Origin of the sequence: Paenibacillus sp. JSM ZJ436 (assembly GCF_044383795.1) — a bacterium.
In the GTDB taxonomy this organism is placed as follows: domain Bacteria; phylum Bacillota; class Bacilli; order Paenibacillales; family Paenibacillaceae; genus Paenibacillus_AQ; species Paenibacillus_AQ algicola.
Map to the genome: position 1 here is coordinate 1 of NZ_JBISEO010000001.1, position 56,893 is coordinate 56,893.

The following is a 56,893-nucleotide window of genomic DNA, read 5'->3' on the forward strand; positions in this document are numbered from 1 at the left end:
GTAAATGGGGTAATCTTCTTCATGAGAGGTCTCCTTTTCGAATCGTGGTGTCGTGACTACCGATTCTACTAAAGGCAAGACCTCTTTTCAATTTTTATTTCCTGTTACTGGATAATCAACACGCCTGGTTAAAGGGATACTCCTAGCACGGCTGCTAGAAAGCAGCTTAAAGCCGGCAAATGTCCATGGGACATTGCTCACAGTGACAGATCTGCTGCAAGCGGGAAAGCTCTTTGATGACAAGATGTCCATGATTCACATCAAGGATATCTTGTCGTTTCCAATCGCGGAGCATGCGGTTCACGCTTTCCCGGGTAGCACCGATCAGACTGGCCAGATCCGAGTGAGTCATGGTTTGAGAAATCGTAATCCAGCCGTTGTCCTGCACCTCTCCGCAGGTGTTGGCCAGCCGGATCAGTGTGGAGCTTAGGGCGCCCGTCTTTCCGTACAGCATGAGGTCTCTCAGTTTAGTTTGAGTAATGCGGTGCTCTGCGCCCATCCATGTCATGAATTGAAGCGCGAAATCACCGTGCTGCGTAATTAAGGTCTCCACGCTTGATATGTCGATGACACCAATGATGCTGTTCTCCAGCGTTTCAGCAGAGAAGCTGTGTCTGGAGTGCGCTGTCAGGTCTGCGTGACCCAGAAGATCTCCGGCCTGATACATGTATAGCACCAGCTCTTTGCCTTCATCGGTTGATTTCGTGAGCTTGATCCGGCCCTGCATAACATAGAACAGCTGCTCAGCTCTATCCCCCTCCCAAAACAGCGCCGCGCCTGCCGGAAAGCTGCGGAGATTCATGGCTGCCTCCAGGCGGCTTTTATTTACCTCTGTCAAAAAGTGCGTATTTCCATGATCAGCATGCTTCAAACGCATCTGGGTCATGAGAATCCCTCCCGTTTATAGCTATGTACTCATTGTAAGTGAAAATATTCACGTAAACGAGCATTAACAATAGCAAGTATTGACAATCTGGTGAACGAGCGGGCGAAAATGTCGATTTTTAGGCTCATTCGGTGGTTTATGTAAGAATATTTAAAATGGAGGCAGAAACTTTTAACCCGGATTGGCGTTTAATAGACTGTGCGTTACCCCTTCAGAATGAAATAAATAGAGATCATATAGGAGTGAAGAAGCAAGCATGAGCCTTAAAAAAATATCTATGATTACCGTATTGGCTGCTGCCCAGGTATCTACTGTGGTGCCTGTCAGTGCGCAGTCTTCTGCTGCCCTGCAGCAGCCATCCACCGTCCTTGAGCAGCCGGCTGCCTTACAGGAAGCAGATGGCAACAATCCGAAGATCGGCGAGACGGCGCCGGAAGCTGCAAATTCTGCTCAGCCAGAGCCGAACGTGGAACAGGCAGAAACGTTAGAGTCTTCTCCTGAAGCAGACGCAGTGCAGCCATCACAGACATCGGAGATCAAGGCCATTCCAGAGGAAAATTCAGCCGATGATATGCCGCCAACGTCTTCTTCAGGTCCAGCGGCTTCCTTAAACAAGGAAAGCAATGAGCTGGTGCTTCTTATGAATCGTGCGGAAATGTACCATAACAGCAAGCTCTATACAGCGGCGCAGCCCATGGCGGTCAAGAGCGGGGTCTCTTACATATCGATCCGGGCGATTGTAGAGCGAGCGGGCCTGATGCTCCGTTATGATAATGCGACCAAAGAAACGATTATTTACAAGGATGGAAATGAGCTGCGCTTTACGATGAACAGCACGGTATACAAAGTCAATGGCGAAGCCCGTTCGATGAAGGGTCCGGCGTATACCTATAAGGGCACCTTTATGGTTCCGCTCACGTCTATAACCCAGGCTCTTGGAATCCGCTATGTCGTCAATCAGCCGGAAAAAAAGGTGATCCTGGATCTTTCCAGCCTTTCCGGCTCAGCGCCGGTCAATCCGGGCGAGGGAGCTTCGGGAGGGGAGCCGGCCAATCCGTCCACACCGCCGGTAGAAACGGTGCCGGGTCTGGTTCTTTTGATGAACAGTGCCCAGATGTACCATAATGGTACATCCTATACGGCTGCCAAGCCGATGGCCGTCAAACAGGGGGTCTCTTATGTTGCTGTCCGCTCCTTGGTGGACCGCGTGGGGTTCAGCCTGAGGTATGACAGCAGTACCAAGGAAACCGTCATTATGCGAGGCAGTGATGAAATTCGCTTTAAAACCAACAGCAGTGTATATACCGTCAATGGGGTCCGTACGACCATGAAGGGACCCGCTTATCAGGACAGTAGAACCTTTATGGTTCCTTTGACCTCGATTACCCAAGCTTTAGATATACCTTATCAGGTGGATCAACAGAACAAGCGAGTCATTCTGAGTCTCAGCACGAAGCCCATCGCTTCGTTTACGGTCACGAACCCGAAGGTATATGTTGGTCAAACGGTGGTGAATTACAAGACCAGCGCCTATTCGCCTTCCGGACTGCCCATCGTCAGCGAGTATTGGGATGGCAGAGAGGATGTCTTTTACGAGCCGGGTATTCATACCGTATCTTACTCCGTACAGGACTCTAGTGGCGAATGGAGCGATCCCTACACGATAAATATTGAGGTGCTCGTGCCGAACGAACCGCCTGCTGCGCTCTTTACGACGAACAAAGAAGAATATCGCATGGGCGAGCTCATCACGTATACAGACCAAAGCACCGATGAAGAGAACGCGATTGTGAGCCGGGAATGGGATAACAACGCCAAGGCCTTTTTTACCCCGGGTCCGGTCAAGGTTCGCCTGAAGGTAACCGATCGGCACGGAGCAGTTGATACGTACGAGAAAACCATTGTCATTACAGGAGAAACCTTGTATACCCGCGAGGAGTTCTATCAACTATATGCGGCCGTGGGGGAGAAGTTCTTTATCGACGGCGCAAGGGTTCCTTCCTTGCCGGTGCTTCCGCTGGAGAGCAGCTTTGAATCCCGGACCTTGATCCGCAGCAACAGCCCGGAGACGGTGACCCGGGAAGGCGTGGTGTACCGTGAAGTCGGCGTTGGAGCGACCCGATTTATGATTCACCACAAAAATGCGAGCGGAAAAGTAATGAAAATGTACGTCGTGGCAACAAACCTGAACAGCACCCCGGCTTCGCTCAATACGCAGCATGTCGGGTTCGGCGGACCGAGCGAATATCCGAATGCGACAGGAAAGCTGTCGGTAGAGCGGTATTTTCAATCCATGCAGTCAGGAAGCAGCAATCAAACGTCGATCCTGCAGCCGGGAGAAAGCCGCCTGATCTTGACCGAGATCAACGCGCTGCCGATCAAGGATCAGCAGGTCGTCTCCTTGTTTGCAGATCTTTTTACCGATTCTCCGATTCGTTATGATGTCATTATGATTGAGGAGAAGGAAAATGCGCTGAGCAAGTTCCCGTTCCTTCCGCTGCTGGCAGCAGACGGTATTCACAACCGCGGCACCTATGCGAATTCCACACGCATTCTGGAGAGCCATGAGCTGATCGGCCAGAGCGAAGCGCGCATTGCCATTGGCGACAAGAATCTGGATCCATTCCTGACCGGATACGACGGTATTACCGGCTATCCCATCTCCAATTCCGGCAATTTCGGAATGGTCTACCACATTAAGCTGAACCGTGTTGCGCCAAATACGCTCATTTCATTTAATCCACGCGGCGGCAAATATATGGGCTCGGTCATGGTTAATGGCAGCATGGTCAATGTGCCGTCTACGTCCTGGCTATCAGCGCCGCACGACAGCAGTGTGCTGTTCCGTACCGGAGAGTACGAGCAGCCCGTCGAAATCTGGTTTACGGCGGCGCCGGGAAGCAGCCTTCCTGTTAATATTTTGGTGACGCCGATGCCACAGAAGAGAAATTAATATCCTCAGCGTGCGCAGTGCTCCTTCGTTGACGCGGGTTGGTTTTTCAGGCATTATTAAAGGATGAATTTGAATCAAACAACAGGAGGCTGTTGCGTATGCTGACGACAGAAGAGATCATCGGCACGATGTCCGGACATGGACTACGCATCACCGATCAGCGCAGAACGCTCGCCAAATTGTTTGGAGAGCATAACGGTTATTTGACCGCGAAGGATGTCTATGACTATATGGGCCAGAAGTACAGTGGCCTGAGCTTTGATACGGTGTATCGGAATCTGCGCGTGCTGTCGGAGCTGGGTGCGCTGGAGCAGGTTGTCTTTGAGGAAGGCGTGAAGTTTCGGTCTCGCTGCAGTGAGGAGCACCATCACCATCATGTGATTTGTCTTCAGTGCCAGAAGACATATCCGATCACCTTTTGTCCTATGCCGCTTACTGATGCACCGGATGACTTCCAGGTCGTCAGGCATAAATTTGAAGTCTTTGGTTATTGTAAGGACTGCGGAGAGGGAGAAGCGTGAGCAAACGATGGCCGATCCGGGTCGTTCAAGCGCCGATCCATCTGTACCGGAAGGTCATTTCCCCGCTGAAGCCTGCAACCTGCCGCTTCTATCCAACCTGCTCACAGTATGCACTTGAAGCTATTGAGGTGCACGGTGCGCTGAAGGGCTCTGTCCTTGCGGCGAAGCGGATCGGAAGATGCCATCCCTTTCATCCCGGTGGCGTAGATCTGGTGCCGCCCCGAAAGGAAAGCCAGAGCTCTCCTTGAGTATATTCTTGACATTACGTCTGATCGTTGATTATATTGGGTGTATTAAGTAAGCAGAGTTAAATATTTTTCCTATGAAGAGATGAGTACGACAGTGCATGCTGCACAGAGAGCCGGGATAGGTGGGAACCGGTCAGCGGGGTCCTGGCGGAAGATGGTCTTGGAGGAACTGTTGTCGAGCTTCTTCCGGCCGTTATTCCATCCGGCAGGGTGAGACAATAGCGTGATCCAGCGTTAATGGCGGCCTGCTGCAGGCGGATAAGCCTGACTCTGTAAGGAGTCCGGGGAATTTGGGTGGTAACACGTGAGCTGACTCTCGTCCCATGGGGACGGGAGTTTTTTGTGTCCTTAAGGGCGGTCCTTATTGCCTAAACCTTGCCAAGGCACGCCGCTGCGGCCTGCACCATAAATAACATATTTCAATTAAAGGATGGAGATCTCAATGGCAGAACAGAAAACCTTCTATTTGACAACGCCAATTTACTATCCCAGTGACAAGCTTCACATCGGGCATGCCTATACGACGGTAGCAGGTGACGCGATTGCGCGCTACAAGCGCTTGAGAGGCTATGATGTGCGTTATTTGACAGGCACGGATGAGCATGGTCAAAAAATCGAGCGCAAGGCTCAGGAAGCCGGCAAAACGCCGCAGCAATTTGTCGATGATATCGTGGCAGGCATTCAGGATCTGTGGAAAAAGCTTGATATTTCCAATGAAGATTTTATTCGGACGACAGAGGCTCGTCACACCAAGGTCGTTCAGGACGTTTTCGAGCGCCTGCTGGCTCAAGGTGATATTTATAAAGGTGATTATGAAGGCTGGTACTGTACGCCCTGTGAATCGTTCTTCCTGGAGCGTCAGCTGGTGGATGGTAAATGTCCGGACTGCGGCCGTCCCGTGGAGCTGGTGAAGGAGGAGAGCTATTTCTTCCGGATGAGCAAGTACGTAGACCGGCTGCTGCAATACTATGAGGAGCATCCGGATTTCATTCAGCCTGTTTCCCGCAAAAATGAGATGATTAACAATTTCATCAAGCCCGGCCTAGAAGATCTCGCCGTCTCTCGTACAACCTACGAGTGGGGGGTAAAGGTCAAGAGTGATCCCAAGCATGTCGTTTACGTCTGGATCGATGCACTCCTGAACTATGTGACGGCTCTGGGCTACGGCTCCGAGGATACCTCCTTATATGACAGATACTGGCCTGCCGATGTTCATCTCATGAGCAAAGAAATTGTCCGGTTTCACACGATTTACTGGCCGATCATTCTGATGGCCCTGGACCTGCCGCTGCCGAAAAAGGTATTTGCACATGGCTGGCTCCTGATGAAGGACGGAAAAATGTCCAAATCCAAGGGCAATGTGGTGGACCCGGTTACGATGATCGACCGCTACGGCCTGGATGCACTGCGGTACTATTTGCTGCGCGAGGTTCCATTCGGAGCGGACGGCACGTTTACGCCAGAGAGCTTTGTAGAGCGCGTGAACTCTGATTTGGCGAATGATCTGGGGAATTTGCTCAATCGTACGGTGGCGATGGTCGATAAATATTTTGACGGAGAGGTTCCTTTCTTCGAGCGCGGTGTGACCGCTTTTGATGAGGCGATGGAGGAAGCGGCAGAAGGCGTCTACAGCAAGGTAGAAGAAGCGATGGAGAAGCTGGAGTTTTCAGTAGCACTCAGCGCCATCGGGCAGTTCGTCAGCCGCAGCAACAAATACATTGATGAGACTCAGCCGTGGACCCTCGCGAAGGATGAGAGCAAACGACAGGAGCTTGCCTCCGTGATGAGCCACTTGGTAGAGTCACTGCGTATTGCTTCCATTCTGCTTCAGCCGTTCATGACCCGTACGCCGCAGAAGATTTGGGAACAGCTGGGCATCAAGGCTGGACCGTTAACGCATTGGGACAGCGGACGTGAGATCGGCAGCATCCCTGGCGGCACGAAGCTCCAGAAAGGGGAACCGATCTTCCCGCGTCTGGACGTCGAGCAGGAGGTAGCCTTTATTGCTGAAGCGATGACTGGCGGCGCCAAGCCTGCAGCGATCACGGAGCAGCCAGCAGAGGGCAAAGCTGCAGAGGCTGAGGAAGAAGTGGAGCTGAAGGAAGAGATCGGGATTGAGGATTTTGCGAAGGTAGAGCTGAGAGTGGCCCAGGTGATCTCCTGTGAGCCGGTGAAAAAGGCGGATAAGCTGCTGAAGCTGCAGCTGGATCTGGGCTTCGAGCAGCGTCAGGTCGTATCGGGCATTGCGAAGCACTATAGCCCGGAGGAGCTGGTCGGCAAAAAAGTCATCTGTGTCACAAACCTGAAGCCAGTCAAGCTTCGTGGAGAAATGTCTCAGGGCATGATCTTGGCAGCCTCCCACGGGAATCAGCTGACGCTGGCTGCGGTGCCGGATTCCATGCCAAACGGTGCGATCGTAAAATAAGTGCTACAGAGGTTACTATAGTGAGGACGGCGTGCCGGAGTCGGCTGCCGTCCTCACACTTTTTTTGTTCAGGTTTATTAGTAACGATAACGATGTGGTTGACAAGAGGAACAACTACTCTTATAATCTCTAACTAGTAATTATTACGATTTGAACAACGGGATTGGAGTGGAGACGGAAGCATGAAATGGAAGACAGCATATGGGGCTTTGTTATTGTCACTGGTAATGGTGGTAACGGGCTGCGGCAATGACACGGGTAGTCAGAAGGCAGCTATTTCGGACGAGAAGATTAATGTCATTACGACATTTTATCCTATTTATGAATTTGCACGGACCATCGGGGGAGAGGATGCGAATGTCATCAATCTGCTTCCTACCGGTGTAGAGGCTCATGATTGGACGCCGCGGAGCCAGGATATTATTCAAACCTCTAAAGCACAGCTGTTCCTGTACAACGGAGCAGGCATGGAGGGCTGGGTGCCGGGATTTCTCAAAGGCTTGGATCAAGACAGCCAGGTTAAGCCGGTTGAGGTTAGCCAAGGCATCGATCTAATCTATACGAACGAGGATGACGGGCATCAGCACGGCCACGACCACGGCGGGGAGGCTGCAGTGGAAGAGGAGCATGATTACGACCATAGCGGCGAGGCCGCAGCGGAAGAAGAGCATGACCACGACCATAGCGGTGAGGCTGCAGCGGAAGAGGAGCATGACCACGACCACAGCGGTGAGGCTGCAGCGGAAGAGAAGCAGCCGGCTGTGGATGCCAAATATGTGGACCCCCATACTTGGGTAAGTCCGAAGTCTGCACAGATCATGGCCGAGAATATTTACAAGAGCCTGGCAGAAGCAGATCCAGATCATGCTGACGGTTATAAGGAACGATATGAAGTCTTGAAGGAGCAGCTTGCTGCACTGGATCAGAAGTTTGAGCAGGAGCTTGCCGCCTTTGAGAACCGTCAGATTGTGGTATCTCATCAAGCGTTCGGGTATTTGACGCGGGACTACTCCCTGGAGCAGCATGCAATTATGGGACTGTCTCCGGATGCCGAGCCGCGGGCGCAGGATATTGTCAAGCTGGCCAATACGGTGCGGAAGAACAATATTCGCTACATTTTCTTTGAAGAGCTGGTATCGGATCAGCTGGCCAGAACGCTGGCTGCGGAGACCGGGGTTGAGACGCTGGTGCTGAATCCGGTGGAGGGCTTAACCAAGGAGCAGGAAGCCAGTGGCGAGAATTACTTTTCATTGATGGAAAACAATTTGCAAAATTTGAAGAAGGCATTACAATAAGAAGAGATGGCCGGGGATATGTTCATATCACCCGGCTTCATATTTTACAGAAAGGCGGCCAAGGTATGCTTTCGGACGCGCTGGATTGTCATCAGCCAATTATACAGCTTAAAGATATTTCATTCTCTTACCGTCAGCAGCAGGTGCTGAATGGGCTTAATTTTACCGTCAAGGAACGGGATTTCGTCGGCATTGTCGGCTCGAATGGAGCCGGGAAGACGACGCTGCTTCGCCTGATTGTAGGTTTACTGCCGTCAGCGCATGGAAGTATTGAATTATTTGGAGAGCCGATCCGCCGCTTCCGTGATTGGGAACGGATCGGCTATGTACCGCAGAAGAACAGCTTTAACCCGTTGTTTCCAGCAACGGTTCGGGAAGTGGTCCTCTCGGGCCTCTACAACCGCAAGAATATGTTCCGCCGGATTACCCGGAAGCAGCATCAGCAGTGCAGTGATGCCATGGAAGTGATGCGCATCGAAGACATTGCCGGCAAACGCATTGGCGAGCTGTCCGGGGGACAGCAGCAGCGTGTGTTTCTGGCGCGGGCCTTGATCAATCGGCCGGATCTGCTCGTTCTGGATGAGCCAACGATCGGGATTGACGCCGAGACTCAGGCCAGTTTTTTTGAGCTGATTACCCATATGCATGAGCATCACGATATGACTTTTCTCATGGTGACGCATGATCTGGATATGGTTCGCGGTGAGCTGGGAGAAAAGCCGGTGTCCCAGAACGGCAAAATTCAGTTTTATGTTCGTCACTCCCATGATGCCCAGGACTGCGTGGAGCAGGATCTGACGCATTCGCTCGTTTAGGAAGGAGAATTACGTCTTGCTGGATATTTTATCAAGTGATTTCTTTCAGCGCGCCATGCTTGGCGGGCTGCTCATCGGCGTTACCGCGCCGTTAATCGGTATTTTCCTCGTGCTGCGGCGATTGTCCATGATTGGCGATACGCTTTCGCATGTAACGATTGCGGGCGTTGCACTTGGATTTCTGATTGAGGTCTATCCTCTGGCGGCAGGGCTTGTGTTCGCCGTAGCTGCATCCTTCGCAATAGAGAAGCTCCGCAAAGCGTACAAGAGCTATGCAGAGCTGTCTATTGCGATTATTATGTCCGGGGGGGTCGCGCTTGCCTCGCTGTTCTTCACTTTGGGCATGGGCTACAATACGGATGTCATGAGCTATCTGTTCGGCAGTATTTATACACTGGATGTCAACGATCTGTATCTGGTGGGGGGCGTAACGGTCGTCGTGATTACGGTGATATCGCTCTTTTTCAAGGAATTGTTCCTGCTCAGCTTTGAAGAGGATGCAGCCAGCGTCAGCGGCCTGCCGGTAAAATGGATCAATATGATCATTACAGTGTTGACGGCGCTCGTGGTGAGCACGGCCATCAAGATTGTGGGGGCGCTGCTCGTATCTGCACTGCTGACAATCCCGGTTGCGGCCAGCCTGCTGCTGGCCAGAAGCTTCCGCTCTGCCATTGTACTGTCAGTCATTCTGTCGGAGATTGCGGTGGTCGGAGGTCTTATGCTGGCCGGCGTGTTCAATCTGGCGCCCGGAGCCACGATTGTGCTGCTGCTGATTTCGTTCCTGACGCTGGCGCTGGTTGGCAAAAAAGGCTTTTCATCTTAAGGGGGAGTACTTATGGCTGATATGAATATAGGAATCGCATTTGCAGCCGGCTTCGCATCGTTTATTTCGCCCTGCTGTCTCCCGCTGTATCCTTCTTATCTTTCGATCATTACCGGAATGTCGGTCAATGAATTAAAAACGGAGCAGAACCGCAAGGACGTTCGCATGCGCACCATGAGTCACACGCTAGCGTTTATCCTCGGGTTCTCCTCCGTATATTATACGCTCGGCTGGGGAGCGGGACTGTTTGGGGAATTCTTTATCGAGTATCAGGACTTGATCCGGCAGCTCTCGGCGCTGCTTATTATCTTGATGGGTCTGCTGCTGGTCGGCTTGTTTCAGCCCCGGTTTCTCATGAAGGACCGCAAGTTCGATTTCAAATCTAAGCCGGCGGGATACATAGGCACCTTCTTGTTCGGAATTGGGTTTGCTGCAGGGTGGTCCCCTTGCGTAGGCCCGATCCTGATGGCTATTATTGCCCTCGCGGCCACCGATCCCGGCACATGGTTCCCGCTGATCACGTCATACTCTCTTGGATTTGCAGTTCCCTTTTTTATCCTGGCATTCTTTATCGGATCCACGCGCTGGATTCTCAAATATTCCAGTGTGCTGATGAAGGTCGGCGGTGCGCTAATGATTCTTATGGGGATCTTGCTGTTTAGCAATCAAATGTTTAGAATTACGATCTGGCTTCAAAGCATGACGCCGGAATGGCTTCGTTTCTAAATTACGTAAAGTAATCAATCCTTGCCTCTGGAAAATGGTCAAAGATCCGCTCTGTGATAAATTGTCGCAGGGCGGTTTGCTGTTCATCAGGGTATACATATTTGTATTGGCCCCAGCGTCCCCATTTCTGTTTTCTTTTTTCAATATCCATCTCCAGCTTGGTTTTGGGGTAACGCTGCTCGATCACGTTTTTGGCCGTCTTGGTAAAACGGTGCTGAATCATCTCAAAGCTCAAGTCCTTGGTTGCTTCGGGCGGCAGTGAATCCGAGAGGCGCTTTAGCAGCTCTGCATAGCCTTCCTCCCAGCCGTCATACCAAATGATGGGAGCGATGATGAAGCCTAACGGATAGCCGGCATGGGCGATTTTGGATGCAGCCTCAATCCGTTCCTCAAAGCGCGAGGTGGCTGGCTCAAACTGGCGAATCACATAATCCGCATTGACACTGAACCGGATTCGGGTATGACCGTTGTGATTCAGATTCAGCAAAGGACCGACATGGTGAAACTTTGTTACAAACCGAAGTCGCCCATGCTCTTGTCCAGCCATAAATGTGATCAGGTCCTGTAGCGTACCGGTAATATGCTCAATCCCGACGGGATCAGAGGTACAGGCGGCTTCAAAGGTTGTGATTTCCGGTGCTTTTTCGTCAATATAGCCCTTTGCAGCGCCCAGAATATCCTCTGTGTTAACATAAACTCGGATGTAGGGCTTGGAGCCGAGGGTCGTCTGTAAATAACAATAATGGCAATGGCCCATACAGCCGGTGGAAATGGGAATCGCATAGTCAGCCGACGGCTTGGACTGGTCAAACTTCAGCGTTTTTCGCAGGCCGACGACGAGGGTTCTTTTGGCCATCCGGTACTTTTCCTGCTCCGTCTCCCCGGGAAGATTGGTAATCCGGTTGTGAGAGGTTGTCATGCGGTATTCAATGTTGCGTGCTTTAACGAACTCCATAATTTTCTGACCCTTGGGATATTCCAGCGCATCCGGTTCAAAATAAACAAGGTCGGGGATGAACGGCTTGGTCGGCTTAGGAATGCGTTTGACGGGTGGAGCTGTCAATGTCGTCTCGGCCACGGCTGCACCTTCTTTCTGTAAGCTAAGCATAGTATGGACCTTGACTCTCGTCTTGACACCTGACAATTACAAACAGGCGATCCCGGCAGGACTTGCCAAGTGCTATTGAGAACATGTATCATTAACGGTGCAGGTACACCGCTGCCGGACGTTTTGGAAGATATGAGAAAAGAGGGAAATGAAGATGCCTACACCCAGCATGGAGGATTATTTGGAGCGCATCTACAAGCTGATTGAAGAGAAGGGTTATGCGCGCGTTTCGGATATTGCCGAAGGCTTGGAGGTTCACCCCTCATCCGTCACGAAGATGATTCAGAAGCTTGATAAGGATGAATATTTGATCTATGAGAAGTATCGCGGCCTCGTCTTGACCAGCAAGGGCAAGAAGATGGGGAAGCGCTTGATGGCCCGCCATCAGCTGCTGGAGCAGTTCCTGGGCATCATTGGCGTACAGGAAGAGAATATTTACGCGGATGTAGAAGGAATTGAGCATCATCTGAGCTGGGACTCCATAACTTGTATAGAGACCCTGGTAGAATATTTTAATCGGGATGAACAACGTCTTAAGGAGCTGCGGAATATTCATCAGGAATTGGTTAGCGAATCGTAGAAAGGGCATCTGTCCGCAGTTGACAGATGCTTTTTTCATGAAAGGTTGCCTGCAAAACCTAAGAAGCTGGAGGTTCTGAAGAATGAAGTTACGAAGATGGCTGCTGGTGCTGCTGTTGACCCTGTTGTGTCTCCCGTCGGTGGTTCCCGCTGCGAAGGCGCAAAGCCCCGACATCCAGATTCTGCTTGACGGTCAGAGGCTGTACAGCGATGTACCGCCGTACATCCTTCCCAAAGTAAATGTCACGATGGTGCCGACTCGCGTCATCAGCGAGGGGCTTGGCGTATCCATTGCATGGAACCAGAGCACGAAAACGGCTGTGATTGCGCAGCAGAACATCAGCATTAGCCTGAAATCGGGATCTCCTACGGCTATTGTTAATGGAGTGCCGGAGGCACTGAGTGCATCGGTTCAAATCCGGAACGGCCGGGTGATGGTGCCGCTAAGGTTCATCAGCGAGAAGCTGGGGCTGACCGTGAGGTGGAATCAGCAGCAGAAGATCATTGATATGACCAGCGGCTGGATCATTCCCGAGGAGCCGGGAATCCCGCCGGTAGTACCGCAGCCGCAGCCGGTAGAGAAGGAGCTTCGGGGAGCTTGGGTGTCCAGTATTTATAATCTGGACTGGCCTGCCACGAAGACGACCGCAGCGCAGCAGCAGCAGGACTTCATCCAAATGCTGGACAAGCTGCAGGCGGCTGGATTCAATGCGGTGTTTGTGCAGCTTCGGCCTGCAGGTGACGCACTGTACTCCTCGGCACTGGTTCCTTGGTCGAAGGCACTGACCGGAACTCAGGGCAAGGATCCCGGCTACGATCCTGCTGCATTTATGATTCAGGAGACGCAGAAGCGGGGCATGGAGTTTCACGCCTGGTTTAATCCGTTTCGAGCGCATACCGAGCTATCCACGAGCGGCCTTGCTGCCAATCATGTTGCTGTCGCTCATCCCGATTGGATCTTGAAGGTGAACAACCAGATGATGATCGATCCCGGTAATCCTGCAGCGAGACAGCACATCATGGATACCATCATCGAGGTGGTGGACGGTTATGATGTGGATGGAATTCATCTGGATGATTATTTTTATCCGTCTCATACGTCGATCCCTGACTCCAGCTCCTATGCGCTGTATAATACAGGTTCATATCGAACCGTTGCAGATTGGCGGCGCGGTAATGTGAATACCTTTATTGAAGAGCTGGGAGAAAGCATCAAGCGGGTCAAGCCACAGGTGTACTACGGGGTCAGTCCTTTCGGCGTGTGGCGCAATGATACCGCAGACCGAACGGGATCTCCGACCAAAGCAGGGGTTACAGCCTATGACAGCATGTATGCCGACACACGGACCTGGATTCAGAATGGCTGGATCGATTATATCGCCCCGCAAATCTACTGGAGCATGAATTATACCGCTGCGGATTACGATAAGCTGGTGGACTGGTGGGTGAAGGAGGTTTCCGGAACCGGAGTCGATCTCCTGATCGGACATGCGGCATACAAGGTCGGCGATCCGGCCCAGGATAAGAATTGGCAGACAGCCACTGAAATTATTAACCAGCTTCGCTACAATGACAAATACAAGGATATCCAAGGGAGCCTGTTCTTTAGAGCCAAGCACTTGCTCGGCAATCCGCTCGGGCTGCTGGATCAATTGAAATTATATTATCAATCCTAAATCAGCACGTTGTAAGACATGAATACTCCCCCGTTCTCATACATAGTCAATAGACCATGTGAGGCGGGGGTTTTATTATGGATATTAATGCCGTATTTGAGGGCGGCGGCGTCAAAGGCATATCACTGGCTGGAGCCGTAAAGGCGGCGGAGCTGCAAGGGATCACCTTTAAACGGGTAGCTGGGACCTCATCAGGCTCCATTGTAGCGTCCGTGCTGGCAGCAGGCTATACCGCTGATGAGATGAAACACATCATCAAGAACATGCCTTTTGAACGGCTCCTGGTGCGGGCGCCGATTTTTGATACGGCCTTTGTTGGACCTGCTCTTCGGGTCTTGCTGAAAAAAGGGTTATACTCCGGAGAAGCACTGGAGCAATGGGTACGCAGTCTGCTGCTTGCCAAGGGCATCGTCACCTTTTCAGATATTCCTGCAGGCAAGCTCTACATTGTGGCTTCGGATATTACGAACGGAAAGCTGCTCGTCCTTCCGGATGACTTGCGAAACTACGGGATCAATCCGGCCACGTTTCCTGTAGCGAAGGCCGTACGGATGAGCTGCAGCATTCCTTACTTCTTTGATCCGGTCATTCTAAGGCTCATTGGGGAGCCGGCCAGAGGAAAGGCCTTTAATGAGCAATTTGTGTACATTGTCGATGGCGGGCTGCTTAGCAATTTTCCGTTATGGCTCTTTGACCGCAAGCGAAAAGGAACAGGGCTTTCAAAGCCTCCCCCTGTCGTGGGCTTTCAAATGGTCGGCAAGCATGCAGAAGAGCCGCATAAAATCACAGGACCGTTTAGTATGCTGAGTGCCATGTTTGAAACGATGCTGTCTGCGCATGATGAACGGTATATCGAGAAGGAGAACCGAAACCGGACGATCAAAATCCCGACCCTCGGTATTGGCACAACCCATTTTGATTTGTCGGAAGCTGAAAGCGAGGCGTTATATCAATCAGGATTGATGGCAGGGACGCAGTTTTTTAAGGAATGGATTCCGCAATAAGGGCTCTGAATTTAAAAGGGCTGCTTCGCAAAGGTGATTTCCTTTGCGAAGCAGCCCTTTTGGCGTGTATGCGAGATTAATGATACTTTGGCATGTCCTCGTCATCACTTTTTCCCTTGCTGCCTTCAATAACTTGAAACGGATACCGCTTCTTTCGGGATGATTGAGAGGGCTCTGCCTTCATGCCGGCTGTCCTTGCTGCCTTGATCTTGGCCTGAGTCTTGCGTGAAGGCTTGACCTTGGGGCGGCGCCGGGTACCAGGCGGAAACTTGTAAAGCAGAAATACGACAGCGACAATGATCAGCGGAATATAGTACTGCTGCAGATTTAGAAGCAGACCTACCGCCGCCAGTGTAATAAAGATGCCCAGAATGATCTTCTGCGTTCTCAGCCTGTACATGGATTCATCATCCTTTCGCAGGGTCAAGTACAGTTCCCGCTGCCGGCTTCGCCGTTGCGGCCCGTTCGAATTGGGCATCCAGCTCCCGCATCCGGTTAAATGAAGCGATGGAAACCTCGACCTGATCGTCGGTCGGTTCTTTCGTCGTCAGCAATTGAAGCCACAAGCCGGGATATCCCAAGTACCGAAGCACCGGAACCTCTCGGAGCGAGTTGGTAAGCTTCAAAAATTCGAAGGAAATGCCCAGGACGACGGGCAGCAGCACAATGCGCTGAATGACTCTTTCGGTCAGGTTATCCCATGGCACAATGGAATATACGACGACGCCAAGCACAATCGTCAGCATCATGAAGCTGCTGCCACAGCGATAATGGAGACGGGTGTACTTCTGGACATTCTTCACCGTCAGCTCTTCACCGGCTTCAAAGGCACTGATGACCTTGTGCTCTGCTCCATGATATTGAAACAGCCGCTTAATGACCGGGGTTTGCGAGATCGCCCAGAGATAAATGAGAAGAAGTAGGAGCTTGATGCCGCCTTCGATCAGATTGCGGATAATGTAGTTGTCTATAATATCACCGAACAGAAAATCCTCTACAAACACAGGGACGAGCGTGAACAAGAGCTTGCCGAATACAAAGGATAGTACGCTGACCGCCGCTACACCAATAATCATGCTGAGGCTCCAGCCAGAATCCTCCTTCTCCTTCTGCTTCTCCCGTTCTTCGGGATCCAGAGAGTCATCGGCGTAGGCATCTGCAGAGAAATTAAGATGCTTGGAGCCTTTGATGCTTGAATCTATGAGGCTAATAATTCCGCGTAGCAGTGGAATTTTGCGCAGCCTGAGGATCAGGGATTTATCTTCCCTTGGCACTTCGAGAAACTTAATTTCGTTGTTTTTTCTCCGTACAGCGGTTACATTGACGTGCCTGCCGCCGAACATAACACCTTCGATCACGGCTTGGCCACCATAGCTGACCGGAGCGGGCTTTTGGGACAAACAATTCACCTTCCTGTCTCAAAATACTTGAAATGCTTAAATACATATCCTTATTGTATCGAATGTTGGAGTTAAATTCTAGTTTGATTAAGGCAGCACGTTCAGGAGCATACTAGGATTCAAACTTTTGCCGCTTTTGTAAGGGCGTATAACGATCAAGGAGAGTGTTTTATTCCATGCATCCATTACAGAGCAGATCTGCTTCTATTCACACGAACCGCTTTACCTTTGCGCTTGAGCTAGGCTTTTACGCGGGACTCATTTGGGGAGGCATCCGCTGGTTCTTCTATGCCTTTAACTTTACGTCCGTCCTTCCGGGCTTTCTGCTGGAGCCCTTCTTTAAGCACAGCTTTCTCGCATCCACGGCGGGTCAGCTGGCAGGGTGGCTCTCTTTTATCGTATTGTCAGTTGCAGCTTCCCTGCTGTATGTGCTCTTATTTCTGAAGGCAAAGGGACCCTGGCCCGGCATTGCTTATGGGATTGTCTGGTGGGTCCTTCTATTCATAGTGCTGAATCCGTTGCTGCAATGGAGTGCGCCGGTCAAGCTGTTGACCTGGGATACGAATATTTCAGAGATGTGCCTGTTTCTGCTGTGGGGGCTGTTTATCGGCTATACGACAGCGGTCGAGTACACGGATGAAAAGCTGCGAGACGGCAAAGGGGTACTGAGCCGGAGCTAAAAAAACTTCTCAAGTTGACTTCCCCTATGGTAAAATAGCTTTTGGTTATTTGACGAAAAGGTGGGAAGCCTTATGAAGTCCATCTGGGTCATGAACGGACCCAATTTGAACCTGCTCGGCATACGGGAGCCCGGCGTCTACGGCAGCACGTCACTGCAGAGCATTGAAGAAGCTTTAGTGGAGGAAGGAGAACGTAACTCGGTTTCCGTAACGTTCTTTCAATCCAATCATGAGGGCGCGCTGATTGACCGTATTCATGAAGCAATGGGACAGGCTGACGGCATCCTGCTGAATCCGGGAGCCTTTACCCATTACAGCTATGCCATCCGGGATGCGATCAGCTCGGTCAGCATTCCAACGGTTGAGGTTCATCTATCGAACGTCCACGCCCGGGAAGCCTTCCGTCATACGTCGGTCATCGCTCCGGTATGTGCCGGACAGATCTGCGGCTTTGGTGCAGGCAGCTACAAGCTTGGCTTTCACGCCCTGCTGGATATTCTGAATGGGGGCAGCAGCACGCGCTAACACGATGAACAGGATTCGGAAGGGATTGAAGCAATATGGCTAACCACAGAGCAGCTCGGCTCCGGGAGATCATGGACAGCAAGGGCTTGCAGGCCTTGTTAGTGTCCAGTGCGGTGAACCGCCGGTACTTGACCGGCTTTACCGGATCTGCCGGATACGTGCTCATCACGAAAGAGCACTCCTATCTGCTGACCGATTTTCGTTACATGACCCAGGCGCCTCAGCAGGCACCAGGGTATGAAGTCATTGAACACGGTGCCAAGGTGATGGAAACGGTCAAGGAGCTTCTGGCTCAAGAAAGCGTGACCTCGCTCGGCTTTGAGCAGGATCACGTTACATACTCCGTGTACATGACCTATGCGGAGCAGCTGAAGCCGGTTACGCTCACTCCGGTGAGCGGAATGGTTGAACAGCTTCGGATCATCAAGGACAGTAACGAGCTGAAGGTGATGCAGCAGGCTGCTGATTTAGCGGATGAGACGTTCCAGTACGTGCTGGGCATCGTCCAGAGCGGGAAGTCGGAGTCGGAAATTGATCTCTCGATGGAGATGTTTATGCGGGAGAGAGGGGCGACGTCGTCTTCCTTTGACACGATTGTGGCTTCAGGAGTCCGGTCTGCGCTGCCTCACGGCGTTGCGAGTGACAAGATCATTGGCTCCAATGAATTGATCACCTTTGATTTCGGGGCGCTGCTGAACGGCTACTGTTCGGACTTAACACGTACAATTGCCGTAGGCAAACCGGATCCGAAGCTGAAGGAAATTTATGATATTGTGCTTCAAGCCCAGCTGCATACGCTCGAACACATCAAAGCGGGAATGACGGGGCGTGAAGCCGATGCGCTTGCCCGCGATATCATTACGCGTTACGGATACGGGGAGTACTTTGGACACAGTACGGGACATGGTCTTGGAATGGAGGTTCACGAGATGCCCCGCCTTTCCAAGCTGAGTGATGATGTGCTGATGCCAGGCATGGTCGTGACTGTAGAGCCAGGGATTTATATTCCGGGCCTCGGCGGTGTTCGGATCGAGGATGATATTGTGATCCAGGAATCGGGTATTCATATTTTAACATCTTCGCCCAAAGATTTTACCGTGCTTTAAGCACAGTCCATCCGGGCAGCAGAATCAAGAAGAACCAGGTCGCTAACGACCTATTTAACCAGGAGGGATTTTTGTGATTTCAGTTAACGATTTCAAAACAGGCCTGACCGTTGAGGTTGACGGCGATATTTTCACCGTTATTGAGTTTCAGCACGTGAAACCGGGTAAGGGGGCAGCGTTCGTTCGCTCCAAGCTGAAGAACCTGCGCAATGGCAATACGGTCGAGAAAACATTCCGTGCAGGAGAGACGATCGGCCGTGCCATGATCGAGAACCGCGGCGTGCAGTACCTGTACGCGAGCGGCCAAGAGCATGTGTTCATGGACAACGAAACGTACGATCAGTTCAGCCTGACCAGCGAGCAGCTGGAATGGGAATTAAACTTCCTGAAAGAGAACATGAACGTGAACATCGTCAGCTACCAGGGCGAAATTCTCGGGATTAACCTGCCGAACAGTGTGGACCTGAAGGTTGTTGAGACGGAGCCGGGCATCAAGGGGAACACGGCTACTGGAGCAACCAAGAATGCGAAGCTGGAAACCGGCCTGAACGTACAGGTTCCTCTCTTCATTAACGAAGATGATGTCCTGCTCGTAGACACTCGTGAAGGCAAATATATTTCCCGCGCTTAATCGTTGTGAGCACCGCCGCCCTGATCTGCAGGTTATGCAGGAGGGCGGCTTTTTTGTAGCTGCAAGAAGATGGGCTGATTTCCCAGCCTGCCGAACTTTTGGTGACAGCTATGAAATTGCTTGACGGAACCAAGCACTTTCGTATTATACTGTTTTAAAGTGAGAAACCATGGATACATACTGATAAAGTAGGGAGTGAAGGCAGGTTGTCACTGTATGTTATGAAATTCGGGGGCAGCTCCGTCGGGGACACGGAGCGTATGCAGCGCGTCGCCCGAAGAATTGTTGAGAAGCAGGATGAAGGGCATCAAGTGGTTGTCGTCGTTTCTGCAATGGGCGATACGACAGACGATTTGATTGACCAATCCAAGTTATTAAATGAACATCCGCCTGCACGGGAAATGGATATGCTGATGACGACAGGAGAGCAGATCTCGATGTCTCTTCTTGCCATGAGCATTCATAGACTCGGGCGTGAAGCGGTCTCATATACGGGCTGGCAGGCTGGCTTCCGCACGGAAGCTGTACACGGCAAGGCCCGCATTACAGACATTACCCCTATTCGCGTTCAGAAGGCACTGGAGCAGGGCAAGATCGTTATTGTCGCCGGCTTCCAGGGCATGACCGAGGAAGGCGAAATTACGACACTCGGCCGGGGAGGCTCCGATACGACCGCCGTTGCACTGGCTGCTGCTGTCCATGCTGACGTATGTGAAATTTATACTGATGTTGACGGCATCTACTCCACCGATCCGCGTGTCGTGAAATGCGCGCGCAAGCTGCAGGAAATCTCATACGATGAAATGCTGGAGCTTGCAAATCTGGGAGCGGCAGTGCTTCATCCTCGGGCTGTTGAATATGCGAAGCATAATGATGTCAAGCTTGTTGTCAGATCCAGCTTTAATTATAACGAAGGTACGGTTGTGAAGGAGGAAGCCAGCATGGAGCAAGGCGCAGTAGTCAGCGGAATCGCTTTTGATAAGAATGTGGCCAGAATCAGTATTTTGGGAGTGTCTGATTATCCCGGCGTACTCGCCAAGGTGTTCGGTGCCCTGGCACAGGAAGGCATTGACGTCGATATTATCGTACAGAGCGGTGTGCAGAACGGAGAAGCTGACTTCTCCTTTACCATTTCCCGCGATGAGTCGGAGCGCGCACTTGCGGTCATTGAAGGCATTCGCAGCGAGCTTCCGTTCCGCGAAGTGACCTCTGAGGTGAATCTCGTGAAGGTGTCGATCGTCGGCGCCGGCATGGTCAGCCATCCGGGTGTTGCTGCTCAAATGTTCGATGTGATCTCCAAGCAGGATGTCAGCATTAAAATGGTCAGCACCTCGGAGATTAAAGTATCCTGCGTCATTGAGAGCAGTAATCTGGAAGGTGTCGTTCGGGCATTGCATACTGCTTACGGTTTGGATACCGCAGAGCAGGCTTCTGTAGGCGGGCCACAGGTTCGCCGGTAATTGATTCAAAGAAAGTGCAGCTAATTCGAACCATATGAAGCACGGATGTGCGCGGAATATATTCCCCGCACATCCGTGCTTTTTTTGTGCTGTCTTCATCTTGTTGTATTCTACCAGCTTCGTATAGCCTCCTCCAAAAAAAGTAGAGATAAATGAAAGCTATGATGCATATGGTAAGTTATCAAATCATGGAGGAGGTTGAACATGCTGGACAAGTTTGTGGTGAGTATGGCTTCCCTCCGGCTGTTTTCCGGCAGTGTCGAAATTCTGGCAGCGATCTGGATGCTTCGCCTGAATCAGGTAGATAAGGCGCTGGCTGTGAATTCTGCGCTGGCCTTTGTCGGTCCCCTGGTGCTGATCCTGACGACGACGATCGGACTGTTTGGCATGGCGGACAAGCTGTCCTGGGGCAAAATCGGCTGGATCATGTGCGGAGCAGCATTTCTGTTATATGGGATTTTAAAAAAATGATAGATTCGGTGCATAATCGGGGCGTACAGGCATACACATGAAATAGGACATGACTTAGCAACGAATTACACTGGAGGAAATGCTTATGAATACAAGCTGGCTGGATCTGTTTCCGGATCATATTCAGGCTCTGCTGCGTTGCATGCCTCAAGACGTCATGAAGCCGCTGGAAGAAATCCGGCTGCGGGAAGGCCGCCCGCTGGAGCTGAACTATGAAGGAGTGTTTCAGTTTCTAACACCCGCTGGAACCTTTACACGCAAGCCGGAGGAGGCGTACAAGCCAACCCGGGAGGATATGCTGAGGCTGCTGGATATGATGAGCAATCATTCTTTATACACGCTGGAGGAGGAGCTTCGCAAGGGCTTCATCACCATACCTGGCGGACACCGTGTCGGCCTGGCTGGACGAACTGTGCTTAGTGATGGGAAGGTGAGGCATATCCGGGATATTAGCAGCTTTAATCTTCGGCTCGCCAAAGAAATCAGAGGCGCTGCCGAGCCGCTGCTGCCCTATTTGCTGGATCGGGATCGAAACCGGATCAGGCATACGCTAATGGTATCGTCTCCGCAGAAGGGTAAGACAACGATCCTGCGCGATCTGGCTCGGCTGATCAGCAGCGGCTATTCACCTTCAGCTTTCACAGCCTGTCAGGGGAAAAAAGTTGGCGTAGTGGATGAACGCTCTGAAATAGCCGGATGCATTCAGGGGGTACCCTCCTTCGATCTGGGCCCCAGAACTGACGTGCTGGACGGGTGCCCGAAGGCGGAAGGCATGATGATGATGATTCGCTCCATGTCGCCGGAGGTACTGCTGGTGGACGAGATCGGAAGGCCGGAGGATGCAGAGGCGGTCTCGGAAGCACTCCATGCCGGAATCAGCGTGGTTGCTACGGCCCACGGCTCCTCCCTGGAGGATGCAGCGGGCAGACAGGCGCTTGCTTCTCTCATGAAGGCCCGGGTGTTCGAGCGTTATGCCGTGCTGGACAGGTCACAAGGGGGCTTCTTTTTTCGTCTGTATGATGCCAGCGTCAACGAGATCAAGTCATCGTGGCCGCACGGGGTGGTGACCTGAGTGCTTAAATGGTTTGGCGCTGCTCTGGTTATCCTCTCCGGCGGGCTGGCCGGCTTGTATCAAGCCAGGCAATTCGCCGCCCGCCCCCGGCAGATCCGCGAGCTGATTCTGGCACTCCAGAGGCTGGAGACAGAAATCAGCTATGGCTTTACCCCGCTGCCCCGGGCTCTGGAGCGAATCGGAGCCTCGATGAAGATGCCGCTCTCCGGTTTGTTTCTGGAGGCGGCTCGGGGAATGGGACCGCAGGCGGGTCTGTCCGTTCAGGAAAGCATGGAGTCCTCGCTCCGGCTGTACTGGGGGCAGACCAGCATGAAGCCGGCTGAACGGGAAGTGATCCGGCAGCTGAGCATTGTGCTTGGCACCAGCGACCGGCAGGACCAGATGAAGCATATTGCACTTGCCGCCAGCCAGCTGAAGCATGAAGAGGCAGCGGCCCGAGAGGATCAGGCCAGATATGAAAAAATGAGTAAAAGCCTGGGCTTTCTCATCAGTGCATTGATCGTCATTTTGATCTTTTAGCGAGGTGCCAGGAAATGAACATAGAAGTGAACGCCATTTTCCAAATTGCCGGGATTGGCATAATTATTGCCATGATTCATACCGTCCTGAAGCAGATGGGAAAAGAGGATATGGCACACTGGGTAACATTGATTGGATTCGTCGTTGTTTTGTTTATGGTGGTTCGGCTGCTGGATGATCTGCTTCAGGAAATCCGAACGATATTTTTGTTTCAGTAAGGCCTAGACCGCCATGGATATGATACAAATTGTCGGTATCGGACTGATCTCCACCATACTGATCTTGATTATTAAAGAACAGAAGCCGCTATTTGCTTTTCTGCTTACGGTAACCACGAGCGTTGTTATCTTTTTGTTTCTGGCGGGCAAGATCGGGACGGTCATCACCATGCTGGAGGATCTCGCAGAGAGATCCGGCGTGCAGATCATCTACCTGAAGACAGTCCTGAAAATTATCGGCATTGCCTACATTGCTGAAATGGGAGCTCAGGTCGTCCGGGATGCCGGTCAGGAATCCATCGCCTCCAAGATTGAAATGGCCGGAAAGGTGCTGATTCTGGTTCTGGCCGTGCCGATCATCGGCATCATTATTGAAACGGTACTGAAGCTGCTGCCGGCTTGAGAAAGAGGGGATGAACTTGAAGTCATATCCGGCGAGGCCAGGTCTTCCGGCACGGCTCGTGATCCTGCTGATTCCTCTGCTTATCCTGTCTTTTCTGCCGGGTGTTTCTTTCGCTGAAGCGTCTTCGACATCACCAGCCGACCAGTGGGTGCAGGAGCAGGCGGAGGAGCTGCCGGTAGAGCCGGTGGAGCAATATTGGGACCAGCTTATGCAGGAGTACGGCGGTTTTTTTCCGGATGGACAGTCCCCTTCCCTGATGGATCTGCTGCTGCCCGGAGGCGAAGGGCTGGAGCTGTCGACGATGCTGTCTACCCTCATGGGATATATCTGGCACGAGGTGCTGTACAATGGCAGGCTGCTCGCCGCGATTATGATGATCAGCATTCTGAGTATGATTTTGGAAAATCTGCACACGGCCTTTGAAAAAAGCACAGTGAGCCGGGTAGCCTATACCATCTGCTATATGGTCGTTCTCGTCATCGCCGTGAACAGCTTCCAGGTGGCCATCGGATATGCCAAGGATGCGATTGATCAGATGATCGATTTCATGCTGGCCATGCTGCCGCTGCTGTTTGCGCTCCTGGCCTCTATGGGCAATGTCGTGACCGTGTCGATCTCGCATCCCCTGATCATCTTTATGGTTCATACCGTGGGCACCTTGATCAGTACAGTCGTGTTTCCGCTGTTGTTCTTCGCTGCCATGCTGTATCTGGTGAGCTCTCTATCAGAAAAGTACAAGCTGACACAGCTCGGCAATCTCCTTCGCGGGATTGGGATGGGGATTCTGGGCGTCCTGCTCACCGTCTTTCTCGGTGTCATTTCAGTACAAGGGGTGACTGGATCGATTTCGGACGGTGTCGCTATTCGAACCGCCAAATACGTGACAGGCAACTTCGTTCCCGTCGTAGGCAAAATGTTTGCTGATGCGACAGATACCGTTATTTCAGCTTCCCTGCTCGTGAAGAACTCCATTGGTCTCGCCGGTGTCATCATCATTTTGTTTCTATGTGCGTTTCCCGGCATCAAGATCCTGGCGCTCGCACTCATTTATAACCTGGCCTCGGCCATCATGCAGCCACTGGGGGATACGCCGATCGTGAAATGCCTGCAGGCTATTGGCAAAACCATGCTATATGTGTTTGCAGCGCTGGCCGCAGTCAGTCTGATGTTCTTTCTGGCCATTACGATTCTCTTATCAGCAGCCAACATTACGGTCATGATGCGATAGCGGTGTGAAATGGAAGGGAGGGATGTCATGGATTGGCTGAGTGAATGGCTGAGAAACGTCATCCTGATTGTGATCTTTGCAGCGCTGGTAGAGCTGCTGCTGCCTGGAAATTCCATGCAGCGCTATGCGCGTCTTGTGCTGAGCCTTATGGTTCTGCTGGCGCTGCTGCAGCCGATCCTCCAGCTCTTTCATGAGGCACCCGAGGTAAGGCTGGCAGAGCAGCTGGAGTCGATTGAGCAGGGCTCGAAGCAGGCGCAGACAGGTCTCGCACAGATCCTGGCACAGGCAGAGGACATCAAAGAGACGCGAGAGCGGCAAAGCCTCCAATGGGCCGCCGAGCAGGCAGCCCTGGAGATGAAGAAGGAGATTGCAGCGGAGACAGGAGAAGAGCCGGAGGCGGTCGAGGTGTCGCTGCTGCTACAAGAAGGTGGTAGGGGATCTGAGCCTGAGCCTGTGATTTCATCGGTAGTTGTCAGGCTGAGGCCGCCCGGGGAGAACGTGAACGACGTACAGACTCCTTCCGGGAGAGGGCGTAAAGATATAGAGCCGGTTAGCATTGACCCGGTTGTTATTGAAGTGGAGCAGCGCCCAGATGTCTCCGAGCAAGAGGTCTCTGCCCAGCCCTATGGCGCTGAACAGGAAGCGTGGCTGAAGGCGCAGGAAGCCGCGGTGAAGAAGCTGCTTCGCGCTTCATGGAGCATTCAAGAGAAGAACATCACGGTTACGGCAGAAAATAAGCTGAAGGAGGGGGCCCGTATTGGGAAAGTGGAGCAAGAAGCTGGAGCAGTGGCTGGGCGGTGAGAACGGCGGGGCGAAAAAAATGCAAACCCTGCGCTGGCTTATTATTCTCGGGCTGCTGGGAGTGGCCATGATGCTGTTCAATTCCTTTGTGAACGTCAAGAAGCTGGATCACGAAAATATCGGGCGGGAGCCGCCAGATAACCCCGCGTCTACGCTGGCGGCACCTGCACCGGACCCAGGCGGCAGTCCATTTGGAAATATTGAGCAGGAGTTTGAAACAAGGACCCGGGTCATGCTGGAGCAGATCGTCGGTGTCGGCGCCGTGGATGTGATGATTACGGTGGAATCCACAGAAGAGATTATTGTACAGCGCAACGTTAAGGATTCCCAGGAGCTGACTGAGGAGAACGATGCCGGAGGCGGCAAGCGGCATGTAACGAGCTATACCCGGGACGGTGAGATTGTAACTTACGAGTCATCGGGTGAACAGACCCCAATTGTGACCAAGCGGATCAAGCCGCAGGTGCGCGGAGTGCTGATCGTAGCCAAGGGGGCTGAGAATGAGGTTGTCAAAAGCTTGATTGTTGATGCTGTTCAAAGAGGACTCAGTGTACCAAGCTATAAGATTTCAGTCGTGCCGCGCAAGCAGGAGTGAGTGAAACCAGAGTGATTCCAAGTGTTATTTTAAAGGAGGAAGTGTTCAAAATGAATAACAAAAGACAAACGATTTGGCTCGTATCCATGTTAAGCCTGATGGTTGTGCTCTCAGCGTATTATCTGTTCACGGAGGACGCCGGACCCGCGGCGCCGCCGGTGGCAGAGCGGACGCAGGATTTTGGTCTGCAGGCCCAGGGTGATGAAATTGTCGTCCATGAAGTGGTGGAGGAAGGCGTAGACGGCGATGCCGGCAAGTCTGAGGATGCGGCAGCCGGCAGTGACACAGATACCTCCAAGGGCAATGGCGAGGCTGCCGATGAAACCGGAAATCCCGCTCAGCCGGAAGCAGGCTCAGAGGATACCGCTGTGAATGAGACCGGCAAGGAAACGGCCAAATCCGAGGATGAAATTCTCGAAGAGGTGGCCCAGGTACAGGCAGGCTCGTCATCCGCCAAGCTGGAGTCGTATCAGCTGGACCGGGCGAACAAGAATATGCAGCTGCATGAGGAGCTGATGGCTAAGCTGGGGGATCAGAACACGACGCCGGAAGAAACCGCCAAAGTGACTGACGACCTTAACAGCCTGGAGGAAAAAGAATCCATTCTGTGGTCCATCGAGGAGAAGCTGCAGCAGCAATTTGAGAATGCTGTAGTGAAGGAGGAGAACGATCGTTACAACGTTGTCGTTCTGAGCGAAGGGCTGGATGCCAAAAATGCTGCAGGCATTGTCAGCATGGTCATGAAGGAGCTGAATGTTTCCCAGGATAAGATCAGTGTCCAATATGTAACGCCTTAAGACTCCTTTGCTCCTGATATGAAGCTGTGGAAAGAGTCCGGGATAAAGACTTGGACTCTTTCCATTTCTTCGGTTTATGATATAATACGTTAAGTTATTGACACTGTCATAAGCTGAATTTGACAGATCGTGAAGGAGTGAGAGTTGAGAATGTTCAAGTTAAGCGAGATTAAGGAATTGATCGAGCTTGTGGATCAAACTTCTATTCAAGAGCTCGAAATCGAAAATGAAGGCACCCGCCTGTCCATCAAGAAGCCGGGAAATCCTGAAGTCGTCAGCTACCAGGCTGCACCTCAGGCTTATGCAGTACCGCAGCCTTTCCAACCACCTTCGCAGGCTCCAAGCCAGGCTCCTGCGACAGCTCCTGTTGAGCCGTCTGCAGCCGCAGATGCAGCTAGCTCCCTACATAAGATTGTGTCACCTATGGTTGGAACGTTCTACAGCTCCCCGTCTCCGGAAGCGCCGCCGTTTGTCAGCGCTGGCGATAAGGTGGGCGTTAAATCCACCGTATGTATTATTGAAGCGATGAAGCTGATGAATGAGCTGGAAGCTGAGATCAAGGGTGAAGTCGTTGAAGTCCTCGTTCAGAACGGTCAGCTGGTCGAGTTTGGTCAGCCGTTGTTCCTGGTGAAGCCGGATTAATCGCCTCCATCCGAATCACACCATTTCACGACAACGACAAGTTCGAAGGAGGTAAACTGCATGACTTTCCAAAAAGTGCTGATTGCAAACCGCGGCGAAATTGCGGTGCGCATCATTCGTGCGTGCCGGGAAATGGGCATTTCCACGGTTGCTGTATATTCCGAGCCGGATCATGATTCCCTTCATGTCAAGCTGGCGGATGAAGCCTACTGCATAGGTCCCACCCTGTCAAAGGACAGCTACTTGAACATTACGAATATTATGAGTGTCGCCACACTGACAGAGTGTGACGCGATTCATCCCGGCTACGGCTTTCTCGCTGAAAACGCTGACTTCGCTGAAATTTGCGAGTCTTGCAATATTACGTTCATTGGCCCTTCGGCGGATGCCATTTCCAAAATGGGCGACAAGGCGGTGGCCAAGCAGACAATGAAGGATGCCGGCGTGCCTGTTATTCCCGGCTCCGATGGCCTGGTAGAGGATCTGAATGAGGCGGTTATGATCGCGAGGGATATCGGCTACCCTGTTATTATCAAGGCCACGGCCGGCGGCGGTGGCAAAGGCATCCGCATCGCGGATGACGAGGAATCCCTGATCAAGCAGATTACCACTGCGCAGCAGGAAGCCCAGAAGGCATTCGGCAATGCTGGCGTTTATCTGGAGAAGTTTCTAACCGGCATGAAGCACGTTGAAATTCAGATTATTGCGGACCGTCATGGTAATGCCGTGCATTTGGGAGAGCGTGACTGCTCCGTTCAGCGCCGCCGTCAGAAGCTCGTTGAGGAAGCGCCTTGTCCAGTGCTGACTCCAGAGGTTCGGGAGCGTATGGGGAAGGCAGCGGTCCGTGCAGCAAAGGCTGTTCATTACTCTGGGGCCGGTACGCTGGAATTTCTGCTGGGACCGGATGATCAGTTTTATTTCATGGAGATGAATACAAGGATTCAGGTCGAGCATCCTGTAACCGAGATGATTACCGGGGTTGACCTGATCAAAGAGATGATTTCCGTGTCCGAAGGGCATCCACTGTCCTTCAAGCAGGAAGAGGTCGTGATTAACGGCTGGTCTATGGAATGCCGGATCAATGCGGAGAATCCCGACAAAGGCTTTATGCCGGCACCGGGCAAAATCCAGTTCTATCTTCCTCCTGGCGGCCCGGGCGTTCGCGTGGACAGCGCAGCTTATCCGGGATACACGATTACGCCTTTTTACGATTCCATGATTGCCAAGCTGATTGTCTGGGCTCCGACCCGGGAAGAAGCCATCGCCAAGATGAAGCGTGCTTTGGTGGAGTTTGAGATCGAGGGCATTCATACTACGATTCCTTTTCACCAGAAGCTGTTGAACCATCCGGTTTTTCTTCAGGGTGACTTCGACATCAAATTCCTGGAGGATCACGAGGTATAGGTCTTCCAAGGGTATGGTTTGTCAAGGAATGTGGCAGATGATATAGTAGGTTTAATGTGTGCATGCTGTATCTGCTCGGATATTAATTTGAAATTGAAAGGTGTGTCGTGACTATGGCAGATTCATTGCAGACGCCGACCGAATTTGAACGGACGGATATCGGTCAGATCCAGATCTCACCGGAAGTCATCGAGGTTATTGCGGGACTGGCTACGGTAGAGGTTAAAGGCGTGGCTGGAATGAGCGGCGGCTTTGCCGGCGGCATTGTCGAGCTGCTCGGCCGCAAGAACCTCTCCAAGGGAGTTACGGTTGAAGTGGGCCAGCGCGAAGCTGCTGTTGATGTATCCGTGATCGTAGAGTACGGTCACCGGCTGCCCGAGGTAGCCAGTGAAATTCAGCGCAACGTAAAGCGCTCCATTGAGAATATGACTGGACTGAATGTGGTGGAAGTCAATGTGCATATCCATGATGTGCATTTTGCCAAAACCAGCGAGAAGCATGAGGATCCGGACCATATTCAGCGAGTGAAATAAGTTACTTATTGAGCCCTTGACGGTTGTCGAGGGTTTCATCTAATTTTAAGGAGGCTGTGCTGTTCATGGCTAAAATCCTGGACCGCTTTATGCTTTTTATTTACAGCTTGAGCATCGGCGCTATATCCATCGTTGCCATCCTCCTGCTGAGCGGTGTTATTCCCTATGATCTGACCTTCGACCAGGAACAAGTGTTGTTTCTTGGCTGTATCATTACAGCGGCTGTTCTTCTGCTGATGAGTATCCGGTTCTTCTATATCTCCATCCGCCGTGATCGCACAACGACAAATTCCATTGATCAGCGCACCGAATATGGAGATATTCAGATTTCTGTGGAAACGATCGAGAATTTGTGCCTGAAGGCTGCTTCCCGTGTTCGGGGAGTTCGGGATCTAAAGGCAAGAATCAAGGTATCCCAGGCAGGCCTGGACATTACGATTCGCGCTGTGGTAGATGGTGAGGAATCCATCCCGGCCCTGACCACCGAGGTGCAGAAGCAGGTCCACGATTTCGTGGAGGATACAACAGGAATACCGGTTTCCGGCGTCGCCGTGTATATTGCAAACGTGGTTCAGGCGCCCAGCTTCAAGAGCCGCGTAGAATAGAGGTGAGCTTCTTCGGATGTCATGGAAAGCGATATGGGAGAGTCACGGAGGACGAATCTTTGGTGTGGCCAGCGGTCTGGTCTGTGGGTTCATTTATTTAGCATTTGGATTTTGGGATATGCTGTTCTTTGCATTTGTGGTATTTATCGGCTACACCTTCGGTAAACGAAGTGATCTTCGTCAAGGCCCCCTGTATCGCTGGCAGGAATGGGGGCGCTGGTTGACGGAGCGGTGGCGGCTGTTTAAATGAAGCCCTGTGATATGCCTTCCTTTTTGGCAAATGCGAGAAGACCACTCTGTCCGTTCGCACAGCGAAAAAGAAAGGTGCATCACAGGTTTTTTTCATATAGGGATATACTAAGCTTTATATTAACTGGGATTCAAAAGGTCCAAGCAGGAGGAAACACATGAAAAGACGTGTCATCAGGGAAATTGCAGTTCAAAGCTTGTATCAAATGGAAATGAACGATGTACAGAGCGGGGAAGCCGTTGCCATGCTGCTGTCTGAAGCAGCCGAGGAGAATGAGACCGAGCGCAGCATTGACGGCGATGAAGACAGCGTCCGCGATACCCTGCTTCAGCTTGTTAACGGCTGCTGGAAGGTGAAGGACAGCGTGGATGGTGTGCTGACAGACTATTTGAAGGGCTGGCAGGTTAGCCGTCTGTCTCGCGTAGACCGTCAAATTTTGCGTCTGGCTGTCTATGAGATGGTCTACCGTGATGACGTGCCTGGCAAGGTGGCCGTGAATGAAGCGATCGAGCTGTCCAAGCATTTTGGCACGGAGGAGTCAGGCAAGTTCGTAAATGGCGTACTGGGGAAAATGCTTCAGGATCTGGAGCAGGTAACGGCACGCCTGGAAGGCTTTGCCGAGTAACAGCGCAGCCAGAACGGACAAATAGCAGCAGTCCAGGTTTACGATTCCACGATTTCAATTTCAATGACAAGGGAGAGGCTTGAAATGAGTGCAAACGTAATTAGCGGAACACAGGTGTCGCAGGAAATTCGGGAGAGCATCAAGGAGGAAGTCAAGGAGCTTGCAGGCAAGGGTGTCACTCCCGGTCTGGCTGTTGTACTGGTCGGCGAAGACCAGGCTTCCCAGGTTTATGTCCGCAATAAAGCAAAGGCCTGCGAAACGCTCGGCTTTTATTCCGAGGTGCACCGTCTTGAGGCATCAACCAGTCAGGAGGAGCTGCTTGCGCTGGTGGACAAGCTGAACCAGAACAAGCAGATTAACGGCATTCTCGTGCAGCTGCCGCTGCCAAAGCATATTGAGGAGAAAGCGGTGATCGACGCGATTGCTGTTGAAAAAGACGTAGATGGCTTCCATCCCGTCAACGTGGGTAACCTGGTCATCGGAGAGGACAGCCTGCTTCCTTGTACGCCGGCAGGTGTTATTGAATTGATCAAGCGCACCGGCTTAACGCTTGAAGGCAAGCACGCCGTTGTCATCGGCAGATCCAATATTGTCGGCAAGCCCGTATCCCTGCTGCTGCAGCGGGAGCATGCAACCGTAACGATGTGTCACTCCCGCACGGCTAATATGCAGGAGATCGCAAGACAGGCTGACGTTCTCGTGGTCGCCATTGGTATTGCGAACAAGGTGGATGCTTCCTACATCAAGCCGGGTGCCGTTGTCATTGATGTAGGCATCAACCGTCTGGACAGCGGCAAGCTGGCAGGCGATGTGGATTATGAATCCGCTAAAGAGGCTGCCGGCTATATTACTCCGGTTCCCGGTGGTGTGGGCCCGATGACAATCACCATGCTGATGCAGAACACGCTGCTGGCGGCGAAGCGCCTGAACGGGCTGGCCTAATGATGAAACCGGCCGAGCCGCAGCGCGTTCTTTCCGTCAAGGACTTGAACCGCTATATCCGGATGAAAATGGACGGAGATCCCCGGCTTTCGGACGTGTGGATTCGGGGAGAGATTTCGAATTTTACGCATCATTCCAGCGGTCACATGTATTTCACGCTCAAGGATGAAGGCAGCCGTGTCAAGTCAATCATGTTCTCGGCTCACAACCAGAAGCTTCCCTTTATTCCGAAGGAAGGTGCCCGGGTTATTGCTCGAGGTAATGTGACGGTTTATGAACGGGATGGACAGTATCAGTTCTACGCCATTCACATGCAGCCGGACGGGATCGGATCCTTGTATTTGGCCTTTGAGCAGCTGAAAAAAAAGCTTGAGAGTGAAGGGCTGTTCTCCGCGGAGCGCAAACGCCCTATACCCTCTTACCCTCAGACGATCGGGGTCATTACCTCGCCCACAGGCGCTGCGGTCAGGGACATCATGATTACACTTCGACGCCGTTATCCACAGGCTAAAGTGGTGCTTTACCCCGTACTGGTGCAGGGGAAGGGGGCCGCGGCCTCGATCGTCAAGGGTATTACGGTGCTGAATCGGCTGCAGGAAGCAGAGCTGCTCATCGTAGGCCGGGGCGGCGGCTCGCTGGAAGAGCTGTGGGCCTTTAACGAGGAGCCGGTGGCGAGAGCTATTTCTGCTTCCGGAATACCTGTCATTTCTGCAGTGGGTCATGAGACGGATTTCACCATCGCGGATTTCACGGCTGACCTCCGGGCGGCGACCCCGACAGCGGCCGCCGAGCTGGCTGTTCCCAATCAGCTGGAGCTGAAGGAAAGGCTGCGGGAACGGGAGAAGCAGCTCCGGCAGAGCCTGCAGCAGTCCCTTCGCAGAAGCCGTGAACAGCTGTCCTCGCTGCAACGCTCTCCGGCACTGGTGCATCCTCGCCGCTACATGCTCCGGCATGCCGAGCGGCTGGATCTGCTCAAAGTGCGGCTGCAGGGCAGCCTGCAGGGACATACCCGCTACAGCCGGGAGCGCTTGGCTTCTCTGAATCAGGGATTGGTTCGGCTGAATCCGAAGGTTCAGGCCGAGGCGGGACGCAGGAGAAAGGATGACGCCAGCGACGGGCTAAAGCAAGCGATGCAGTTTATTTTGCGGTCGAAACGACAGGAGCTTCTATCAAGAATCCGCCATCTGGATGCACTCAGTCCACTGAAGGTCATGTCGCGCGGCTACAGTCTGGTCTATGATGAGCACGAAAGTCGGCTGATCAAGAAGACCAGCGAGGTTCAGCCCGGCGATTTGGTTCAGGTCAAGGTCAGTGACGGCTCTTTGCAATGTCAAATCTGGGGAATCAAGGAGGAGAAGGAACATGTCGAGTGAAGCAGAGATGAGCTTTGAGGAAGCAATGGAGCAGCTGGAGCTGATTGTCGGCCAGCTGGAGGATGGAGACGTGCCTTTGGAGAAAGCCATAGATCTGTACCAGAAGGGAATGAAACTATCCCAGCTGTGCAGCCAGAAGCTGGAGCAGGTCGAACAAAAAATCGAGATGGTCGTGGAGGAAGGCGGAGAGGTTAAGCGCCGTCCGTTCGGCACATCCATGGAGGAGTCGGGTGAGCTTGAATAACCGGTTGACGCTGGAGCAGTATATGCAAGAAATCGGGGGCCTGATGAATGATCAGCTGGGCAGCTTCCTGCCATCACAGTGGAGTGTGCCGCAAAGCTTGCAGGAATCCATGTCCTACTCCCTGATGGCGGGGGGCAAACGGATGCGGCCGCTGCTTGTGGTCGCCGCCTGCGAGGCAGGCGGCGGGAAGCGGGAGGCTGCGCTTCCGGTAGCCTGCGCAGTTGAAATGGTGCATACATACTCTTTAATTCATGATGATCTCCCGGCCATGGACGATGATGATTTTCGACGCGGCAAGCCGACGAATCATAAGGTGTTCGGTGAGGCGGCGGCTATATTGGCCGGGGACGCTCTGCTCACCCATGCATTTTACAGTGTCGTTCAAGCCTCTAGGCAGCACGGGGTCCCTGCTGATGCAGTGCTCGCTATTGTCGAGGAGCTCTCGGAGTACGCCGGTCCGAGGGGCATGGTCGGAGGTCAGGTGGCTGATATGGAAGGCGAGCAGGGCCTCACGAATCTGGAGCAGCTGGAGTATATTCACCTCCATAAGACCAGTGATCTGATCATGTTCTCGCTGCTGGCTGGCGGTAGGATCGCTGGAGTGGAGGAGAGTGCGCTGCAGGCACTGCGAACATTCGGTCATCATCTGGGGCTGGCTTTTCAAATTCAGGATGACATTCTGGATCTGACCGGAGATGAGGCCAAGCTGGGCAAAAAGGTGCAAAGCGACGTCAAGCAGCAGAAGGTTACGTATCCGTACTTTATCGGCCTGGAGGCTTCACAGCAGAAGGTAGAGCAGCTAACTCGGGAAGCGAAGGAAGTTATTGAAGGTGCGGGATTAAAGGATGTTCAGCGTCTTCTGGAAATTGCCGATTATCTGATGTCCCGGGACCACTAAGCGCGATGTACATGCAAGCGGTTTTTTTGTGATATAATGTCTAATGTCTATAAACTTAACCAAGGAAAGCGGGGAGATTCATTGTGCTGCTTCCAACAATACAGCAACCGGAGCATTTAAAAACACTGTCGGTTGAGGAACTGGTCGAGCTGGCGGCCGAAATCCGCCAGTTTCTAATCGAAAAGCTATCGGTAACCGGCGGACATCTTGCATCGAATCTGGGAGTGGTGGAGCTCACGCTGGCCTTGCATTATTGCTTTGACAGTCCTTCCGATAAAATGATCTTTGATGTGGGCCATCAGGCTTATGTTCATAAAATATTGACTGGGCGCAAGGACCAGTTTGACACACTCCGTAAATACAAGGGGCTGTGCGGCTTCGTCAAGCGCACCGAGAGTGAGCATGACGTTTGGGAAGCGGGCCACAGCAGCACCTCGCTGTCTGCAGCGATGGGCATGGCGCTCGCTCGTGATTTGAAGGGCGGCAGCAACCGCGTCGTAGCCGTAATCGGGGATGGAGCTTTAACCGGCGGCATGGCGTTTGAAGCATTGAACCATATTGGCCATGAGAAGAAGAAGCTGATGGTCATTCTGAATGATAATGAGATGTCGATCGCCCCGAATGTAGGTGCGATGCACAATTATTTGAGCAAGATTCGTTCAGACCGCCACTACCTTCGGGCGAAGGATGAGGTGGAGAGCCTGCTCAAGCGGATTCCGGCGATCGGAGATCGTCTCGCCAAGACGGCACAGAACGTAAAGGACAGCCTGAAGTATATGATGGTGCCGGGGATTCTTTTTGAAGAGCTGGGCTTTACTTATCTGGGACCGGTAGACGGGCATGATCTGGGCAAGCTGATGGATACGCTGCGCCAGGCGGATAATGTGGACGGACCGGTGTTCATTCATGTAATTACGACAAAGGGCAAGGGATACCATCCCGCAGAGAACGATTCGCATAAATGGCACGGGATCTCTCCTTATAAGATTGAGTCCGGACAGGTATTAAAATCCGTGGGTAATCCGCAATATACGGATGTGTTCGGCGCGACACTGGTGGAACTGGGCAAGCAGGATGATCGTATTGTCGCTGTAACTCCGGCCATGCCGGGAGGGTCGGGGCTCATTCCTTTCAGCAAGGAATTCCCGGACCGAATGATTGATGTCGGTATCGCAGAGCAGCATGCAGCGACGATGTGCGCGGCCCTGGCTATGGAAGGGATGAAGCCGGTGTTTGCGGTGTACTCTACCTTTATGCAGCGTGCGTATGATCAGATTGTGCATGATATTTGCCGGCATAACGCCAATGTGATGTTCGCGATTGACCGGGCCGGCTTTGTCGGTGCCGACGGAGAAACCCATCAAGGGGTATACGATATCGCATTTATGCGTCACATTCCCAACCTTGTCATGATGATGCCGAAGGATGAGAATGAGCTTCGTCATATGATGTATACGGCGCTTGAATACAATGACGGCCCGATTGCATACCGTTATCCGCGCCTGAGCGGATTGGGTGTCAGCCTGGATGAAGAGCTGCGGGCGATCCCGATCGGTTCTTGGGAGAAGCTGAGCAGTGGAGAGGGCTGTGCTATTCTGGCGGCAGGACCTATGGTGCAGCTGGCTGAGACGGCCGCTGATATGCTGAAGCGTGAAGGGGTTCAGGTACAGATCGTAAACGCGCGGTTTATGAAGCCGCTGGATACGGGAATGCTGGATCAACTGGCGACTTCCCACACTGCGATGATCGTGCTGGAGGAAGCTTCTCAAGCAGGCAGTCTTGGCAGCGCCGTGCTGGAGTATTTTGCAGAGCAAGGGGCTTATGATGCTGTCGTTTCTCTGATGGGAATTGAGGACCGCTTCATTGAGCACGGCAGTGTCGAGCAGCAGAGGGCAGAGGTAGGCTTAACTGCCGAAGCGGTATGCGCACGGGTAAGAGAACTGACTGCACCTGCGGTCGGTGCGCGGAACAAGCGCAGTGTCTCATCCTAGTATCAGAGCTTAGGAGCATAGCATGGATTCCATACAAAAAGAACGCATTGATCTTTTGCTCGTAGAGCAGGGATTTTATGACAGCCGGGAGAAGGCGAAGGCCGCCATTATGGCCGGCCTCGTCTATACCGGAACAGAACGGATCGAGAAAGCGGGCATGAAAATTCCCCGCTCGGCCGAGATTCGGGTAAAGGGTGCACTGCACCCTTATGTAAGCCGTGGGGGACTTAAGCTGGAGAAGGCTATTCGGACCTTCGGACTGGATCTGAAAGGAGTAAGCATGCTGGACATCGGATCTTCTACCGGCGGCTTTACAGACTGCGCGCTTCAGCATGGAGCTTCGTATGTCTATGCCATTGATGTCGGGTACAATCAGCTGGACTGGTCGCTGCGCAATGACGATCGTGTCCAGGTGATGGAACGGACGAATTTTCGCTATATGACGCCAGAAGAGCTGAAGGGTCCGAGTCCTGATTTTGCGAGCATTGATGTATCGTTTATCTCACTTAAGCTCATCCTGCCCGTCCTGAAGGTGTTAATTGGTAAGCCGGGAGATGTAGCTGCGCTGATCAAGCCCCAGTTCGAGGCCGGACGGGAGAAGGTGGGCAAATCCGGCGTGGTCCGGGACCCTAAGGTTCACCGGGAGGTGCTTCAAGAGGTGCTCGGATTTGCAGCACAGCTTGGCTTCAGCCTCAAAGGACTTACTTTTTCGCCTATTACCGGCGGTGAAGGAAATATTGAATTTCTGGCGCATTGGGCAGTGACTGCCGATGAGCCGGGCCTGCTGACGGAAGCACCGGAGCAAGAGAAGGAACATATTCCTGAGGCTCTGAGCAAGCTGATCGAGGATACGGTCAAACAGGCGGCTCATACATTCACGGGAAACTCATCGAAATGATGGGTTTCTTTTGTTCAAATAAAGGAGTTCACTTTTTCATTCACGAATTACACCTCTTGAGGTGAAACCAAAAATGCATGAAAACATCGACAGGGTGCTCATGGTGATTTTGGCGGTTATGGCAGCAGGAGTCGTGCTGTGGCGGCTGAATCGGTGGCTGACGTCTCCGCAAACGGCCGTCTTTACGACGGTGCCTATTCAGAAACAGATTGAGGATCATCCGGCGCTTGAGCTGCTCGTGCAGGAGGGTTATGAGGTTATAGGCGGAAAGGTAAAGATCAATCTTTCTTTTCAGATCGGGGCACAGGAGGTGTATAGCCGCCTGTTCGTGGATTATGTAGCCTCCGATGAGGAGGGGCACCTTTACCTGGTCAAGCTCTCACGAGAGCGAATGGCGATGGACTGGAGCGGGGCTTCAGTAAGGGACAGGCTTATGCCGGTGCTGTTGATGTACCCGGACTGTGCAGGACTCCTCTACGTCGATGATCAGCAGGGAATGGTTCGGAAAGTAACGATGGAGTGGACAGATGAAATGTGGAGCAAGAATCATTATTAAGGGGCAAGCTCAGGAGGGTCTGGTAACATGAAGGGACAACGCCATATCAAAATCCGGGACATTATTACTCATCAGGAGATCGAGACGCAGGATGAGCTGGTTGAAGCACTGCGCGACGCAGGCTTTCAGGTCACACAGGCGACGGTATCAAGGGATATCAAGGAGCTGCTGCTGATCAAGGTCCCGATGGATGACGGACGATACAAATATTCCATGCCGACGGACCAAAGGTATAATCCGGTGCAGAAGCTAAAGAGGGCCTTGGTAGACAATTTTGTGCATATTGACAGAACGGGTAACCTGGTTGTCATGAAATGCTTGCCAGGGACGGCAAATTCCGTCGCGGTGCTGCTTGACAACATGGAATGGTCACATATTATGGGAACGATATGCGGCGATGACACGATACTCATGATCTGCCGGACCGAAGAAGACAGTCAGACCGTCGTCACGCAAATCATGGGGTATATCTCCTGAATATCATATTCCAGCGTGGAGGTGCTTCATTATGCTAGCAACCTTATCGATCCGCAACTTGGCTGTTGTTGAATCGGTGGATGTACAGTTTTTTCCGGGCTTTCATGTACTGACGGGTGAAACGGGAGCGGGAAAATCCATTATTATTGATGCGCTTGGACTTGCGGCGGGCGGGCGGGGCTCTGCAGATCTGGTCCGTTACGGCTGTGACAAAGCAGAAATTGAAGCCTTATTCGACCTCACGCCGCAGCATCCGGTATGGGAAACCTTGGAGAGGCTGGGGATTGAGGGGCATCCGGAGGAGCATTTGCTCATTCGCAGGGAGCTGACCGCCCAAGGGAAAAGCACATCCCGCATTAATGGCCAGCTGGTGAATCTCAGCATGCTTCGGGAGGTTGGAGAGCAGCTTATCAACATTCACGGGCAGCATGAGCATCAGAGCCTGCTGCGCCCGGATCGTCATCTCAGCCTGCTGGACACCTACGGAAGCTCTGTCATTGGTCCGCTGAAGCAACGATACCAGGAGCAATACAGCTCTTATCTCCGAGTGGATAAAGAGCTTAACGAGTTGCTGGAGACCAGCCAGAAGGCGTATCAAATGCTGGATATGTATCGTTATCAGCTGGAAGAGATCGCTGCCGCCAAGCTTCGCACCGGTGAGGATGAAGAGCTCGGTGAGGAGCGCTTGAAGCTGTCACATAGCGAGAAGATGATGGACTCGGTCAGCGGTGCGTACGATATTCTGTTCGGCGCGAGCGGTCTAGAGTCCATTAGCCGGGCCTTGAACCGGGTGGAGGATGTAGCGGGCTACGATGAGAAGGAATTAAAGCCTATTCTGGAGCAGCTGCAATCCGCCTACTATCAGCTGGAGGATGCAGTATTCCAGCTACGTGACTACCGCGATGGGATTGAGTTCAATCCCGATCGTCTCAGTGAGATTGATGACCGCTTGAACACCATATCCAGTCTTCGCCGGAAATACGGGGATAATGTAGAGCAGATTCTGGAATACTACAAGAACATTGAGAAGGAAAGTAATCTTCTGGAGAACAAGGATGAGCATCTGGAGAAGCTGCGGGAAGAGCGGGAGATTTTGCTTCAACAGCTGCTGGGGACTGCAGAAGAGCTGTCCAAGGCTCGCCGAAACATGGCAGACAGCCTTGCCGTTCAGGTGGAGCATGAGTTAAAGGATCTTCAAATGGAGAGAACTTCACTGGAGGTAAAGATCGAGCTGCAGCTGGATCCTTCCGGCGGCGTTGAATATGGTGGCCAAAAAATCCGCCTAAGCCGGCATGGAATAGACAGCGTGGAATTTCTCATCTCTCCAAACCCCGGCGAGCCGCTGCGGCCCTTGGCCAAGATTGCTTCCGGCGGCGAAATGTCCCGGATCATGCTGGCTATGAAGAGTATTTTTGCAAGACATGACCAGATTCCGGTGCTGATCTTTGATGAGGTAGACACGGGAGTGAGTGGACGCGCAGCCCAGTCTATTGCCGAGAAGCTGTTTATCCTGGCGAGAAGCTGTCAGGTATTCTCCATCACCCATCTGCCGCAGGTGGCGTGCATGGCAGATCATCAATACTTAATCGAGAAAAGACTGGATGAAGGAAGAACGATGACGCAGGTGGAGCCGCTGCAGGAGAAGGGACGGGTGGAAGAGCTCGCCCGGATGCTGGGTGGCGTGGAAATCACTAAAAAAACACTTCATCATGCCCAGGAAATGCTGAATTTGGCGAAGGCGCAAAAAGCTTCCCGGCAGCCTGCGGGTCAATGATTGACAGTTATAAAAGGGTGGGGGCAAGGTTAACTTAAAGGTACGCAATTGGCGACCAACCTTTTCGTCAAGCGAAAGAAGAAAAAGGGAGCGTGACAGCCATTGAACCCCAACCTCAAGAGAAAGCTGCTCGGAATGCTGATGGCCTTCTTTCTTTGCTTTGTTGCCGCTGCCGAGCCTGTTCAATCCTTCTCCAGGCTGCCGGATCATATTTCCATGTTCAGCGGACAGCAAGGAAAGCTGCAGCTGGCAATGCCTGTACAGGCGGTGGCCTCTGTGGATCGGCCGGAAGTCGTTCAGGTTAACGGCTCCTTTCATCATGCCCAGCAGATTTCTTTGCGCAATCCGATTCAGCTGACCTCACAGCAGGCCGGGAGCGCCCAGGTTAAACTGAAATTATTTGGTACCATTCCTCTCAAGACCGTGAACGTCGATGTTATGCCCGAACTTAAAGTAGTTCCCGGCGGCCAGACGATTGGCGTGAAGGTCAAATCTGCCGGCATTCTCGTTGTCGGACATCATCTGGTTCATGGGGGCAGTGGCGGGAAAGCTTCTCCGGGAGAAAGCGCTGGCTTGAAGCTGGGTGATCTGCTGACATCCATGAACGGTGTGCCCCTGGATAATGTCACCAAAGTGGCTGCTATTGTGGACCAGGCGGGAAAAGCCAACAAGCCGCTGGACATTATTTTCAAGCGTGACGGTCATGAAATGCGAACGAAGCTGTCTCCTGCTTTTGACGAACAGGATCAGACCTGGCGCCTGGGCCTGTACATTCGGGATTCTGCAGCGGGTGTCGGGACATTAACCTTTTACGCGCCTCATCAGAAGGTGTATGGAGCCTTGGGACATGTCATTACCGATATGAATACCCAGACCCCGATTGAGGTCGGAAGCGGTGAGATTCTTCAGTCCAACGTTACTTCCATCTCGCGCAGCGAAGAGGGAGAGCCGGGTGAGAAACGGGCGCATTTCTTGAAGGACAGCCGTGTGCTGGGTGATGTACAGAGAAATACACCGTTTGGCATCTTTGGCAAGATGAAGGATAAGCCGGAACACAGTCTTTATCCTGAACCCATTCCGGTGGGATTATCCGGTGAGGTGAGAGTGGGACCTGCCGAAATTCTTACCGTTGTAGAGGGCCAGCAGGTGGAAAGGTTCAACGTAGAAATCATTCATGTATCCAAGCAGGACGCGCCGGCTACCAAAGGGATGGTGCTCCGGATTACAGATCCGCGGCTGATTAAGAAAACGGGCGGGATTGTGCAGGGCATGAGCGGCAGTCCGATTGTCCAGAATGGCAAGCTCATCGGTGCCGTGACGCATGTGTTCGTCAACGATCCGAAATCCGGCTACGGCTGCTTTATCGAATGGATGCTTCAGGACTCCGGAGTGCTTCCGGCGAAACCTGACAGACCAAAAAATCTTAAGGCGAGCTAACGCCTTAAGATTTTTTGTCGATTGCAGGCGAATTAGAGGGTAAATTGAAATAAAATATTAATTATAAATCAGGAATTGAAAAAAATAAAGAAAAATAATTTTCGACAGAAGGAATTTAATCCCCGTTGTCGAAATCCTTTATCAAGATAATTTGGACATGAATAATCCAGGTGATCATAAAGGAGGAGCAGCAATTGCAAAAGATTGAAGTGTTACTAGCTGATGATAACCGCGAGTTTACAAATTTGTTAGGGGAGTATATTTCGGAACAACCAGATATGGTGGTCAGCGGTATTGCGTATAACGGCGACGAGGTACTAAGCATGATCCAGCAGACCGGCAAGGTGCCGGATGTACTTATTTTAGATATTATTATGCCTCATCTGGACGGATTGGGCGTGCTGGAGCGTCTTCGGGAGATGAACCTTTCTCCGCAGCCGAAGGTCATTATGCTGACGGCATTCGGCCAAGAGAATATTACGCAGCGTGCTGTCCAGCTGGGCGCATCTTATTATATTCTGAAGCCTTTTGACATGGAAGTACTGGCCAGCCGGATCCGCCAGCTGGTTGGAGTATCCGGAAGCCTGGCAGGCTCCTCTTCTTTTGCTGCCTCTACATCCAAGGCCAATGTGGTTCCTATGGGCAAGGGCAAGAATCTGGATGCTAACATTACGTCCATTATTCATGAAATCGGAGTTCCAGCGCATATTAAAGGCTATCAATATTTGCGTGAAGCCATTACAATGGTGTACAACAACATTGAAATTTTGGGTGCCATCACCAAGACGCTGTATCCAGCGATCGCAGAGAAATTCAAGACCACGCCTTCACGCGTCGAACGTGCTATCCGCCACGCGATTGAAGTAGCCTGGACCCGCGGCAATATTGACAGCATCAGCCATTTATTCGGTTATACGATTAACATCAGCAAATCCAAGCCAACCAACAGCGAATTCATAGCCATGGTGGCGGACAAGCTGAGAATTGAGCATAAGGTTTCTTGAAAGGGTTAGGGGCAGTGAGCTGACACACTTAAGGTGTGGATCATACGTCATTTCTTGTAGATGGGGAGCGAGGAGCTTACCGCACAGGAGGTGGCGTATTTCATTCTAACGGAGGGGACGAAGACATGAATAAGGAAATGAATGAATCGCGGCTTGGCCGCTATCAGGAGCTGCTTACTCAAGGAAAGCTGACCGAGGAGGCTGCCGCATGGATACTGACATTGATCCAGGAGCTGGATGCATTGGAGGAGCAGAACTATAAGCTGCGCAAAGCTGCGCTAAGGGCGTCCCGGCAAGACGTGATGTCCACAAGGCTAAAAGAAGCGCTATACGAGTAAAGTGAGCGATCCTAAGGTATAAGGTCGATAGAGCACAAAAAAACACCGGGAAGCTCACGCTGCCGGTGTTTCCTTCAGTCTGGTCATGATCTGCATGAAAACCATGTACCTTAATGCTTGCGTTTCTCCTTGAACCGGGGGCCGACATAATTCCGCTTCCGGTCGCGAAATAGCACCCAGCCGGCCAAAAATCCGATACCGAGAATGAACAGGATCAGTCCGCCGCCAAAGGTCAGCCAATTAAAGCTCTTCTGAAGCGCAGTATCATCACCGTGCACAGCGATATATAGAAACAGAGCATCTTTCATCATGAGGAAGCCCTTCATAGCCATAAACCCAGGAATGACCAGAATAAGAATGGCAATAAATCGGGAGATCAGCAATTTCATATCACTACCTGCCTTGTCCATAGAGTCTTCCTTATCATACCTGTTTCCAGACACACTGTCTATTTGAAAGAGACTGACATTTGTAATCATTCTAAAAGAGAGTAAAATAACAAGAGGATCAAGTACATAACGGGGGTGCCTTACAATTGACGATAACATGTGATGTTGCTGTACTCGGCGGGGGAACGGGTGGGTATACAGCGGCGATCCGGGCGGCTCAGCTGGGGAAATCTGTCGTGCTGATTGAGCAGGACAAGCTGGGTGGAACCTGTCTGCATCGCGGATGTATCCCGAGCAAGGCTCTTCTGAGAAGTGCCGAAATGTATGCAGAGATGAATCAAAGCGAAGCTTACGGCATTGAAGCTGATGGCGTTCGCCTGTCCTTCAGCAAGGTCCTGCAGCGCAAGGACAACATTGTCGGGAAGCTGCATCAGGGCGTTCAATATTTAATGAGCAAAAATAAAATTCAGGTCATATATGGAAAGGGACGTGTCATCGGACCGTCCATATTCTCGCCCCGCAGCGGAGCCGTGGCGGTGGAACTGCCGGATGGTGAGATGGAAACGGTCGTGCCGTCTCATCTCATTATCGCTACAGGCTCCAGCCCGCGGGAGCTGCCGGGTCTGGTCCCGGACGGTCAGCGCATTATGGACAGCAGTCATGCCCTGCAGATGGAACGTTTGCCAGAATCTATCTTGATTGTGGGAGGCGGAGTGATCGGCGTAGAGTGGGCTTCCATGCTGAATGATTTCGGAGTCCGGGTTACTCTGGTGGAGGCCGCGCCCCGGCTGCTGCCAGCCGAGGATGAGGATATCAGCCGCGAGCTGAGAAAGCATCTTTCAGAGCGGGGAGTGAACATCTGGACGGATGCATATGTTCAGACCGATACATACGAAGTGCGGGGAGAAGAGGTCTGCATCCAGATTGTAAAGGACGGAGTACAGCACGAAATGCTGACAAGCACGATTCTAGTATCCGTTGGCAGAAAAGGAAACGCGGATCAGATCGGCCTGGAAAATACGGATGTTTCCGTGACGGACGGCGTGATTGCCGTGAACAAGCATATGCAGACGACAGAGCCGCATATTTATGCCATCGGCGATGTCATTGGCGGGCTTCAGCTGGCCCATGCTGCGGCTCATGAAGGACTGGTAGCGGTACAGCATCTGGCTGGTCAGCCGCTGCATCCTTATCGCAGTGAATGGATTCCCAGATGCGTGTACACTCGTCCTGAAACAGCCAGCGTCGGGCTCACAGAGAAGGAAGCCAAGGCACAGAATAACAAGCTCAAGATCAGTAAGATCCCGTTCTCAGCCAACGGTAAGGCTCTCATTCAAGGGGCTGCCGAAGGCTTCTGCAAGGTGATCGCGAATGCGGAGACTGATGATATTCTAGGGGTTCATATCATTGGACCTCATGCTACGGAGTTCATTGGGGAAGCCGCCCTGGCACAGGTGCTCGATGCTGCAGCCACAGAAGTGGGCTATGTCGTCCACAGCCATCCGACGCTGTCTGAAATCGTAGGCGAGGCGATGCTGCATCTGGATGGACGAGCCATTGGAATCTGACTAGAGGTGACTCAGAGTAATCCTTCGTTTCTTTTTAGACAAAAAGGGATTATAATAAGTTAAAGCCAAGTCTTAGTACCAGGTGTTAATACTAAGTTATAGTGCGGGGTTCAGGCACCATACATCTCTTTAACTTGGCTGGATGATGAAGGAGGGATCTTCATGCAAGAAGTAAGCAATTCTTCGAAGACTAGACATGAGCAGCTTGGTTTATCTGATGGTCAAGTGCTGGACATGTACAGATATATGATGATGGCAAGGAAATTTGATGAACGGAATTTGCTCCTGCAGCGGGCAGGCAAAATTAATTTTCACGTTTCCGGCATTGGCCAGGAGGCTGCCCAGGTAGGTGCTGCCTTTGCGCTAGACCGCGAGAAGGATTATTTTCTCCCGTATTACCGCGACTATGCCTTTGTTATGGCTGTAGGCATGACTCCACGAGAGCTGATGCTTTCCGCATTCGCCAAGGCTGAGGATCCGAACAGCGGCGGACGGCAGATGCCCGGGCACTTTGGCAGCAAGCGGCTGCGTATTGTGACCGGCTCGAGCCCGGTGACGACGCAGGTGCCGCATGCAGTCGGACTCGCTTTAGCCGCGAAGATGCAGAATAAGGATTTTGTGTCCTTTGTCACCTTTGGTGAGGGCTCCAGCAACCAGGGGGATTTCCATGAGGGCTGTAACTTTGCCGGGGTTCACAAGCTTCCCGTCATTATCATGTGCGAGAACAATCAGTATGCCATCTCTGTGCCGCTTCACAAGCAAATTGCCGGGCGCGTAAGCGATCGGGCTCTGGGATATGGCTTCCCGGGCATTCGCGTAGACGGGAATGATCCGCTGGAGGTTTATGCAGCGGTGAAGGAGGCTCGGGAGCGTGCGGTTCGAGGCGAAGGACCGACTTTGATCGAAGCTATGATGTACCGGCTTTCACCGCATTCCACCTCGGATAATGATCTTGCCTACCGGACGAAGGAAGAGGTAGAGGATCATTGGAAGAAGGATGGCCTGGCAGGCTTTAAGAAGTATCTGGTCGATTGCGGAATCTGGGATGAGCAGAAGGATGAGGACCTCATTGCCCAGCTGAACCTGGAAATAAAAGAAGCTACCGAATCTGCAGATCGGGCGCCGTTTCCGCTGCCAGAAGATACACTGCGGCATGTTTACGCCGAGAATGAAGGAGGAAACTAAGCATGCCTGTTATGGAGTATATCGATGCGATCCGGCTCGCGATGAAGGAAGAACTGGAGCGGGATGACGCTGTATTCGTGCTGGGTGAGGATGTCGGCGTCAAAGGCGGCGTTTTTACGACGACGAAAGGATTAATGGAGCAGTTCGGAGAAATGCGAGTCATGGACACTCCTCTTGCTGAATCTGCCATTGCGGGCGTCGCCATTGGAGCAGCCATGTATGGGATGAAGCCCATTGCAGAAATGCAGTACTCTGACTTCATGCTGCCCGCTACGAACCAGATTATTAGCGAAGCAGCCAAAATCCGTTACCGCTCGAACAATGACTGGAGCTGTCCCATCGTAGTCCGCGCTCCGATCGGGGGCGGCATTTTCGGGGGATTGTATCATTCCCAGTGTCCGGAGTCGATCTTTTTTGGCACGCCCGGCTTGAAGATTGTAGCGCCGTTTACGGCTTACGATGCCAAAGGGCTGTTGAAGGCGGCAGTTCGGGATCCGGACCCCGTGCTTTATTTTGAGAACAAGAAATGCTACAAGCTCATTACCGGAGACGTGCCTGAGGATGACTATACCGTTCCGATCGGGAAGGCGAACCTGCTGCGCCAAGGTAAGGATATTACGGTAATTGGATACAGCCAGCCGCTCTACTTCGTGCTTCAGGCTGCGGAGGAGCTGGAACGGGAAGAGGGCATCACGGCACATGTGCTGGATTTAAGAACGCTGCAGCCGCTCGATAAAGAAGGAATTCTGGAAGCTGTGAAAGAGACCGGCAAGGTGATGATCGTGCATGAGGATAACAAGACCGGTGGAATTGGAGCTGAGGTAGCTGCAATTATTGCAGAGGAATGCCTGTATGAGCTGGATGCGCCTATCACGCGAGTATGCCCGCCGGATGTTCCGGCGATGCCCATCAGCCCGCCAATGGAAAAGTTTTACATGCTGAATAAAGACAAAATTAAAGAAGCGATGCGCCAGCTGGCGCTTTACTAAAGCTACAGGGAGTTGTGAGCATGTCAGAATACGGGAAAATGACGGAGGTTGCGATGCCGCAGCTGGCCGAATCACTAGTGTCTGCCACCATCGGGAAATGGCTGAAAAAGCCGGGGGATCCCATTGAGCAGTATGAGCCCATCTGTGAAGTGATGACAGATAAGGTGAATGCTGAAATCCCGTCCACCCTGGACGGAATCATGGGGGACATTCTTGCGGAGGAAGGACGCACGGTTAGTGTAGGAGAAATTATCTGTCTCATTCAAACGCAAGACGCTCCATCCCAGCCGCAGGCACAGTCTGAGGCCATTAGAGAAAGCGTTCCTGCTGCTACGGCTTCACCAAATTCTTTAGGAGATGCCTCGATGCGCAATCGGTACTCTCCAGCCGTGCAAGCCCTGGCTTCAGAGCATGGCATTGACCTAAGCCGTGTAAACGGTAGTGGGATGGGCGGAAGAATTACCCGGAAAGATGTGATGAAGGCAATGGAGCAGCCGGCTCCGGTGGCCGGGGACACTGGAGATGCAGCAGCTAGCCCGGCTTCCGCCTCGCCTTTTGAGCCGCGCAAGGAGCCTAATGCTTCGCGCAGCAGCCAGCCCTTGGACACAGCCATTCCTGATGTCCGGCATTCCGGCCTGCATCTCACCGAAATGCCGCGTATTCCGAAGATCGAGGTGGAGCAAGCCGGTTCTGGTCGATCTGAGCAGTATATTGACGTAACGCCAATTCGAAATACGATTGCCCGAAACATGCGTCAAAGCGTCTCTGAAATTCCGCATGCCTGGACGATGATCGAGGTCGATGTGACCAATCTGGTTCTGCTGCGCAGCAAGGTGAAGGATGAGTTCAAGCGCAAAGAGGGAGTCAACCTGACCTACCTTGCTTTTCTGCTGAAGGCGGTCGTCAGTGCGATCAAGGATTACCCGATTATGAACTCCTACTGGGCTGTAGACAAGATCGTTGTCAAGCGGGATATCAATCTGTCGCTGGCTGTAGGCACCGAGGACTCTGTGATGACTCCCGTCATCAAGAATGCAGATCAAAAAAACATTGCCGGCCTTGCCCGGGAAATCGAGGAGCTGGCCCGCAAAACCCGGGAAGGCAAGCTCACGCTGGATGATATGCAGGGAGGGACCTTCACGGTGAACAATACCGGGTCCTTTGGCTCTATATTGTCCTATCCGATCATTAACTATCCACAGGCTGCGATCCTCACCTTTGAATCGATTGTGAAGAAGCCTGTCGTCATTAATGACATGATTGCGGTCCGGTCGATGGCAAACCTGTGCCTGTCACTGGATCATCGAATTCTGGATGGTGTCATTTGCGGACGATTCCTGCAGCGGGTCAAGGATAATCTAGAGGGCTTTACACCGGATACCAAGCTGTATTAATTCATCCCGTTCTGTTGAAGGTGGTAGATACAATGACAAAAGTGCTCGATGTGACCTATACGCCTCAGCTGGACTATGCGGCCGCCTGGGACCTTCAGAAAGCACGCGCCTCCCAGATTGATCAGGGACAATCGAATGAGGCTTTGATGCTGCTCCAGCATCCGCCTACCTATACCATGGGCTCTCAGCGCCATCCGGAGCATCTGCTTCTGGATGAGCGCGAGCTCAAGGAGCGGGGAATTACGCTGTTTGAGATTGACCGTGGCGGGGATATTACGTATCATGGCCCCGGGCAGCTGGTCGGGTACCCGCTGCTGCTCCTGGAGGGAGGCAAGCAGCTGGATCTGCACGGCTATCTTCGCAGCCTGGAGCAGGTCATCATGGACTATCTAGAGCAGTTTGGGATTCAGTCCAACAGAAAGCCGGAATATACGGGGGTCTGGGTCGGTGACGCCAAGATCTGTGCCATTGGGGTGAAGTTTAATAAGGCGCGGCAGCACCGCGGCTTTATTACGAGCCATGGTTTTGCGCTTAACATTAAGGACCAGGTGAAGCAGGAAGGCTTTGCCGGCATCGTTCCGTGTGGAATTCAGCAGTATGGCATTACCTCGCTGGAAGAGTGTATCGGAGGGGAAATCGACATGGAGGAAGCGGCCCGGGAGATTACAGCATGCTTCACCCGGGTATTTCCTTATGAGGCTAAGCTGCCGCCTGATTGGTCCTGAATGCATGCAATCAGGGGGCGCTATGGCAGAAGCAGAGGTTCAAGCACAATAAACAGGGTAGAGCCGATCATAGCGGCCAGCATGAGGTAGATGACGATGCGAAACCATTTTTTTTGCTGCATGATGCTACTCCTTTGATTTTGAGTTCATGAACGGATGCAGGTTGTCCCCGACGGTTCAACGTTTAGACTTATTGTAACTTATCAGAGAAAGCGAGGGAAGTCCAGTGGTAAACCGGGAACGAATCCTGAATGAATTTATGGAGCTTGTCTCCATTGATAGTGAAACCAGGCACGAGGAACAGATCAGTGAAGTACTGAAAAAGAAATTCGGCGCGCTGGGCCTTCAAGTGCAGGAGGATGATTCCAAAGAGCGAACAGGTCATGGCTCAGGCAACCTCATTGTAACCTGGGAGGCGGAGCAGGCTGAGCATGCTCCCAAGCTCTTATTCACCTGTCATATGGACACCGTAACACCGGGGAAAGGGGTAAAGCCGGAGCTTGGGGAAGACGGATATATCCGCAGTGACGGAACTACGATCCTGGGTGCGGATGATAAAGCAGGGCTTGCCGCATTGCTGGAAAGCATCCGGGTGGTTCAGGAGAACAACCTGCCTCATGGTCAGATTCAGTTCGTCATAACAGCCGGAGAAGAGTCTGGACTTGTCGGCTCTCGGGCACTGAAGCCGGATCTGCTTGACGCTGATTTTGGCTTCGCCCTTGACTCGAACGGAGAGGTTGGCTCTGTTGCCGTATCGGCGCCTACCCAGGCGCGCATCCAGATGGTCATTCATGGCAGGTCAGCACATGCCGGAGTCAACCCCGAGGACGGCATCAGCGCCATTCAGGTCGCCGCAAAGTCGATTGCTGCGATGAAGCTGGGCCGGATCGATAAAGAGACGACAGCCAACATTGGCAAGTTTCAAGGCGGTGGACCAACAAACATCGTGTGTGACTATGTACAGATTGATGCAGAGGCACGCAGTATCGTCCAGGAGAAGGTAGAGCAGCAAATCTCGAATATGCGGGAAGCGCTGGAAACGACGGCACGCGAGTATGGAGCCAAAAGTGAGTTTCGCAGCGAAATTATTTACCCGGCATACAGCTACAACGAGCATGACGAGGTTGTTCAGCTTGCGAAGCGAGCCATTGAGGCGGCCGGCCTGAAGCTTAGCCTGTTTACTTCGGGAGGCGGGAGTGATGCCAATGTATTTAACGGACTTGGCATTCCGACGGTGAATCTGGCGGTAGGCTATGAGAACATCCATACCACGAAAGAGCGTATCCATGCGGATAATCTTGTAAAGGCAGCCACAATTGTTCTTTCTCTTTTTCAAGAGACTCAGCATTAAGGCGCATTAAGAAGCACGAAAAGAAAAGGGGCTGTCCCACAAGATCTAGGGTCTTGCGGGATGGCCTCGTTTGTTGTTGCGAGATGCTCCGCGTACGAAACGTTCCTCCCCTTGCTGTTGCCCCCAAATTTCTTGGTGTGATGGCTTTCGCTTGCTCATAACCTGTTGAAGAAGGCGGCAACAGACCCTAAATAAAGACCAGGCGGTGCTGGGATCACCAGCCTGACTCCACCATGTCTTTATTTTTTGCTTCAGATCTCACTCAAGTGAGCTGCCTCGTTAAACAAGAATCTACTTTGATATGCTCCCCTTTGTTATTGTTTGGAGCATCCTTCACTAGTTTAAGCATGCCGCCTGGCGGGGGGCTGTTTCTCTTCTAAGCTGGCCCGGTGTCCAGGAGGTATGCCAGCCGCTGCTTTCGAGCACATGCAGCGCACTGTGGATGCATTCCATATAACGAACCACCTGTTCTTGAGCCGCGGGTGACGCACACAGCTTCTCAATCCGGGCGGATAACGAGCTTAGTGAAGCCTGAAGGCAGCATGCTGCTTCACCGTATTTGGCAAGCATGAGGTGAGGGCTCTGCAAGCGGAGCAGCTTAAACGCACTTGCGCCTTCTGCATATAGATGCTGATCGTAAAGCAGCTCGGCGCGAATCATCTGGATTCTTGCAGCCTCACAATGAGTCAGCTCGGAGCTGCTAAGATGGATATGCTGCAGACGCTCCAGTGCACTCTTGAAGTACCCTTCCTCATAAAGATGTTGAATCAGCAGCAGCTCTCCGCTTCTTCCTTCACGTTGTAATAGCTGCTCGGCTTCAGCAAGCATGCCTAGCGCTATAGCCGTGTTAGCCATTTGCTGGCGAAAGCTAGGGGCGCTGTCTCCAGCCGGTTCCGGAACAATCCCGTGTAATCTCCACTGGCAGAGCAGCAAGGCATGATTGGCGAAGCTGGACTCCTCGGATGTGAGCAGGCTTGGGCTTGCATCCTGACCTTGAAGCCATTGCAGAATCAATGACACGGCATCCTCCAGACGCCGGCACAGAATCAGGCACTGAATATGCCTGATTCTGTCTCCGCCTGTCAGAGCAGGCACCGAGTCATAGCAGCGGGCAGCTTCGGCATAAGCGCCGATATACATTAAGGCTTCCCCTGCGGCTTGCGGCGGGACAAGCTGAAGGACATCCTCAGACCTAAAGCGCTCGTAAATTTCTGAATCTGACCATTTATTCTTATGAAGCAGCGCGGCCCACTCCTGTAACGCCGGCAGAATATCGCCGCCTCCCAGCAGCAAGGCTTGTCTGAAGGCTTGATCGGCTTCGGCAGCACGATTTAACTTGGCTTGAATTCTTCCGTAGTGCATCCACAGCTCCGATGGAGTGGCCTGGCCGGCCGGGTGCTGTCCTTGAACCGGTAAATCCAGGGCGGCTGCCTTAAAGCAGGACAGCGCTTTATGAAGCCTTCCGCGTCTCTCGTACCACTGACCGAGTGCAAAAGGCTGTGACGGTGCTGGTTCATGTTCGTAATTCCAATCCATAAGTTCTCTCATAGGCAACCTCCCATGTATAGAACACTCGTAAAGGGAAAAAGTCATGGTTAAAGTACGAAAAAAATAGAAAAAAGTCGAAATTTAAGTATATAGTCCTAAGACTAGAGGTTATTTTTCGCGTTTATACACCATTTTGTCGTGGATCAAATCTTGGATTCGGGCGTCTGGACCCCAGGTTTGCTGCCATTGCTTCAGCATGATTTTAATCTGCCAGGCCTGTCCCACCCAGTGAATCGAATTTGTGCCGCGATAGCTCTTCATGCCTGTTTCCTTCTTTCATCGAAAGTTTGATATAATACACCCTATGCAAAAGCATGGTCAGACATGACGTTTTTATACCAAGGAGGTTATTTTACATGAGCCCATCTGCGGATTCCCGTCACCCCGCGAATGAAGCGTTAGATGAAAGCACCATTTCCAGCGATTCTATTTTTAATGGCAAGATCATTTCTCTACAGGTTGATACTGTGATGCTGCCGGATGGAAGTATGGCTACGAGAGAGGTTGTGCGGCACCCGGGAGCTGTTGCCGTCCTTGCGCTTCATCAGGACAAAATGCTAGTCGTGGAGCAGTACAGGCAGCCCCTTGGCCGGACAGAGGTCGAAATTCCTGCTGGCAAGCTGGAGCCGGGAGAGGATCCGCTGGAAGCCGCGAAAAGAGAGCTTCAAGAAGAAACGGGCTACTCATGCGGGACGATCCGGAAGCTGCAATCCTTTTATACCTCGCCCGGTTTTGCCAACGAGATCATTCATTTATATCTGGCTGAGGAGCTTCAGGCCGGAGCGATGCAGCCCGACGAGGATGAATTCCTGGAGATGACGGAGGTTACGCTGGAGGAGGCGGAGCGCCTGATTCAGGAGGAGCGGATTAGCGATGCCAAAACGATCATGGCTGTCTACGCCTGGAAAATATACAAGCTGACCGGGAGCCTTTAAGTGTCCACAAAGAATCTGGATCACCTGCAGCCCTATTATGGTGACTTCCATATTCACATTGGCAGAGCGGGCAACGGGCAGTCTGTCAAGATCAGCGGCAGCAAAAACCTAACCTTTGAAGCCATAGCCAAAGAGGCTGCGGAGCGCAAGGGCATCCATATGATCGGGATCATTGACTGCCATTCTCCTTCTGTACAGGCAGATATTGAGGCTTGCTTGCGCGACGGTGTGATGCAGGAGCTTGCAGGCGGAGGGATTGCCTATGAGAACACGGTCATTCTGTTAGGCTGTGAGCTTGAAATTGCGATTCCGGAGCTGGGAGCCTGCCATGTGCTTGTTTACTTGCGGACGCTTGCGGACATGAAGAGCTTTACATTATGGATGTCTCGTTCTATGAAAAATGTTCAGCTTAGCTCTCAGCGCTTGTATGTTGAGCCGCGGCTCCTGCAGCGGGAGGTTGCGGAGCGCGGAGGGCTGCTCATTCCGGCACATATCTTCACGCCGTATAAAGGCCTCTACGGCAGTATGTCAGACCGGATGGAGCGTGTGCTGGACCCTTCACTCATTTTTGCGGTCGAGCTGGGCTTGAGTGCGGATACCTCTATGGCAGGTTTGCTGTCTGAGCTGGATGAGTTTACGTTTCTGACTAATTCGGATGCCCATTCCCTCTCTAAAATCGGCCGTGAGTACAATGTCCTGTTATTGGATCATCCGTCGTATGACGAATTTGTCATGGCCATCCAGCGCAAAAAAGGACGACGGGTTGTCCGGAATTACGGACTGGACCCCCGGCTGGGTAAGTATCATCGGACCTTTTGCCGTAGCTGCGGCAGTGTCCTGGAGGAGCATTTCAATCATTCCACACCACATCGCTGCCCGCTGTGCGGAAGCCTGAACCCCGTTCAAGGCGTGCTGGATCGAATTCTTTCCATTGCGGACCGGAGGAAGCCTGTCGTTCCTGTGCACCGCCCGCCATATCTTGTTCAGGTACCGCTGGAATTCCTTCCGGGCTTGGGAAAAGTCACGCTGAAACGGCTCCTGGCCGCCTTCGGAAGCGAAATGGCGATCCTTCATCAGGCTACTGAAGAGGAGCTTACCAGGACTGCGGGAGCAGCCATTGCTCGTCATATTCTGATGGCTCGCAGCGGTACGCTGCAGCTATCCTCCGGCGGCGGCGGTGTTTACGGGAGAATTACAAAGCCTAGCTAGGCTTTATTTAAAACCTTTCTTTTGGAACCTCGGTTTTCCGTGAAATCTGGAAACCGAGAACAGAAGAAAGGTTTTTTTGCAATAAAAGGGAACCCTTTCTCGCCTTATGCAGTCTTATTGTCAGAGGTGATTGGTTTGGACATGAATATTCCATGTATGGATAAAGATGCGGCGGTTGAGGTGTGGTCGATTGAAGAGATTATGAATTGTCACGGAGGGGATGTGTGGAATTACGCGTATTTCTTAACAAAAGATACAGAAATGGCAGATACAATATCTCAGGATGTGTTTGTCAAATGTTATAAGAGCATAGGAACCTTTAAGGGTCGCAGTTCACTGAAGAGCTGGCTGTTGTCCATTACCAGAAACACTGCCTATAGTTATAGCAGATCGAAGTACTTTCGGTTTAAAACGATCACTGCATTTTTAGGTTACCGGGATGCAGTAAGTCCGGACCTGTTGTGTGCGTCAGCAGAATCCGCGGAGAAACAATTTATGGCACAAGACCATGTCCATGAAATATGGGATCATATCATGAAGCTTCCTGATAAATTCAGAGAAATTCTAGTCTTGGACTTAAAGTTTGAGATGTCCATCAAAGAAATGAGCAGGCTGACCGGTCTTGCTGAGGGTACTGTGAAATCCAGACTGTATCGTGCTCGTGAAAAAGTACAGTCCAAGCTGAAGGAGGAAGATCAGTGAAGCATACAAGACCAGATTGGTATAAGCAGGCTCAGAACGGACCGTTTCTTCGGCATGGCTTTACAAATTCAAATTACGCTAAAGTGCTGCAAACGATTGAAAGTCGTGAATCAATACCTGTTACAAAGCGGAGACGGGGCGGGGTTCTATTTCTGAACATAACTTTAGGACTTGGAATCACTGCTTTAATTCTAACGATCATAGGGACTCTGAATCCCGGACAATTCATGAATACGGAAACGAGTAGTTCAGTTCTAAAAGCATCGGACCTGCGAGCACGTGCATCGTGGGTCATGGAGAACATTGTTGGAAAAGAGATGATGCTAGAAAAGAGCGAAGCTCATAGTGAGCAAACACTATTTTCATATCGAGGGACTGGAGAGGATCATGCCTGGATCTGGATTCATAATAAAACTGGAGCGTATCAGGTAGAATCGAAAGCGTGGATGGCCCATAGCTCATTGGGACGAGATGAAGAATACAAATTACAGACCGAATTGGCGAAGCAGGGGATCTCTTTACCTCGTAATTATTCAGTACAAAGGCACGTCAAGGATCAGCTCGTTACGGTGACTGTTGAAGGTAAGTCGTTCCACGCCAAATTTGAGCAAGGAAATATCCAAGCGCTTTCTGTATCGAAGCCAGTAACATCTGTACCAGATGAAGTGAATCGAAAGGTAAGCGCAGTATTGAAAAGTATGGGGATTGCTCAGGAGCTATTGGTAACCAACGTCCGTCAGGTGAATTATTATGATGTTGAAGTATTTGATTTAGAAATTCATTTTGGTGAATTGGCCACTGTGCACTATGACCTCAGTAAGGATCAAATTATTGAGATTAAGCTTTTCCGATCAACGCCGGAAATAAAACAGCATATGGCCGCCCTTATTGCACCGGACTCTGAGAAAGATGTAGCTTTCCTCTGGATCATGAAAATTTTGGATGTTAATCTGAATCAGTATGATCAAGTGATCAATACTAAGGCACCGGGAAGTGCTCAGTATATCCAAAAGAATAGTCCGAGCATTACAATCACGTATTCGCCTTCAAGGCACATTTATGCAATTCGGCGGGAGGTTTACGCCCCGCCGTCATAGGAGGCCAAGCTATGTCATAGAGTGTAGGGAGAGACCTTCTGAAAGGAGCGTATAATCCCGATGACATGGTTGCGTCAAAGCCTGAAGGACCAGCTGCCGCTCTACGTGTTCGTGGCCGTCCTGTTTCTCGTTGGCGTGCTGTTCGGGGCGCTGATGGTCAATGCGCTGTCCCTGGAGCAGCAGCAGGATCTCGCGGGATATCTTCAGCATTTGTTTGTGAGTCTGGGCGATAGCGGCAGCGATGCCCCTCCAGACTTCCGCAGCATTGCTGTCCTGCATATAAAGTGGATCGGACTGATCTTCCTGCTTGGTCTGTCGGTAATCGGGCTGCCGGGCATTCTAGTGCTTGATTTTTTAAAAGGGGTACTGATCGGCTTCACCGTAGGATACATGGTCGGACAATACGCCTGGAAAGGGCTGCTCTTTGCGCTCGTTTCTGTCGTTCCGCACAATCTGCTTCTCATTCCGGTGCTGTTAATCAGCAGCGTGGCCGCTATGGGATTCTCCTTGTATATTATACGAAGCCGCCTGCTTTCCCAGAAGGGAGGAAGCCTGAAGAAGCCCTTTGTCGCTTATGCAGGTGTTATGGCTCTGATGGCCCTGCTCATGCTGGTAGCGGCGTCGCTGGAGACCTGGATCTCTCCCCAGATGATGAGGTGGGTCGCGCCTTTACTGCTGCCGTCATGAGGCCCTGTTTGACTGTGAAAACCGTTTGACTTTGTTTGTAAAGTCCCCCTATAATGAAGGAAGTGACAATTGCGTGCAGTGATTTCCAAGGGGGAGGGGAACGATGGAAGCACGGATCGACAAAATCAAACAGCAGTTACAATCCCAAGGCTATAAAT

At 52.0% G+C, this 56,893-nt stretch carries 63 protein-coding genes (1 of these 63 cut by a window edge); 55 read left to right on the forward strand and 8 right to left on the reverse strand.

Features of this window, described 5'->3' with window-relative positions; all coding sequences use genetic code 11:
• Positions 1-166: 166 nt before the first annotated feature.
• The gene (locus ACH6EH_RS00005) at positions 167-886 is read right to left on the reverse strand and encodes a Crp/Fnr family transcriptional regulator (protein WP_397330623.1); all 720 of its coding nucleotides are present in this window, start codon (positions 884-886) and stop codon (positions 167-169) included.
• A gap of 256 nt (positions 887-1,142) precedes the next feature.
• Between ACH6EH_RS00005 and ACH6EH_RS00010 the strand changes: the two genes are divergently transcribed.
• The 8 genes from ACH6EH_RS00010 to ACH6EH_RS00045 all read left to right on the forward strand — a co-directional run bounded on the left by ACH6EH_RS00010 (position 1,143) and on the right by ACH6EH_RS00045 (position 10,692).
• On the forward strand, positions 1,143-3,839 hold the full coding sequence (locus ACH6EH_RS00010; protein ID WP_397330624.1) for a copper amine oxidase N-terminal domain-containing protein: 2,697 nt from the start codon (positions 1,143-1,145) through the stop codon (positions 3,837-3,839).
• 98 nt (positions 3,840-3,937) lie between these two features.
• Positions 3,938-4,360: a Fur family transcriptional regulator gene (locus tag ACH6EH_RS00015; RefSeq protein ID WP_397330625.1), complete on the forward strand. Its 423-nt coding sequence runs from the start codon at positions 3,938-3,940 to the stop codon at positions 4,358-4,360.
• Positions 4,357-4,608: a membrane protein insertion efficiency factor YidD gene (gene yidD / locus ACH6EH_RS00020; protein WP_138225460.1), complete on the forward strand. Its 252-nt coding sequence runs from the start codon at positions 4,357-4,359 to the stop codon at positions 4,606-4,608. Before ACH6EH_RS00015 ends, yidD begins: the two co-directional genes overlap by 4 nt.
• 442 nt (positions 4,609-5,050) lie before the next feature.
• Positions 5,051-7,033 (forward strand): methionine--tRNA ligase, encoded by a 1,983-nt coding sequence (metG, locus tag ACH6EH_RS00025; protein ID WP_397330626.1) that lies wholly within the window; start codon positions 5,051-5,053, stop codon positions 7,031-7,033.
• A gap of 182 nt (positions 7,034-7,215) precedes the next feature.
• Positions 7,216-8,328: a metal ABC transporter solute-binding protein, Zn/Mn family gene (locus tag ACH6EH_RS00030; protein WP_397330627.1), complete on the forward strand. Its 1,113-nt coding sequence runs from the start codon at positions 7,216-7,218 to the stop codon at positions 8,326-8,328.
• Between the two features lie 65 nt (positions 8,329-8,393).
• Positions 8,394-9,143, forward strand: coding sequence for a metal ABC transporter ATP-binding protein (locus ACH6EH_RS00035; protein WP_397330628.1), 750 nt, complete (start codon positions 8,394-8,396; stop codon positions 9,141-9,143).
• Positions 9,144-9,162: 19 nt separating this feature from the next.
• Positions 9,163-9,966: a metal ABC transporter permease gene (locus ACH6EH_RS00040; protein ID WP_175415408.1), complete on the forward strand. Its 804-nt coding sequence runs from the start codon at positions 9,163-9,165 to the stop codon at positions 9,964-9,966.
• A 12-nt stretch (positions 9,967-9,978) separates the two neighbouring features.
• Positions 9,979-10,692: a cytochrome c biogenesis CcdA family protein gene (locus ACH6EH_RS00045; RefSeq protein WP_397330629.1), complete on the forward strand. Its 714-nt coding sequence runs from the start codon at positions 9,979-9,981 to the stop codon at positions 10,690-10,692.
• A 1-nt stretch (position 10,693) separates the two neighbouring features.
• On the opposite strand, the gene splB is transcribed toward ACH6EH_RS00045, so the two are convergent.
• Positions 10,694-11,800: a spore photoproduct lyase gene (gene splB, locus ACH6EH_RS00050; RefSeq protein ID WP_397330630.1), complete on the reverse strand. Its 1,107-nt coding sequence runs from the start codon at positions 11,798-11,800 to the stop codon at positions 10,694-10,696.
• Between the two features lie 154 nt (positions 11,801-11,954).
• Between splB and mntR the strand changes: the two genes are divergently transcribed.
• The 3 genes from mntR to ACH6EH_RS00065 all read left to right on the forward strand — a co-directional run bounded on the left by mntR (position 11,955) and on the right by ACH6EH_RS00065 (position 15,059).
• Positions 11,955-12,380, forward strand: a complete 426-nt coding sequence (gene mntR, locus ACH6EH_RS00055; RefSeq protein ID WP_138225467.1) for a transcriptional regulator MntR — start codon at positions 11,955-11,957, stop codon at positions 12,378-12,380.
• Positions 12,381-12,462: 82 nt separating this feature from the next.
• On the forward strand, positions 12,463-14,055 hold the full coding sequence (locus tag ACH6EH_RS00060; protein ID WP_397330631.1) for a family 10 glycosylhydrolase: 1,593 nt from the start codon (positions 12,463-12,465) through the stop codon (positions 14,053-14,055).
• A gap of 77 nt (positions 14,056-14,132) precedes the next feature.
• Positions 14,133-15,059, forward strand: a complete 927-nt coding sequence (locus tag ACH6EH_RS00065; RefSeq protein WP_397330632.1) for a patatin-like phospholipase family protein — start codon at positions 14,133-14,135, stop codon at positions 15,057-15,059.
• 76 nt (positions 15,060-15,135) lie between these two features.
• Here ACH6EH_RS00065 and ACH6EH_RS00070 read toward each other — a convergent pair whose 3' ends face one another.
• Both ACH6EH_RS00070 and ACH6EH_RS00075 read right to left on the reverse strand, forming a co-directional pair.
• Entirely contained in the window at positions 15,136-15,459 is a 324-nt protein-coding gene (locus ACH6EH_RS00070) for a hypothetical protein (protein ID WP_397330633.1), read from the reverse strand.
• Between the two features lie 7 nt (positions 15,460-15,466).
• Positions 15,467-16,459, reverse strand: coding sequence for a DUF1385 domain-containing protein (locus ACH6EH_RS00075; protein ID WP_397330634.1), 993 nt, complete (start codon positions 16,457-16,459; stop codon positions 15,467-15,469).
• A 176-nt stretch (positions 16,460-16,635) separates the two neighbouring features.
• Here ACH6EH_RS00075 and ACH6EH_RS00080 point away from each other — a divergent pair, with 176 nt between their 5' ends.
• From ACH6EH_RS00080 to ACH6EH_RS00235, 32 genes are all read left to right on the forward strand, one after another.
• Positions 16,636-17,139, forward strand: coding sequence for a YqhR family membrane protein (locus ACH6EH_RS00080; RefSeq protein ID WP_397330635.1), 504 nt, complete (start codon positions 16,636-16,638; stop codon positions 17,137-17,139).
• Positions 17,140-17,211: 72 nt separating this feature from the next.
• A complete protein-coding gene (gene aroQ, locus ACH6EH_RS00085; protein WP_208204070.1) occupies positions 17,212-17,664 on the forward strand; it encodes a type II 3-dehydroquinate dehydratase in 453 nt (150 codons plus the stop codon).
• A 35-nt stretch (positions 17,665-17,699) separates the two neighbouring features.
• On the forward strand, positions 17,700-18,770 hold the full coding sequence (locus ACH6EH_RS00090) for a M24 family metallopeptidase (protein ID WP_397330636.1): 1,071 nt from the start codon (positions 17,700-17,702) through the stop codon (positions 18,768-18,770).
• A gap of 73 nt (positions 18,771-18,843) precedes the next feature.
• Positions 18,844-19,401 (forward strand): elongation factor P, encoded by a 558-nt coding sequence (gene efp, locus ACH6EH_RS00095; RefSeq protein ID WP_138225475.1) that lies wholly within the window; start codon positions 18,844-18,846, stop codon positions 19,399-19,401.
• A gap of 206 nt (positions 19,402-19,607) precedes the next feature.
• Positions 19,608-20,861, forward strand: coding sequence for an aspartate kinase (locus ACH6EH_RS00100; protein ID WP_397330637.1), 1,254 nt, complete (start codon positions 19,608-19,610; stop codon positions 20,859-20,861).
• Between the two features lie 204 nt (positions 20,862-21,065).
• The gene (locus ACH6EH_RS00105) at positions 21,066-21,332 is read left to right on the forward strand and encodes a YqhV family protein (RefSeq protein ID WP_138225477.1); all 267 of its coding nucleotides are present in this window, start codon (positions 21,066-21,068) and stop codon (positions 21,330-21,332) included.
• A gap of 85 nt (positions 21,333-21,417) precedes the next feature.
• Complete coding sequence (gene spoIIIAA, locus ACH6EH_RS00110; protein ID WP_397330638.1) at positions 21,418-22,404, forward strand: stage III sporulation protein AA; 987 nt, start codon at positions 21,418-21,420, stop codon at positions 22,402-22,404.
• Positions 22,405-22,923: a stage III sporulation protein SpoIIIAB gene (gene spoIIIAB / locus ACH6EH_RS00115; protein WP_397330639.1), complete on the forward strand. Its 519-nt coding sequence runs from the start codon at positions 22,405-22,407 to the stop codon at positions 22,921-22,923. It begins immediately after the preceding gene.
• A 14-nt stretch (positions 22,924-22,937) separates the two neighbouring features.
• On the forward strand, positions 22,938-23,141 hold the full coding sequence (gene spoIIIAC / locus ACH6EH_RS00120) for a stage III sporulation protein AC (RefSeq protein ID WP_138225480.1): 204 nt from the start codon (positions 22,938-22,940) through the stop codon (positions 23,139-23,141).
• A gap of 13 nt (positions 23,142-23,154) precedes the next feature.
• Positions 23,155-23,544 carry a stage III sporulation protein AD gene (gene spoIIIAD, locus ACH6EH_RS00125; RefSeq protein WP_138225481.1) on the forward strand — a complete coding sequence of 130 codons (390 nt, stop codon included), beginning with the start codon at positions 23,155-23,157 and terminating at the stop codon, positions 23,542-23,544.
• 16 nt (positions 23,545-23,560) lie between these two features.
• Positions 23,561-24,772, forward strand: coding sequence for a stage III sporulation protein AE (spoIIIAE, locus tag ACH6EH_RS00130; protein ID WP_397330640.1), 1,212 nt, complete (start codon positions 23,561-23,563; stop codon positions 24,770-24,772).
• Positions 24,773-24,799: 27 nt separating this feature from the next.
• A complete protein-coding gene (gene spoIIIAF, locus ACH6EH_RS00135; protein ID WP_397330641.1) occupies positions 24,800-25,573 on the forward strand; it encodes a stage III sporulation protein AF in 774 nt (257 codons plus the stop codon).
• Positions 25,530-26,168: a stage III sporulation protein AG gene (spoIIIAG, locus tag ACH6EH_RS00140; protein ID WP_175415253.1), complete on the forward strand. Its 639-nt coding sequence runs from the start codon at positions 25,530-25,532 to the stop codon at positions 26,166-26,168. The genes spoIIIAF and spoIIIAG overlap by 44 nt, the downstream gene beginning before the upstream one ends.
• Positions 26,169-26,218: 50 nt before the next feature.
• Positions 26,219-26,965: a SpoIIIAH-like family protein gene (locus tag ACH6EH_RS00145; RefSeq protein WP_397330642.1), complete on the forward strand. Its 747-nt coding sequence runs from the start codon at positions 26,219-26,221 to the stop codon at positions 26,963-26,965.
• Between the two features lie 150 nt (positions 26,966-27,115).
• Positions 27,116-27,607 (forward strand): acetyl-CoA carboxylase biotin carboxyl carrier protein, encoded by a 492-nt coding sequence (gene accB / locus ACH6EH_RS00150; protein WP_397330643.1) that lies wholly within the window; start codon positions 27,116-27,118, stop codon positions 27,605-27,607.
• Between the two features lie 60 nt (positions 27,608-27,667).
• Positions 27,668-29,011, forward strand: a complete 1,344-nt coding sequence (gene accC, locus ACH6EH_RS00155; protein WP_138225486.1) for an acetyl-CoA carboxylase biotin carboxylase subunit — start codon at positions 27,668-27,670, stop codon at positions 29,009-29,011.
• Between the two features lie 113 nt (positions 29,012-29,124).
• Positions 29,125-29,544: an Asp23/Gls24 family envelope stress response protein gene (locus tag ACH6EH_RS00160; protein WP_138225487.1), complete on the forward strand. Its 420-nt coding sequence runs from the start codon at positions 29,125-29,127 to the stop codon at positions 29,542-29,544.
• 65 nt (positions 29,545-29,609) lie between these two features.
• Positions 29,610-30,149, forward strand: a complete 540-nt coding sequence (gene amaP / locus ACH6EH_RS00165) for an alkaline shock response membrane anchor protein AmaP (RefSeq protein ID WP_208204062.1) — start codon at positions 29,610-29,612, stop codon at positions 30,147-30,149.
• 16 nt (positions 30,150-30,165) lie between these two features.
• Positions 30,166-30,399 carry a DUF2273 domain-containing protein gene (locus ACH6EH_RS00170; RefSeq protein WP_138225489.1) on the forward strand — a complete coding sequence of 78 codons (234 nt, stop codon included), beginning with the start codon at positions 30,166-30,168 and terminating at the stop codon, positions 30,397-30,399.
• Between the two features lie 157 nt (positions 30,400-30,556).
• On the forward strand, positions 30,557-31,024 hold the full coding sequence (gene nusB, locus ACH6EH_RS00175; RefSeq protein WP_397330644.1) for a transcription antitermination factor NusB: 468 nt from the start codon (positions 30,557-30,559) through the stop codon (positions 31,022-31,024).
• An 84-nt stretch (positions 31,025-31,108) separates the two neighbouring features.
• Positions 31,109-31,966, forward strand: coding sequence for a bifunctional methylenetetrahydrofolate dehydrogenase/methenyltetrahydrofolate cyclohydrolase FolD (folD, locus tag ACH6EH_RS00180; protein WP_397330645.1), 858 nt, complete (start codon positions 31,109-31,111; stop codon positions 31,964-31,966).
• Positions 31,967-31,968: 2 nt separating this feature from the next.
• Positions 31,969-33,339, forward strand: coding sequence for an exodeoxyribonuclease VII large subunit (xseA, locus tag ACH6EH_RS00185; RefSeq protein WP_397330929.1), 1,371 nt, complete (start codon positions 31,969-31,971; stop codon positions 33,337-33,339).
• A complete protein-coding gene (xseB, locus tag ACH6EH_RS00190; protein ID WP_138225492.1) occupies positions 33,329-33,583 on the forward strand; it encodes an exodeoxyribonuclease VII small subunit in 255 nt (84 codons plus the stop codon). The genes xseA and xseB overlap by 11 nt, the downstream gene beginning before the upstream one ends.
• Positions 33,584-33,626: 43 nt before the next feature.
• On the forward strand, positions 33,627-34,481 hold the full coding sequence (locus tag ACH6EH_RS00195; RefSeq protein WP_397330930.1) for a polyprenyl synthetase family protein: 855 nt from the start codon (positions 33,627-33,629) through the stop codon (positions 34,479-34,481).
• A gap of 83 nt (positions 34,482-34,564) precedes the next feature.
• The gene (dxs, locus tag ACH6EH_RS00200; protein ID WP_397330646.1) at positions 34,565-36,472 is read left to right on the forward strand and encodes a 1-deoxy-D-xylulose-5-phosphate synthase; all 1,908 of its coding nucleotides are present in this window, start codon (positions 34,565-34,567) and stop codon (positions 36,470-36,472) included.
• Between the two features lie 22 nt (positions 36,473-36,494).
• On the forward strand, positions 36,495-37,370 hold the full coding sequence (locus tag ACH6EH_RS00205) for a TlyA family RNA methyltransferase (protein WP_397330647.1): 876 nt from the start codon (positions 36,495-36,497) through the stop codon (positions 37,368-37,370).
• Between the two features lie 73 nt (positions 37,371-37,443).
• On the forward strand, positions 37,444-37,926 hold the full coding sequence (locus ACH6EH_RS00210) for a hypothetical protein (RefSeq protein ID WP_397330648.1): 483 nt from the start codon (positions 37,444-37,446) through the stop codon (positions 37,924-37,926).
• Positions 37,927-37,953: 27 nt separating this feature from the next.
• Positions 37,954-38,403, forward strand: a complete 450-nt coding sequence (gene ahrC / locus ACH6EH_RS00215) for a transcriptional regulator AhrC/ArgR (protein WP_397330649.1) — start codon at positions 37,954-37,956, stop codon at positions 38,401-38,403.
• Between the two features lie 31 nt (positions 38,404-38,434).
• Entirely contained in the window at positions 38,435-40,177 is a 1,743-nt protein-coding gene (gene recN / locus ACH6EH_RS00220; RefSeq protein WP_397330650.1) for a DNA repair protein RecN, read from the forward strand.
• A 102-nt stretch (positions 40,178-40,279) separates the two neighbouring features.
• The gene (gene spoIVB, locus ACH6EH_RS00225) at positions 40,280-41,614 is read left to right on the forward strand and encodes a SpoIVB peptidase (protein ID WP_397330651.1); all 1,335 of its coding nucleotides are present in this window, start codon (positions 40,280-40,282) and stop codon (positions 41,612-41,614) included.
• Between the two features lie 194 nt (positions 41,615-41,808).
• On the forward strand, positions 41,809-42,618 hold the full coding sequence (gene spo0A, locus ACH6EH_RS00230) for a sporulation transcription factor Spo0A (RefSeq protein WP_138225500.1): 810 nt from the start codon (positions 41,809-41,811) through the stop codon (positions 42,616-42,618).
• A gap of 125 nt (positions 42,619-42,743) precedes the next feature.
• Positions 42,744-42,956, forward strand: a complete 213-nt coding sequence (locus ACH6EH_RS00235; RefSeq protein ID WP_208204056.1) for a hypothetical protein — start codon at positions 42,744-42,746, stop codon at positions 42,954-42,956.
• A gap of 110 nt (positions 42,957-43,066) precedes the next feature.
• On the opposite strand, the gene ACH6EH_RS00240 is transcribed toward ACH6EH_RS00235, so the two are convergent.
• Positions 43,067-43,345 carry a DUF2627 domain-containing protein gene (locus tag ACH6EH_RS00240; protein ID WP_208204055.1) on the reverse strand — a complete coding sequence of 93 codons (279 nt, stop codon included), beginning with the start codon at positions 43,343-43,345 and terminating at the stop codon, positions 43,067-43,069.
• A 146-nt stretch (positions 43,346-43,491) separates the two neighbouring features.
• Between ACH6EH_RS00240 and lpdA the strand changes: the two genes are divergently transcribed.
• The 5 genes from lpdA to lipB all read left to right on the forward strand — a co-directional run bounded on the left by lpdA (position 43,492) and on the right by lipB (position 49,206).
• Positions 43,492-44,913: a dihydrolipoyl dehydrogenase gene (gene lpdA / locus ACH6EH_RS00245; protein WP_397330652.1), complete on the forward strand. Its 1,422-nt coding sequence runs from the start codon at positions 43,492-43,494 to the stop codon at positions 44,911-44,913.
• A 162-nt stretch (positions 44,914-45,075) separates the two neighbouring features.
• A complete protein-coding gene (locus ACH6EH_RS00250) occupies positions 45,076-46,098 on the forward strand; it encodes a thiamine pyrophosphate-dependent dehydrogenase E1 component subunit alpha (RefSeq protein ID WP_138225504.1) in 1,023 nt (340 codons plus the stop codon).
• A gap of 2 nt (positions 46,099-46,100) precedes the next feature.
• The gene (locus ACH6EH_RS00255; protein WP_397330653.1) at positions 46,101-47,087 is read left to right on the forward strand and encodes an alpha-ketoacid dehydrogenase subunit beta; all 987 of its coding nucleotides are present in this window, start codon (positions 46,101-46,103) and stop codon (positions 47,085-47,087) included.
• 20 nt (positions 47,088-47,107) lie between these two features.
• Complete coding sequence (locus tag ACH6EH_RS00260) at positions 47,108-48,481, forward strand: dihydrolipoamide acetyltransferase family protein (protein WP_397330654.1); 1,374 nt, start codon at positions 47,108-47,110, stop codon at positions 48,479-48,481.
• A 32-nt stretch (positions 48,482-48,513) separates the two neighbouring features.
• Positions 48,514-49,206, forward strand: coding sequence for a lipoyl(octanoyl) transferase LipB (gene lipB / locus ACH6EH_RS00265; protein ID WP_397330655.1), 693 nt, complete (start codon positions 48,514-48,516; stop codon positions 49,204-49,206).
• A 20-nt stretch (positions 49,207-49,226) separates the two neighbouring features.
• On the opposite strand, the gene prli42 is transcribed toward lipB, so the two are convergent.
• Entirely contained in the window at positions 49,227-49,328 is a 102-nt protein-coding gene (gene prli42, locus ACH6EH_RS00270; RefSeq protein WP_397330656.1) for a stressosome-associated protein Prli42, read from the reverse strand.
• A 104-nt stretch (positions 49,329-49,432) separates the two neighbouring features.
• On the opposite strand from prli42, the gene ACH6EH_RS00275 reads away from it, so the two are divergent.
• Positions 49,433-50,557, forward strand: coding sequence for a tripeptidase T (locus tag ACH6EH_RS00275; protein WP_397330657.1), 1,125 nt, complete (start codon positions 49,433-49,435; stop codon positions 50,555-50,557).
• 336 nt (positions 50,558-50,893) lie between these two features.
• Here the strand turns inward: ACH6EH_RS00275 and ACH6EH_RS00280 are convergent, their stop codons facing one another.
• Entirely contained in the window at positions 50,894-52,105 is a 1,212-nt protein-coding gene (locus tag ACH6EH_RS00280) for a tetratricopeptide repeat protein (RefSeq protein WP_397330658.1), read from the reverse strand.
• Positions 52,106-52,213: 108 nt separating this feature from the next.
• Positions 52,214-52,366 carry a Z-ring formation inhibitor MciZ gene (gene mciZ, locus ACH6EH_RS00285; protein WP_138225511.1) on the reverse strand — a complete coding sequence of 51 codons (153 nt, stop codon included), beginning with the start codon at positions 52,364-52,366 and terminating at the stop codon, positions 52,214-52,216.
• Between the two features lie 95 nt (positions 52,367-52,461).
• On the opposite strand from mciZ, the gene ACH6EH_RS00290 reads away from it, so the two are divergent.
• The 6 genes from ACH6EH_RS00290 to fur all read left to right on the forward strand — a co-directional run.
• Complete coding sequence (locus ACH6EH_RS00290; protein ID WP_397330659.1) at positions 52,462-53,040, forward strand: NUDIX domain-containing protein; 579 nt, start codon at positions 52,462-52,464, stop codon at positions 53,038-53,040.
• Positions 53,041-54,249, forward strand: coding sequence for an endonuclease Q family protein (locus ACH6EH_RS00295; protein WP_397330660.1), 1,209 nt, complete (start codon positions 53,041-53,043; stop codon positions 54,247-54,249).
• A 156-nt stretch (positions 54,250-54,405) separates the two neighbouring features.
• Positions 54,406-54,951: an RNA polymerase sigma factor gene (locus tag ACH6EH_RS00300; protein WP_397330661.1), complete on the forward strand. Its 546-nt coding sequence runs from the start codon at positions 54,406-54,408 to the stop codon at positions 54,949-54,951.
• Positions 54,948-56,048 (forward strand): hypothetical protein, encoded by a 1,101-nt coding sequence (locus ACH6EH_RS00305; protein ID WP_397330662.1) that lies wholly within the window; start codon positions 54,948-54,950, stop codon positions 56,046-56,048. Before ACH6EH_RS00300 ends, ACH6EH_RS00305 begins: the two co-directional genes overlap by 4 nt.
• A gap of 60 nt (positions 56,049-56,108) precedes the next feature.
• Positions 56,109-56,735, forward strand: a complete 627-nt coding sequence (gene spoIIM, locus ACH6EH_RS00310) for a stage II sporulation protein M (RefSeq protein WP_397330663.1) — start codon at positions 56,109-56,111, stop codon at positions 56,733-56,735.
• A 103-nt stretch (positions 56,736-56,838) separates the two neighbouring features.
• Positions 56,839-56,893, forward strand: the beginning of a protein-coding gene (gene fur, locus ACH6EH_RS00315; protein ID WP_138225514.1) for a ferric iron uptake transcriptional regulator. It continues 413 nt past the right edge of the window; only the first 55 of its 468 coding nucleotides appear in the window; the start codon lies at positions 56,839-56,841; its stop codon lies off the right edge, out of view.

Coding starts and splice junctions, on each gene's coding strand:
- accB (WP_397330643.1), top strand. CDS start 27,116: ATGTTCAAGTTAAGCGAGATTAAGGAATTGATCGAGCTTGTGGATCAA.
- lipB (WP_397330655.1), top strand. CDS start 48,514: ATGACAAAAGTGCTCGATGTGACCTATACGCCTCAGCTGGACTATGCG.
- ACH6EH_RS00070 (WP_397330633.1), bottom strand. CDS start 15,459: ATGTACAGGCTGAGAACGCAGAAGATCATTCTGGGCATCTTTATTACA.
- ACH6EH_RS00210 (WP_397330648.1), top strand. CDS start 37,444: ATGCATGAAAACATCGACAGGGTGCTCATGGTGATTTTGGCGGTTATG.
- amaP (WP_208204062.1), top strand. CDS start 29,610: ATGGCTAAAATCCTGGACCGCTTTATGCTTTTTATTTACAGCTTGAGC.
- prli42 (WP_397330656.1), bottom strand. CDS start 49,328: ATGCAGCAAAAAAAATGGTTTCGCATCGTCATCTACCTCATGCTGGCC.
- ACH6EH_RS00300 (WP_397330661.1), top strand. CDS start 54,406: ATGGATAAAGATGCGGCGGTTGAGGTGTGGTCGATTGAAGAGATTATG.
- spoIIIAC (WP_138225480.1), top strand. CDS start 22,938: ATGAACATAGAAGTGAACGCCATTTTCCAAATTGCCGGGATTGGCATA.
- ACH6EH_RS00255 (WP_397330653.1), top strand. CDS start 46,101: ATGCCTGTTATGGAGTATATCGATGCGATCCGGCTCGCGATGAAGGAA.
- ACH6EH_RS00005 (WP_397330623.1), bottom strand. CDS start 886: ATGACCCAGATGCGTTTGAAGCATGCTGATCATGGAAATACGCACTTT.
- ahrC (WP_397330649.1), top strand. CDS start 37,954: ATGAAGGGACAACGCCATATCAAAATCCGGGACATTATTACTCATCAG.
- ACH6EH_RS00065 (WP_397330632.1), top strand. CDS start 14,133: ATGGATATTAATGCCGTATTTGAGGGCGGCGGCGTCAAAGGCATATCA.
- ACH6EH_RS00105 (WP_138225477.1), top strand. CDS start 21,066: ATGCTGGACAAGTTTGTGGTGAGTATGGCTTCCCTCCGGCTGTTTTCC.
- nusB (WP_397330644.1), top strand. CDS start 30,557: ATGAAAAGACGTGTCATCAGGGAAATTGCAGTTCAAAGCTTGTATCAA.
- ACH6EH_RS00160 (WP_138225487.1), top strand. CDS start 29,125: ATGGCAGATTCATTGCAGACGCCGACCGAATTTGAACGGACGGATATC.
- ACH6EH_RS00205 (WP_397330647.1), top strand. CDS start 36,495: ATGGATTCCATACAAAAAGAACGCATTGATCTTTTGCTCGTAGAGCAG.
- ACH6EH_RS00030 (WP_397330627.1), top strand. CDS start 7,216: ATGAAATGGAAGACAGCATATGGGGCTTTGTTATTGTCACTGGTAATG.
- ACH6EH_RS00260 (WP_397330654.1), top strand. CDS start 47,108: ATGTCAGAATACGGGAAAATGACGGAGGTTGCGATGCCGCAGCTGGCC.
- accC (WP_138225486.1), top strand. CDS start 27,668: ATGACTTTCCAAAAAGTGCTGATTGCAAACCGCGGCGAAATTGCGGTG.
- ACH6EH_RS00250 (WP_138225504.1), top strand. CDS start 45,076: ATGCAAGAAGTAAGCAATTCTTCGAAGACTAGACATGAGCAGCTTGGT.
- ACH6EH_RS00045 (WP_397330629.1), top strand. CDS start 9,979: ATGGCTGATATGAATATAGGAATCGCATTTGCAGCCGGCTTCGCATCG.
- ACH6EH_RS00235 (WP_208204056.1), top strand. CDS start 42,744: ATGAATAAGGAAATGAATGAATCGCGGCTTGGCCGCTATCAGGAGCTG.
- ACH6EH_RS00280 (WP_397330658.1), bottom strand. CDS start 52,105: ATGAGAGAACTTATGGATTGGAATTACGAACATGAACCAGCACCGTCA.
- mciZ (WP_138225511.1), bottom strand. CDS start 52,366: ATGAAGAGCTATCGCGGCACAAATTCGATTCACTGGGTGGGACAGGCC.
- ACH6EH_RS00090 (WP_397330636.1), top strand. CDS start 17,700: ATGGCTAACCACAGAGCAGCTCGGCTCCGGGAGATCATGGACAGCAAG.
- ACH6EH_RS00035 (WP_397330628.1), top strand. CDS start 8,394: ATGCTTTCGGACGCGCTGGATTGTCATCAGCCAATTATACAGCTTAAA.
- ACH6EH_RS00170 (WP_138225489.1), top strand. CDS start 30,166: ATGTCATGGAAAGCGATATGGGAGAGTCACGGAGGACGAATCTTTGGT.
- ACH6EH_RS00145 (WP_397330642.1), top strand. CDS start 26,219: ATGAATAACAAAAGACAAACGATTTGGCTCGTATCCATGTTAAGCCTG.
- xseB (WP_138225492.1), top strand. CDS start 33,329: ATGTCGAGTGAAGCAGAGATGAGCTTTGAGGAAGCAATGGAGCAGCTG.
- ACH6EH_RS00290 (WP_397330659.1), top strand. CDS start 52,462: ATGAGCCCATCTGCGGATTCCCGTCACCCCGCGAATGAAGCGTTAGAT.
- metG (WP_397330626.1), top strand. CDS start 5,051: ATGGCAGAACAGAAAACCTTCTATTTGACAACGCCAATTTACTATCCC.
- ACH6EH_RS00080 (WP_397330635.1), top strand. CDS start 16,636: ATGCATCCATTACAGAGCAGATCTGCTTCTATTCACACGAACCGCTTT.
- ACH6EH_RS00010 (WP_397330624.1), top strand. CDS start 1,143: ATGAGCCTTAAAAAAATATCTATGATTACCGTATTGGCTGCTGCCCAG.
- splB (WP_397330630.1), bottom strand. CDS start 11,800: ATGCTTAGCTTACAGAAAGAAGGTGCAGCCGTGGCCGAGACGACATTG.
- ACH6EH_RS00195 (WP_397330930.1), top strand. CDS start 33,627: ATGAATGATCAGCTGGGCAGCTTCCTGCCATCACAGTGGAGTGTGCCG.
- spoIIIAA (WP_397330638.1), top strand. CDS start 21,418: ATGAATACAAGCTGGCTGGATCTGTTTCCGGATCATATTCAGGCTCTG.
- ACH6EH_RS00060 (WP_397330631.1), top strand. CDS start 12,463: ATGAAGTTACGAAGATGGCTGCTGGTGCTGCTGTTGACCCTGTTGTGT.
- ACH6EH_RS00240 (WP_208204055.1), bottom strand. CDS start 43,345: ATGAAATTGCTGATCTCCCGATTTATTGCCATTCTTATTCTGGTCATT.
- spoIIM (WP_397330663.1), top strand. CDS start 56,109: ATGACATGGTTGCGTCAAAGCCTGAAGGACCAGCTGCCGCTCTACGTG.
- spoIIIAF (WP_397330641.1), top strand. CDS start 24,800: ATGGATTGGCTGAGTGAATGGCTGAGAAACGTCATCCTGATTGTGATC.
- xseA (WP_397330929.1), top strand. CDS start 31,969: ATGAAACCGGCCGAGCCGCAGCGCGTTCTTTCCGTCAAGGACTTGAAC.
- recN (WP_397330650.1), top strand. CDS start 38,435: ATGCTAGCAACCTTATCGATCCGCAACTTGGCTGTTGTTGAATCGGTG.
- mntR (WP_138225467.1), top strand. CDS start 11,955: ATGCCTACACCCAGCATGGAGGATTATTTGGAGCGCATCTACAAGCTG.
- spoIIIAD (WP_138225481.1), top strand. CDS start 23,155: ATGGATATGATACAAATTGTCGGTATCGGACTGATCTCCACCATACTG.
- ACH6EH_RS00015 (WP_397330625.1), top strand. CDS start 3,938: ATGCTGACGACAGAAGAGATCATCGGCACGATGTCCGGACATGGACTA.
- aroQ (WP_208204070.1), top strand. CDS start 17,212: ATGAAGTCCATCTGGGTCATGAACGGACCCAATTTGAACCTGCTCGGC.
- folD (WP_397330645.1), top strand. CDS start 31,109: ATGAGTGCAAACGTAATTAGCGGAACACAGGTGTCGCAGGAAATTCGG.